Below are 54,972 nucleotides of genomic sequence, written 5' to 3'. Positions count from 1 at the left end.
ACCAGGCCGAGCGTGGTCGGCCGGGACGTCGTGTAGCGGTGCCCGTAGGACACGCCCGTGCCGGCCGGCACCCGCTTGGCGTTGACCAGCCGGGCGCGCAGCGTCAGCGCGGGCCGCAGCCCGTAGGTCCGCTCCGCGACCGGCTCCACGCCGTAGACCGCCACGCCCGCGCGGACCAGGTCGTAGTGGGTGCCGGGGTGGCCGAGCGCCGCCGCCGAGTTCGCCAGGTGCAGCAGTTCGGGGTCCAGGCCCGCGCGGCGGGCCCGCCGGACCAGGTCGTCGAACAGCCTGAGCTGCCCGCCGACGCCGGGGTGCGCCCACCGGTCGGCGTGCGCCAGGTGCGACCAGATCCCCCGCACGCGCACCACGCCCCGGCGTTCGGCCGCGCGCGCCGCCGCGACCAGGTCGCCCCAGTCCTCGGGCCGGGCACCGTTGCGGGACAGGCCGGTGTCGGCCTTGAGGTGGACCACCGCGCGCGTCGAGAGCCGGGCCGCGTCCTCGGCGACCGAGCGCAGGTGCGGCACCGAGGACACCGAGATGTCGACCTCGGCCCGGATCACCGCGCGGAAGTCCTGGCCGGGCGCGGTCAGCCAGCACAGCACGGGCGCGGTCAGGCCGGCGTCGCGCAGTTCCAGGGCCTCCGCGCCGGACGTCACGCCCAGCCAGGTCGCGCCGTTGGCCAGCGCGGTCCGGGCGGTGCGCACGCTGCCGTGGCCGAACCCGTCGGCCTTGACCACGGCCATGACCCGCGCGTCGGTGCGGCCGGCGACCAGTCGGACGTTGGCCGCGACGGCGTCGAGGTCGACGCACGCCTCCGCGGTGACGGCGGCGGGCATCGCGTCCGGCGGCGCGACCCCGTACTGCACTGCTCTCGACACTGCGCTCCTCCCCCGTGCGGCCGGTGCGACCGCTCAGCCCAGGTTGCCGCCGGGATGTCCGCGGCTCGTCCGCGGACTGTCACGGCTCGGTGACGGAACCGCGCCAACGTGAAAATCCTTCGGCCGCGATGAACCGGCGGGCCGACCCGGTGCGTTGTCGGGGTTGAACGCCAGCCGGGACGGAAGGGGGACCAGCAGCCATGTCCGGGAGACTCGCCGAACTGCTGCGCCAGCACCGGGCCAGGGCCGGGTTGACGCAGTCCGAGCTGGCCGCGGTGTCGGGGGTCAGCCTGCGGGCGATCAGCGACATCGAGCGCGCGCACGCGGTCCGGCCCCAGCAGCGCACGGTCGACGCGCTGGCCGCGGCGCTGGCGCTGCACGGCGAGCCCCTCGACCGGTTCCGGCGCAGCGCCCGGCCCCGGCGCACCGGCCGGGTGGCCGCGCGGGAGCGGCGCACCGACCCGGACGACGGGCTGGTCGGCCGCGAGCGCGACTCGGCCCGGCTGGGCGCGCTGCTGACCGGCGGCGCGGTCGTCGTGCTGCACGGTCCGCGCGGGGTCGGGAAGTCGGCGCTGGCGCGGCACGCGGCACGGTTGTGGCGGGATCGCTTCCCGGACGGGCAGGTGTTCGTGGACCTGTGCGGCTCCGAAGCCGACCCCGTGCCGCCGGCCGTGGTGTTCGGGGCCGTGCTGGACGCGCTCGGCGCGCCGCCGCGCAGCAGGCCGGGCGGCACCGACGAACTGGCCCGGCTCTGCCGGCTGCGGCTGCGCGACCTCAAGGTGCTGCTGGTGTTCGAGGACGCGGCCGACGAGGAGCAGGTCCGGCCGCTGCTGGTGCACGGCGCGGGCTCGGCCGTGCTGGTCACCGCCCGGCAGGAGCCGGCCGAGTCCGGGATCGCGGTCGAGCCGCTGGAGGAGCGCGCGGCGAGCACGCTGTTCTCCGCGATCGTCGGCGCCCGCCGGATCGAGGCCGAGCCGATGGCGGCGCAGCGGATCGTGCAGGCGTGCGGCGGGCTGCCGGCCGCCCTGCGGGTGATCGGCCTGTGCCTGGCCCGCAGCCCGCGCTGGACGCTCGGCGACGCCGCCCGCAAGCTCGACCGGGAACGCGGCCCGCAGGCCCCGTTCACCCTGGCCTACCACCGGCTCGGCGACGAGGCGGCGCTCGCGCTGCGCAGGCTCGCGCTGTCCCCCGTCGCCGAGGTGACCGCCGAGACCGCCGCCGAGGCCACCGGCCTGTCGCCGGACGCCGCCGAGGGCGCGCTGGACGACCTGGTCGAGGCGGGTTTCCTGGACCAGGACCGCCGCCTGCACGACCTGGTCCGGGTGTTCGCGCGGAGCAGGCTGCACGCCGAGGAGGAACCGGCGGCCACCCGGCCGGCCGAGGTCCGCGTGGTGCGGGCGCTGCTCGCCGGACCGGACGGGCAGCGGACCCGCGTGCTGCGCGCGGGCATCGACCTCGGGCTGTGCGACGACGTGTCCGACGCGGTCGGCCGACAGGTGCCCGCGCACCACACGTGGACCACGGTGTTCGCGCTGGGCGTGCACGCCGCGCGGATGTCCGGCGACCGGCACGCCGAAGCGGCCCACCTCAACCGGATGGGCCGGGCGTGCGCGCTGGACGGCCGGGTCGACACCGCGATCGAACTGCACGACCAGGCCCGCCAGGTCGCCGCCGAGGTCGGCGCGCGGGACGAGGAGGCGCTGGCGCTGCTGCACCGGGGCGTGGCCGAGCACCAGGCGGGCCGGCCCGGCCGCGCGCTGTCCTGCGTCGACACCGCGATCCCGCTGCTGGCGGCCGACGAGGACGACAGCCGGCTGCACCTGGCCCGCTCGCTGCGCGGGCGGCTGCTGGACGCGGTCGGCCGGCACACCGAGGCCGTGGACGCGCACCACCACGCGGTGGCCTGGCTGCGCGGCGACCTCGACTGCGACACGCCCGCGCTGGCGACCGCCGCCGCGCGCTGGGGCAACAGCCTGGCCGCGCTCGGCCGGTGGCGGGAGGCGTGCGGCGCGTTCCGCGAGTCCGAACGCCTCTTCCAGGCCGCCGGGATGCCGTTCGACGCGGCACGGGCCGGGCTGCGGATCGCGTCGGCGCTGCTGCGGCTCAACCGGCACGCCGACGCCCAGCGACGCCTGGAGGAGGTCGACGACGTGCTGCGCGACGGGCTGTGGCCGCGCACCGCGAGCCTGCTGCGCGCCCTGGACGAACTGGCCGACGCGGGCGGCAAGCTGTGGGCGCACCGGTTCCGCGAGCACGCCGCGGCGGCCTACGAGCGCGGCGGCGACACCGGGGCGGCGCTCGTGCTCCGGGACGTCCTCGGCGACGACGCCCCCGTGGGCCGGGCCGCCGGCGGGTGAACGGCGGCGGGGTCACCAGTCGGCGGCGGTGACCCCGTAGCCCGCCAGCACCTCGGCGAACGCGATGGTCGCGTTGTGCACGCGGGACTTGACCGTGCCCACCGGCACGCCCAGCGCGGCGGCGGCCCGCTGCCGGGTCCGGTCGAGGTGGTAGACCTGCCGCAGGGCTTGGTGGTGCGTCGGGGTGAGCCGGTCGAGCGCCTGGTCCACCACGCGCCGCCGCACCACCTGGTCGGCGAAGTCGACGCCGCCGGGCAGCAGGTCGAAATCGTCGTCGCCGAAGTCCAGCGGCCGGACCCGGTCGCGCCGGCTCCAGTCGACGACCAGGTTGCGGGCCACCCGGAACAGCCACGGGCGGACCGAGTTGCGCTGCGCGGCGAGCGTGGTCTCGTTGCGCCAGGCCCGCAGCACGCACTCCTGCACGACGTCCTCGGCGCGGTGCGGGTCGTTGGGCAGCAGGCTGCGCACGTAGCGCAGCAACGCCGTCGCGTGCTGGTCGTAGACCGCCGTCGCGAAGTCGCCACCCGCGCGCGTGCCGTCGGACGTGCTCTGGGACATCGCAGTGGCCTCCCGGCGTCGCGGACCGGACCAGTGCACCGACCCGGACCTCCGGAGGCCACGTGGAAGAACCGGCAGAAACGAGTTCTGCCGGTTCTCCTCGACCGCACGGCGGTGCGGCGTGGGTCAGTGGACGGCCACCGGGATGGTGCAGCCGGAGGTCGGGAACTTGCCCTTGGCCTCGATGTAGGTGTCCCAGCCGTCCAGCGTGAGCGACTTGGACCGGCAGGTCTTCCAGCTGCCGCCGACGTACTTGGAGCCGACGACCCGCACCTTCTGGTCGCCGGACCAGGTGCGGGTGGCCGACCAGCAGTGGCCGGGCTCCTGGATGGTGGTCGAGAAGTCGCCGAAGTCCACGTAGGCGCTGTAGTCGCTGCCGTAGTTGCAGAACTCCAGCTGGTAGGTGCGCGTCGCCGCGCCCGCCGTGCCGGTGGTGAACGCGGACATCACGCCGACCGCGACCACCGCGAGAGCGGCGGAGGCGAGCCTGTGCCGAACGGATCGCACGTGTGCATCCCCTTGTCTTCCCTGGGCTGTACTTCCGACGCACAGAGGACCACCCGCAGCGGTGCGGCAACCAGGAAGAGCGACCGGCAGGAGCCCGGCAGGACCGGTGACCGACCGGTCACCCGGTGGCGCGGAAAGCGGACCGGGACGGGAAAAGGGGGTGGCCGGCGGGCCCGTCTCCTCGGTCCGCCGACCACCCCTGGAGGTGCGGTGCCCTGCCCACCGCGACCTCGGCGGACCGGACCGGGGCTCGACGACGCCGGCGGTTGGGGAGCGCGACGGCCCGGTGCCCCGGTCCGATCCGCCGTCCAGTCCACCAGCCGGGCCCGGTCCGGACCAGGCAGGACCACCGGCAGAACCGGAGGCGGGCGGCTCCGTTCGGCGGCACCCGCCGCCGACCTCGCGCCGGACGCGCGGCAACCCGTTGCTAGCCTTGGCCGACCGCGCCCCGGGGAGGAAGAGTCGTGTCGGACAGCTTCATGGTCGCCGCCCGGATCCCGATGACCCGCGAGGGTTTCGACCGGTGGCTCGACGCGCCCACCCCGGACCTGGGCGTGATCGCGAACCCGGAGGCGCTGTTCGACGGCTGGTTCTGGGACGGCCGCCGGGTGACCGACGAGTGGGACGACGTCGAGGCCACCACGCCTCGGGAGTTCTTCGCCGAGCAGGTGGAGGCGGCGTGCGACGGGCAGCCCGCGATCACCGTGCTGCTGCACCGGGACGGCGCGCTGGAGGCGTACCTGTTCCACCTCGGCTACCGCGAGGCCGAGGTGCACACGGCGCTGCTGCTGCTCGCCGGCGCGGGCGCGCACAAGTCCGAGCCGGCGGAGGACACCGTGCTGTTCTGGGCCGAGACCAGCGGGAGCCTGTTCCCGGCCGACGGCAAGGGCTGGCTCGCGGTCCTGTCGGTCGGCCGCGACGGCGCGCGGTTCGTCGCCGAGCGCGACCTCACCGGCCCGGTCGCCGGCCTCCAAGCGGCGCAGGAGCGGTTCTTCGACCTGATCGACCGGCAGGCCGCCGACGAGGAGGAGTGGGACTGGGACTCCGGCGAGCCGTTCCGCACCACGACACCGCGCGGTCCGTCGTTCGTGGACCCCGAGGTCGTGCGCGACCTGGAATAGCCCTCACCCGGTGGCCTTCCACGACGTGCAGCGGCGTTCCAGCGCGACCGGGACCTGGTTGAAGACCGACCCGATGACCGGGATCGTCACGATCGCGATCTTCGACGTCGCGCCGATCCCCAGCAGCAGCACGAGGACCGGTAGCAGGGCGAGCGCGGCGGTGTTGCGGAACAGCTCCAGCACCGGGTTCAGCAGGTCTGCTGATCGGCCGGTACCAGCCGATCGCCAGGCCCAGCGGGACCCCGATCGCCACCGCCCGCCCGAACCCGGACAGCGACCGGGTCAGGCCGTCCCGCACGTCGCCCGCCAACCGGCCGTGCAGCAGCAGGACCCCGGGCCGGACCTCGGATCGGGCGCGTCGGCCCGGTCGCCGAGGTCGATCGGCACCACCCGCTTCACCCGTCTCCAGGCCGAACTCCACGTTGCCCTGGGCGGTCCGCCACGGCAGCAGCGCGTACTGCTGGAACACCGTGCCGCGGTCGAGCCCCGGCCCGGTGACCGGTACGCAGGAACTCCCCCGCCGCGACCTCGACGTCCACGTCCCGCACGGCGGTCGGCTCCGACCACCGGCGCGTCCGCCGGTCCCGCACCCGGACCCGCTTGGTCACGCCGTGCAGGCTCAGCCGCACGGTCACGTCACAACCCCACGGAGTTGAACTCGTTGGTGTAGCAGTCGGACAGCGTGACGCGACGCCGGTCCACGTCGCCCCGGTCGGCCAGTCCAGCCACAGCGACATCTCCCGGTCCCGGATCCACCCGCCGGGCGGGCCATGCCGGTGGACTTCCAGTAGCGCAACGACTCCGGGTCCTCGTTGCGCCCGCGCCGGGCCATGATCGCGGTGAACCGCGCGACGACCTCCTCGCGCGGGGTCGCCTCATCCCGGGAGAACCCGTTGCGCTGCAAGTAGATCGCCAGCATGGCCGTGGAGTGCGCGCCGAGGCTGTTCATCCCGACCTCGTGGCCGAGCAGGTCGCGCGGCGCGCGGAACGGCGAGTCGTCCGGCACGCAGAACCTGTTGAAGGTGGCCTGGTCGATGCCGTCGAAGCCGATCACCGACCGGATCGGCGCGCCCGCGCCGGCGAGCTTGACGACCGTGCCGTTGAACGCGCCGCCGAAGTCGATCTCGCCGGTCGCGGTGGGAGGTCGGCGGCGATTTCGGGCTGGAGCACCAGACCCGACCACCCCCGGTACCGCAACACCTTCGTCTCCCGGTCGCCGCCCGCCGTGCCGCACCCCGCCGCGCCGGCTCGGCGAGCCCGTAGTGCTCGCGCAGCGTCCGGCCGGTGTACTCGGCGTGGAACAAGCCCGCGCCGGATCAGCCGGAACCGGCAGCGCGCGCCGTCGACCTCGTCGGCCGGCGGGAACGGCGGCACCGGCTCGTCCAGCCGGGTGGCCGGTCAGGTCGAAGCCGAGCAGTTCGCTCAGCCGCCCCACCGCGCGGGACGGCACGATCAGGTCGTCCAGCTCGCCGGAGAGCCGCTGCGCATCCCACAGGGCGGTCGCCACGCCGACGAACTCGGCGGCCCGCCGGTACCGCTCGCGGTGCCCGGTGTTCACGTCGAGGTTGACGTTCCGCGCCGACCGGTCCCCGCCGTGGTGACGATGTTCCACCCGGCCCGACCGCCGCTGATGGACGCCGTCGGCCAGGAACACCGAGTCGAACCGCCCGCGCACCCGGCTCCCGGCAGATCGACCCGGGCCCGACCCGGTCGACCGCACGACAGGGAACCGGCTGCGTCCTCCAGACGACGGTTCGCGCGCGAACCCCCGGCTGTACCGGGAAAACTCCTGCGACGCCCGCGCCGGGCACCACGCCGGCCTCACGTTGCGGCGGTCACGCGCCCTCGTCGAGCGGTGCGCCGCGCCAGCGCCACCCGGTCTGCGCGGGCAACCCCGGCACGGTCACGCGGTCGGTGGCCCAAAGCAGCCCGGTCCACGGGTCGAGACCGGCCAGGTGGTGGGCCACGTGCGGGAACATCCGGGCGGTGACCCGGGCGCACAGGTCCGGCGGCGGGGTCAGCTCCAGGCCCAGGCCGCGCGCCACGTCGACGCCGTGGACCAGGGTTTCCACGCACCCCATCGCCGCGAACCCCGCCGGGTCGGCGAGGCCGGTCGGGTGGTGGGCACGGGTGGTCGGCGGGCTGGTGCGCACCACGCAGGACAGGATCCGGCCGCCGGTCACCGCGAACTCCAGGACCTCGGCGGCGGTGGCGTCCCGGTCGGCCACGGCCAGGAAGCGGACGTACCGGCCCGGCGGCCTCGCGACCAACTGCGCCGCGTATGACAGCAGGCAGTCGCCCAGGTGCTCGGCGGTGTCGCGTGCGTTCAGCTCGCCCGTGCCCGGCGCGGCGCGCCAGTCCCGGTCGGTGGCGGCCGAGAGGGCGCTCTCCACGGTGGAGAGCGCGACGTCCAGGTCGTCCGCTGTCACGGCCACTGCTCGCCCCCGGTGCGCGTCTGGATCAACGCCGTGAGCCTACGTCAGCCCACGGTCACCGGGCCGAGCCGGAGCACGCCGTCGTCCAGCGGGACGCAGCGCACCCCGCCGCGGCCGCGCAGTGCCCGGAACGCCCCCGGTGCGATCACGGCGTCCATCCACGCGCACGGGTTCGCCGGCCGGTGCGCCTCGAAGCGCACCGGGCCGTCGCCGGAGTCCAGGCTGAACACGTCGTGCCGCGCGAGCCGGTCCACGTCGAACCCGCGCAGCACGACGTTGCGCCGCACGAGCAGCGGGCTCGGCGCGGCGGCCAGGCCGAGCCCGGCGGCCACGCCCTCCAGCGACTCGACGGCGAAGACCGTCACGGCGGCCAGCCGGTGCGCGGCGTGGTTGAAGTACCGGTCGCCCACCAGGCCCAGCCCCGCGCGGACCACCACGTGATCGCACGCGACCGGCTCCGGGTCGGGGCGCGGCCCGTCGGCGGGCCGCCCCTCGTAGGCGTGCGCGGACGAGACGTGCAGCGCCACGACCTCGGCGGTCAGCGTTCGCCGAGCTGCCATTCCGGCCGCACGTAGTGGCAGGTGTACCCGTTCGGGTAACGCTCCAGGTAGTCCTGGTGCTCGGGCTCGGCCTCCCAGAAGTCGCCCGTCTGGGTCACCTCGGTGACCACCCGCGCGGGCCACTTGCCGGACGCGTCGACGTCGGCGATGGTCGCCTCGGCGGTCCGCTTCTGCTCGTCGCCGTCGTAGAAGATCGCCGACCGGTAGCTGGTGCCGATGTCGTTGCCCTGGCGGTCGCGGGTCGTCGGGTCGTGGATCTGGAAGAAGAACTCCAGGACCTGCCGGTAGCTCAGCAGGGCCGGGTCGAACAGGATCTCGATGGCCTCGGCGTGGCTGCCGTGGTTGCGGTAGGTGGCGTTGGGCACGTCACCGCCGGTGTAACCCACCCGGGTGGCGATCACTCCCGGGTGCCGGCGGAACAGGTCTTCCATCCCCCAGAAGCAGCCACCCGCGAGGACGGCCTTCTCGGTCACCGTGGCCATGTTGTCGCTCCACTCCTCAGCTGGTCGGTACGCACTACCTCGAACGCTCTCACGACGCCCGGTCATCCCGGTGGCGGGTGTGACCCACGACCGACCGCGCGGACCACCGCCGGTAGGCCCCGCCACACCCCGCGCGGCGATCATCACCCGATGGTGTCGAACACGGTAACGCGCAGGTAGTGGGCCTGTCCGGGGCCCTTCGCGGTGGAGTTGCGGCGGTCGGGGCGGCCGGTACGTTCAGCGGCAGGCGCACCCGGTGCGGCGGGGACCGCGCCGGGCGGCCCGGTACCGCCCGGGGCCCCGGACCGCGGACCGCCGCCGCGCCCCGGCGGGGTGCCGGGCGCGGTTCCCGGCTCCCCCGGCGCCCTGCCCGCGTGGGAAAGGTGGACGAAGTGAGCGACATCAAGAAGGTCACCGTGCTGGGGACCGGCGTGCTGGGGTCCCAGATCGCCTTCCAGACCGCCTACAGCGGCTTCGAGGTCGTCGCCTACGACATCGGCGAGGACGTGCTGGAGCAGGCGCGCGGCCGGTTCGCCGGACTCGTGGACACCTACAAGGACGAGGTGCCGGGCGCGGCCGACGGCAAGGCCGACGACGCCCTCGCCCGGATCACCACCACGGCCGACCTGGCCGAGGCCGCGCGGGACGCGGACCTGGTGATCGAGGCGGTGCCGGAGCAGCCGTCGATCAAGAAGGACGTCTACGAGCGGCTGGGCGCGGTCGCGCCGGAGCGGACCGTGTTCGCCACCAACTCCTCCACGCTGCTGCCCAGCGACCTCAAGGACTTCACCGGCCGGCCGGACCGGTTCCTCGCGCTGCACTTCGCGAACCGGGTGTGGAAGTTCAACACCGCCGAGGTGATGGGCACCCCGGACACCGATCCGGCCGTGTTCGAGCGGGTGCTCGCCTTCGCCGCCGACATCGGGATGGTGCCCGTGCCGGTGCGCAAGGAGAAGGCCGGGTACGTGCTGAACTCGCTGCTGGTGCCGTTCCTCAACGCCGCCGCCGAACTCGCCGCCGGCGGGTACGCCGACCCGCACGACGTGGACAACGTGTGGCGGATCGCGACCGGCGCGCCGATGGGGCCGTTCCAGATCTACGACATCGTCGGCCTGAACACCCCGTACAACATCCTCTCGCACGGCGACGAGAAGGCGCGCGAGCTGGCCGCGTGGATGAAGGCGAACTACATCGACAAGGGCAAGCTCGGCGTCGCGTCGGGCGAGGGCTTCTACAAGTACTGACGCGGGTACTGGGGCCGGACCGGCACACGGGAAGGGCACTGGATGTACTACAGCAACGGGAACTACGAAGCGTTCGCCAGGCCGCGCAAGCCCGAGGGCGTGGACGACAAGTCCGCGTGGTTCGTCGGCGCGGGGCTCGCCTCCCTGGCGGGCGCGGCGTTCCTGATCCGCGACGGGCAGATGGCCGGGTACCGGATCACCGTCCTGGAACGGCTGGACCTCCCCGGTGGCGCCCTCGACGGCATCAAGGAACCCCGCAAGGGCTTCGTGATCCGGGGCGGCCGGGAGATGGAGAACCACTTCGAGTGCCTGTGGGACCTCTTCCGCTCGATCCCCTCGCTGGAGGTCGACGGCGCGAGCGTGCTGGACGAGTTCTACTGGCTCAACAAGGACGACCCGAACAGCTCGCTCCAGCGCGCCACCGTGAAGCAGGGGCAGGACGCGCACACCGACGGCCTGTTCACCTTGAGCGACAAGGCGCAGAAGGAGATCATCCGGCTCTTCCTGGCCACCCGCGAGGAGGTGGAGGGCAAGCGCATCGACGAGGTGTTCGGCGAGGAGTTCCTCAAGAGCAACTTCTGGCTGTACTGGCGGACCATGTTCGCGTTCGAGGAGTGGCACAGCGCGCTGGAGATGAAGCTCTACCTGCACCGCTTCATCCACCACATCGGCGGGCTGCCGGACTTCTCCGCGCTGAAGTTCACCAAGTACAACCAGTACGAGTCGCTGGTGCTGCCGCTGTACAAGTGGCTGCTGGCCCAGGGCGTGGTGTTCCACTTCGGCACCGAGGTCACCGACGTGGACTTCGACATCACCCCGGAGCGCAAGCAGGCGACCCGGCTGCACTGGGTGCGCGACGGCGCCCAGGACGGCGTCGACCTCGGCCCGGACGACCTGCTGTTCATGACCATCGGGTCGCTCACCGAGAACTCCGACAACGGCGACCACCACACGCCCGCGCGGTTGGACGAGGGTCCCGCGCCGGCGTGGGACCTGTGGCGGCGGATCGCGGCCAAGGACCCGTCGTTCGGCCGGCCGGACGTGTTCGGCGCGCACATCCCGCAGACCAAGTGGGAGTCGGCGACGGTCACCACCGCGGACCGGCGGATCCCGGAGTACATCCGCAAGATCTGCAAGCGCGACCCGTTCAGCGGGCGGGTGGTGACCGGCGGCATCGTCACGGTCAAGGACTCCTCCTGGCTGCTGAGCTGGACAGTCAACCGGCAGCCGCACTTCAAGCAGCAGAAGCCCGACGAGATCGTGGTCTGGGTGTACTCGCTGTTCGTCGACACGCCGGGCGACTTCGTGCCCAAGACGATGCAGGAGTGCACCGGCGAGGAGATCACCCAGGAGTGGCTCTACCACCTGGGCGTGCCGGTCGAGGACATCCCCGAGCTGGCCGCGACCGGGGCCAGGACCGTGCCGGTGATGATGCCCTACGTCACGTCGTTCTTCATGCCCCGCCGGGCGGGCGACCGGCCGGCGGTGGTGCCGGAGGGGTCGGTGAACTTCGCGTTCATCGGCCAGTTCGCGGAGACCAGCCGGGACTGCATCTTCACCACCGAGTACTCCGTGCGCACGCCGATGGAGGCCGTCTACACGCTGCTCGACGTCGACCGGGGCGTGCCGGAGGTGTTCGGGTCGACCTACGACGTGCGGGCGCTGCTGGCGGCGACCAGCAGGCTGCGCGACGGCAAGGAGCTGCACCTGCCCGGTCCCGCCGTGCTGCGGCGGTGGCTGCTGGGCAAGCTGGACGACACCGAGGTCGGCGAGCTGCTGACCGAGTTCGGCCTGGTGCCGGAGAAGCCCTGAGGATCCCGCCGGACGGACCCGGGGCCGCGCGGTCCCGGACGATCGAGGAGGACGGGCCACGTGGCCGTCAAGACCCGCTTGGTGGTCGCCGTCGCGCTCGCGGGCGCGACGGCGGCCACCGCCGCCCTGCTGCTGCCGCGCGGGGACTCCGAGCCCCTGGCGTACCCGGGCAGCCGGCCCGACGTCCCGTTCGACGAGGCGCTGCGGCTGGCGCTGGTGGCGGTGCCCGCCCGCGCCCGCGGCAGCGCCCGGTACCACGTCGGGGCGGACGCCTCGGTGGCGATCGACTTCACCGCGTCGGACGAGGGCGTCGACGCGTTCCTGGCCGCGTCGGGGATCGACGCCTCGGTGCCGGCCCGGCCGTGGCGCCCGGAGTCCGGCGGCGCGCCGGTCGAACCACCGGCCGGCTCCGGCGCCCAGTGGGAGTTCACGGCCGGTCAACGGGTCGAGACGCGGCGGGCGGTGGTCGGTTCGGGGGCGCGCCGCCGGCGCGTGCTGGTGGCCGTCAACCGGTCGGTGCGTCCGCTGCGGGTCTACGTCCGGTCGTTCCCGTCGGACTAGCCGGCCGCGATCCGGGCCAGCACCCGGGTGAACGCGCGGCCCAGCACGTCCACCTCCTCTTCCGACAGCACGTCGAACAGGTACCGCCGGACGGTCTCGACGTGCGCCGGCGCGGCGGCCTCGATCGCCGTGCGGCCGGCTTCGGTCAGCCGGACCATCGAGCCGCGACCGTCCTCAAGGCACTCCTCGCGCGCGACCAGGCCGCGCTTCTCCATCCGGCCGACCTGGTGGGACAGCCGGCTGCGCTCCCAGCCGACCATCGCGCCCAGCTCGCGCGCCCGCACCAGCCCGTCCGGCGCCTCGGACAGCGGGACCAGCAGCGAGTAGTCCGCGTTGGACAGCCCCGAGTCGCGGACCAGTTGGCGTTCCAGGGCTCCGTGCAGCTCGCGGTTGAGGTCGAGGTAGGCGTGCCACACCCGCGCTTCGCGTTCGTCCAGCCATCGGGGTTCGTCCACCGGGCCACGGTAGCAAGTTGTTGACGTGTCATCAATCTTTCGGTAGATTGATGACGTGTCCACAAAAGGTATGCAACTCGGGCTCCTCAGCTTCGCCGACCGCCACCCGGACCCGACGACCGGCGAGCAGGTCACGGTCGCCGACGCGCTGGCCCAGCAGCTGGAGCGGATCAAGCTCGCCGACGAACTCGGCCTGGGCTTCTACGGCCTCGGCGAGCACCACCTGGACAACTTCGCGATCTCCAACCCCGCCACCGTGCTGGCCGCCGCCGCGAGCATCACCGAGCACATCACGCTCAGCAGCGCGGTCACCGTGCTCAGCACCGAGGACCCGGTGCGCGTCTACCAGCAGTTCACCACCCTCGACCAGCTCAGCCGGGGCCGGGCCGAACTGCTCGCCGGGCGCGGCTCCTTCACCGAGTCGTTCCCGCTGTTCGGCGCGCGACTGGAGGACTACGACGAGCTGTTCGAGGAGAAGCTCGCGCTGCTGCTCCGGCTCGACCGGGAGGACCCGATCACCTGGTCGGGCAAGTTCCGCGCCCCGCTGGAGAATGCCCACGTCCTGCCGCGCCCCTACCGCGACCGGCTGCGGATCTCGGTCGGCACGGGCGGCAACCCGGAGTCGTCGGTGCGCGCGGGCCTGCTCGGCCTGCCGATCGTGTACGCGGTCATCGGCGGGCAGCCGGAGCGCTTCGGCCCGCTGGTCGACCTGTACCGCCGGGCGGGCGAGGCGGGTGGCCACGCGCCGGAGGACCTGCACGTGACGATGAGCGCCATCGGCCTGATCGCGCGCAACTCGCAGGACGCCAAGGACGCCTACTACCCGTACTGGCTGGAGACCATGAAGCACGGGGCCCGCGCCAGGGGCTGGTCGATCCCGTCGCGCGCGGACTACGACGAGTGGACCCGGGGCGCCCAGTCGATCTTCGCGGGCAGCCCGGCCGAGATCACCGAGCGGCTGATCACGGTCGGCCGGTTGACCGGCGCGAACCGGTACGCCATGCACATGGACTGGTCCGGCGTGCCGCACAAGCTCGTGATGGAGGCGATCGAACTCCTCGGCACCGAGGTCATGCCGGCGGTGCGCGCGGAGCTGGGCTGAGCGGTCAGCCGCCGGCCAGGCGCGCCTCCGAGGCGAGGACGACCTTCCAGGCGTGATCGCGCAACTCCGCCCGGATCGCCTCGTCGGCGCACAGGGTGTCGTGCCACTCGTCGAGCGAGAGGATCAGCAGGCCGATCTCGTCCGGGTGGCCGCACTCCGCCCACATCGCGAACAGGTGGCCCGCGCCCACCTCGGGCGGCAGGGTGCCGCCGATCACCCGCCGGCCGATGTCGCGGGCGACCGCCCACGGTGGCTGGTCCAGGTCGACCGGTGCGAAGCCGAGTTCGGCGAGCATCCGCCGGACGGCCGGCACGGCGTCACCGGCGGTCAGCCGGGTCGGCGACGCCCCGGCCAGGTCGACCACGGCCGGGGTCGCGACGCCGGCGACCAGCAGGTCGCACGCGAGCCGGACCGCCTCGTCCGCCCGGGGCCCGCCGCGCAGCAGGCCGACGTCGAGCCGCGACAGGCGTTCGCGCAACGGCGCGGGGAGGTCGGCCACGCGCGCCAGTCAAGCAGCGGGCCGCTGCGCCGTCACCCGCTTTTCCCCTTGCCCCGGAACAGGAACGCGGCGACCCTGCGGCCCACGACCTGCGGGTCCTCGCCCAGGTCGGGCGACAGCGCGCCGGCGTTCCAGAGGGTCGCGAAGCCGTGCACGATCGACCACGCGGCGACCGCAGCCAGCCTCGGGTCGTCCTCGTCGGTCACGCCGCCCTGGAGCAGCGCGCCCGCCCGCGCCTGCGCGGCGACCAGCGCGGGGTCGTCCGGGTGGTAGAGGTCGGGGCGGAACATCACCTCGAAGTGCGCGCGGTGCTCCACCGCGAACCGCACGTAGGCCGCGCCGACGTCCACGAAGTCCCCTCCCCCGTCCCGGGTCGTCACCAGCACGTCGGCCAGCAGGTCGAACCCCTCGGCGGCCAGCGCGGTGAGCAGCCCCGCCTTGTCCCGGAAGTGGTGCACGGGGCCGGCGTGCGAGACGCCCACCCGGCGGGCCAGGTCGCGCAGGCCGACGCCGGAGGTGCCGTGCTCGGTGATCACGTCCACGGCGGCGGCGAGCACGGCGCGGCGCAGGTCGCCGTGGTGGTACGGGCGGTCAGTGGTCACCGGCTCAGCGTAGCCCGAATCTAGACATTGACAAGTTCGCTGTTCGAGGCGCATCTTGTCACTGTCTAGTTCGCATCGCACCGGGAGTGCCCACCATGGAACCGCTGATCATCCTCGTCACCGTCACGCTCGCCCTGGTCGCCGCGCGCGCCCTCGGCCTGACCCGGATCCCGCCGTGGCCGTTCGCCGTGCGCATGGGCCTGGCCGCGATGTTCACCGCGACCGGCCTCGCGCACTTCGTCGGCCTGCGCGAACAACTCGTCGCGATGGTGCCGCCCGCGCTGCCCGCCCCCGGCCTGCTGGTCACGGTGACCGGCGTGCTGGAACTCGCGGGCGTGGTCGGGCTGCTGTGGAGCCGCACGGCCCGCTGGGCGGCGATCGGGCTGACCGCGATGCTCGTCGGGATGTTCCCGGCGAACGTCCACGCGGCGTCGCAGGGCCTCTCCCGCGCGTTCGGCGACCAGCTCCTGCCGCGCACGATCATGCAGCTGGTGTTCCTCGCGGCGACCGTCGCGGTGATCGTCGGACACCGGCGGCCGGCCGCGAAGCTTGACCGCACCGGAGTGTGAGTGTTTAATCACTCTCATTAGTGGACAGTGTCTCGCTAAGCTCACTGACCAGAAGAGTGATTGATCGACCACACACTTGGAGGAACGTCATGCGGGCACTCGAAGTCGTCCTGCCGGGGGCCGTGGAGCCCGAGGGCCTGCTCCTGCGGCACCGCGACCTGCCCTCCCCCGCCGCCGGCCAGGTGGTGGTCCGGGTCGAGGCGGGCGGCGTGTCCTTCGCCGAGCAGCAGATGCGCCGCGCGAAGTACTACGACCAGCCGCCGTTCCCGTTCGTGCCCGGCTACGACCTGGTCGGCACGGTCGCCGAGGTCGGGCCGGGCGTGCCCGCCGACCTGGTCGGCCGCCGGTTCGCCGCGCTGACCAAGACCGGCGGCTGGGCCGACCACGTGCTGCTGCCCGCCGCCGACCTGGTCCCGGTGCCCGCGGGCGTGGACCCGGCCGAGGCCGAGTCGTTCGTGGTCAACGGGATCACCGCGTGGCAGATGCTGCACCGCGTCGCGCGCGTCCGGTCCGGGCAGACCGTGCTGGTGCACGGGGCCAACGGCGGCGTCGGCTCCACGCTCGTGCAACTGGCCCGGCTCGCCGGCGCGACCGTGATCGGCACCGCCTCGCCGCGCCACCACGACGCCGTGCGCGCGCTCGGCGCGACCCCGGTCGACTACCGGGACCCAGAACTCGCCCGCCGGGTCCGCGAACTCGCGCCGTCCGGCGTGGACGCGGTGTTCGACCACGTCGGCGGGCCGGGGATCGTGGACTCCTACCGGCTGCTCGCGCCGCGCGGCACGCTCGTCTCCTACGGCACCGCGTCCACCAAGAACGACCAGGGCTCGTCACGGCTGCCGGTGCTGCGGCTGTTCGCCCGGCTGCTGTGGTGGAACGCCCTGCCCAACGGGCACCGCGCCGCGTTCTACAACATCTGGGCGGGCAAGCGCCGCCGCGCCGCGTTCCAGGCCCGGCTCGCCGACGACCTGGGCGCGGTGTTCGCCCTGCTGGCGAAGGGGGAGCTGACCGCCCAGGTCGCCGCGCGCATCCCGCTCGACGAGGTCGCCCGCGCCGTCCGGCTCGCCGAGTCCGGCACGGTCACCGGCAAGGTCGTGCTGGTGCCGTGAACGCCCGGCGGTCGCGCACCGGTCAGGGTTCGCGGATCAGCGCGGTGATGGTGTCGGCGAAGTCCGGGAACTCGCGGCGGGCGTCGGCGACGATGTCGAAGGCCGGCCGCTCCCGCCCCGGCGCGAAGCGCTCGGCGATCTCGCGCAGCGCGGCGTGCGGCTTGCCGGGCAGGTCCGGGAACCAGGTGGCCTCGGCCGGCCCGACGCCGCCCGCCAGCACCCACAGGAACCCGGCCAGGTCGCTCGCCACCACGCCGAGTTCGCCCTCGGACCCGAAGAACACCACCGGCTGGTCGGCGGGCGGCGCGCCGGGCCGCACCAGCCAGAGGACCGCGAGCCCGCCGCTGCCGTCCTGGCCGAACACCAGGTAGTCCGCGCCCGGCGTGACCGGGCTGTCGGTCCACGCCCGGATCCAGTCCACAGTGGCCTGTGCGGACAGGAACTCGCGGTACGGCTCGAAGTCCATGCCGTCGTCGTAGTCGAACTCGACCTCGGCGACGGCGGCCAGCGCGGGCGGGAACGGGCGGTCTTCGGTCTGCGTCACGCGCGAAGGGTAGAACGCCCGTTCCCGCCCGCGCGTGCTCAGGTCCCGAACGCCCGCACCACGGCCGCCATGTCCTCGGTCGTCCCGCCGTGGTCGGCGGCGACCCGGTACTGCTCGTGCAGCGCGCGCATGACCCGGTCGTCGGTGCCCGCCTCGCGCATCGCGTCGAGGATCAGCTCCGCGTCCTTGACCGCGCCGTCGATGCCGAACGACGGCGCGAAGTCGCCCGCGATCATCGCCCGCCCCTTCGCCTGCGCGTACGCGCTGTCCGCCGCGCCGCCGGAGATCGCGTCCAGGAACGCCGCGGGCTCCAGCCCCAGCCCCCGGCTGAGCGCGACCGCCTGCGCGGTGGCGGCGGTGATCGACAGCACCCACGAGTTGGCCGCCAGCTTGAGCCGCTGGCCGTCGCCGGGCTTCTCCCCCGCCCACACCGTGCGCGCGCCGACCGCGTCGAACACCGGGGCCACCCGGTCGCGCAGCGCGGCGGGACCGGCCGCCAGCACGGTCAGCTTGCCCTCCTCGGCGGGCTTGCGGGTGCCGAGCACGGGCGCGTCGACATATCCGGCCCCGCCCGCGAGCCCGGCGAGGCGTTGCGCGCCCAGCAGCCCGACCGTGCCGCTCTGCACCCAGACCACGTCCTCGCCCAGGTCCAGCCCGCCCATCACCTCGGCCGTCGAGTCCGCGTCGAACAGGACGGTCAGCACCACGTCCGCGCCCTCGACCGCCGACGCCGGGTCGGGCGCCACCACCGCGCCGTCCTCCGCGAGCGGCCGCGCCTTGTCCGCGCTGCGGTTCCACACCGCCACGGACAGGCCCGCGCGCAGCAGGCTGCGCGCCATCCCCGCACCCATCATCCCGGTGCCCAGCACCGCGACCGACTTCGTCACCTGGAATCCCTTCCCTCTGCTGACCGCAAATCTGCCACCACGGAGGTCGACCCGCATCTTTCGTCTTCACTGGGTCGGAGCAATTCCGCTTGCACCCGAGCGGATAGCGCCCGTTGCTCCGCCCGCCGGCCCTACCGTGAGCCCGAACGCACGCGGGCACAGGGGGCGGTATGGACGGCACGGCGCGTCCACGGCGCTCGGCGCCGATCGCCGCCGAGTGCACGATCTCCTTGCCTGGAGCGGCTTTGCCCCCGGGGCACCGACCGGTGCCGCAGGGGCCGGCCCGCGCACGACTGGTCGCGGTCGGCCTCGACCACGACAATGTGCCCGGGTTCACCCGGGCGCGGCGCACCGCCGCGCCGCAACGCCTGCCGGCCGTCGTTCCGCCACAACGGGAACACGACGGGTTCCACCCGCTGTGCCGCACCGCACCGGACGCGCGCCCGGCCCGGTGCGCCGGCGGCCGACCTCGTACGAGGAGACCCTGGTGTCCGATCCCGTGCTGACCCGACGCAGACGGCTCGGCGAGATCATCCAGGCGCTGGGCGCGGTGCTGGTGGCGTTCGCGCTGTGGCGGCTGGGTTTCGCGCTGTGGCGGCTGCTGCGGCACGACTGGGAGGTCGGCTGCCACCAGCTGTACGTGGCCGTGCCCGCCGCGTTCGCCGGGCTGTGCGGGGTGGTCGCGGCCCGGCTGGGCGGCCGGATCAGGCGGCGGGCCGCGCCGCCTCCGCACGCGTCCGGGTCAGCAGGTAGCCCGCCAGCGCGGCGATCGGGAACATGATCACGCCGTAGACGGCGGCCGGCACGGCGAGCCGCTCGCTGCCCAGCACGGTGACCGCGACGGCGATCGCGAGCGTGCTGTTGTGGATGCCGACCTCGAACGCCGACGCCACGGCCTGCCGCCGCCCGACCCGCAGCAGCCGGGGCAGCAGGTACCCGACGGCCAGGCTGCACGCGCAGAACAGCGCCGCGACGGGCCCGACGGCGGCCAGGTAGGCGCCCAGGTTCGCGCGCTCGGCCAGCAGCGCGCCGGCGATCACGGCCACCAGGACCACCGCCGACACGATCCGCACCGGCCGGTCCGCGCGGTCGGCGAACCCCGCCGACCACCGCCGGACCAGCATGCCCAGCACCACCGGCACCAGCACGACCGCGAAGACCTGGGCGACCTTGCCGAACTCCAGGCCCACCGCCCCGTCGCCGACGGCCGGCCGGAAGTGGCCCAGCGCCAGGTTCACCACCAGCGGCAGGGTGAGCACCGCCAGCACCGAGTTGACCGCGGTGAGCGTGATGTTGAGCGCCACGTCGCCCCGGAACAGGTGGCTGAACAGGTTCGCCGTGGTGCCGCCCGGTGAGGCCGCCAGCAGCACCATGCCCACCGCGAGCACCGGGTCCAGCCCGAACGCGGTGACCAGCCCGAAGCAGACCAGCGGCAGCAGCACCAGCTGGGTGGCCAGGGCGACCGCGACGGCCCTGGGCTCCCGCAGCACCCGGGCGAAGTCCGCGACGGTCAGCGACAGGCCCAGCCCGAACATCACGATCGCCAGCGCGACCGGCAGACCGACACTCGTCAACGCGGTGCCCATGGGTCACCCCTCCCGTCGGCCGCGACGCTGCGGCACGACGGGCGCATCCTCCCCGATGTCCGGTTCGCCCGGGAGTGGTCGTTATCGAACAGCGGCCTGGCCGGCGCTCAGCGGGCGACGGTGAAGCGGCGGCCCTCGAACGCCGGGCGCTCGATCTCGTCGACCAGGGCGACCGCGTAGTCCTCGGCGCTGATCCAGCTCACGCCCTCGGCATCGCTGACCAGGTCGTCCTCGCCGGTCCGGTAGGTGCCGGTGCGCTCGCCGGGCTCGATGGTGGCGGCCGGGCTCAGCGCGGTCCAGTTCACGTCCGCGACGCCGCGCAGGTAGTCCAGCGCGTCGCCGTGCGCGTGCATGATCTGGAGCAGCCAGTCGGGCAGGCCGGGCTTGTCCCAGACCTGCGTGCCGTCGGCGGCGCGCAGGCTGCCCGCGCCGTTGACGACGATCAGCCGGGGCGCGCCGTCGACCGCGCGCAGCGCCTCGACCAGCGACTTCGCCGCGGGCGCGATGGTCGCCTGGTGGCCGGGGCCGTCGCCGCCGCCGACCGCGCTGACCACCACGTCGTGCCCGGCCAGCAGGCCGGGCAGGGCGGCGGTGTCGAGGACGTCGCCGGTCTCGGCGGTGAGCCCGGCGTCGGTGCGGTCGAGCTTCGCCGGGTCCCGGACGATCGCGGTGACGGTGTGGCCTCGGCGCAGCGCCTCGTCCAGGACCCGCGTGCCGATGGTGCCGGTGGCGCCGATGAGTGCGATGTGTGCCATGGCCGTTCTGCATCTCCAAAGTGGACGGTGGGCGCCGTTCGACGCCCGTAGTGCATATTCAAGCCACACACGGGCGGACCGGCGAGGTGGGAGAACGACACGTCATGGTGAAAAAGCGACACATCCCGGACGTGTCCTACCGGAACCCGGCCGGCACCGAGCTGGGCATCGAGGTGCTCACGCTGGGCGTGCTGCGGTCCCGCGCGAGCGACGGGCACGACCTGACCCGCCCGCAGCGGCCGGAGTTCCACCTGCTGATGCTCGTCACGGCCGGCACCGGCACGCACACCGTGGACTTCACGCCCTACCGGCTGCGCCCCGGCAGCGTGGTGTGGGTGCGGCCGGGCCAGGTGCAGCAGTTCCAGGCCCGCGCCCGGATGGAGGGGCCGCTGATGCTGTTCCGGCCGGACTTCCCGCTGCCGGACTCGGCCAGCCCGTTCGGGCCGTCGCACTGGCAGCTCACCACGCAGGACCGGCTGCTCGCCGCGACCGCCGCCGAGCACCTGGCCACCGAGTACGCCGCGCTCGCGCACACCCCGGCCGCCGCCGCCGGGCGGCTGTTGGCGCACCTGCTGGGCGCGCTGCTGCACCGGCTCTCGCTCGCGTCGAACACCCGGGGCCCGGTCTACAACGACGCGTTCCTGCGGTTCCGGGAGGCCGTGGAACGGGATTTCGCCACCCGGCACCAGGTCGCGGACTACGCGCACGACCTGGGCTACTCGCCGCGCACGCTGACCCGCGCCACGCAGGACGCCGTGGGGATGGGCGCGAAGGAGTTCCTGGACCGCCGGATCGTGCTGGAGGCCCGCCGGCTGCTCGCGCACACCGACCTGCCGGCCGCCGCGATCGGCGCGCGGCTGGGCTTCCCCGACCCGGCGAACTTCTTCAAGTACTTCCGGCACCGCACGGGCGGCGCGCCCGGCGAGTTCCGCGCGGGCTTCGCCCCGGGGTGAGGTGGAACCCGGCCCGGCCGCCGGGGCGCGACGGCCGGACCGGAGTCAGATGTCGCCGACCAGGACCTCGGCGGCCTTGATGGCGGCGTCCTGGTGCGGCTGGAGTTCCTGCTGGCCCATGTTGTCGAAGGAGAACGGTTCCCGCAGCGGCTCGGTGACGCCCGCGAGCACCTCGATCACGGCGTTCGCGCAGAACGGGACGTAGGCGGCGGCGTACCCGCCCTCGTGCACGCACAGCACCCGCCCGTCGCACAGGTCGGCGGCGGCGTCGAGCACCATCCGGGCGATCTCGCGGTAGCCGCGCGGGGTGAGCATCATCCGGCCCAGCGGGTCCAGCGCGTTGGCGTCGAAACCCGCCGCCACCACGATCAGGTCGGGCTTGAACCGGCGCAGCGCGGGCAGCACCACCCGGCGGGTCGCCTCCAGGTAGCCGCCGGTGCCGGTCCCCGGCGGCAGCGGGAGGTTGAGCGTGTAGCCGAAGCCGGCGCCCGCCCCGCGCTCGGTGACGAACCCGGAGTTCGGCGGGAAGAACCGGTCCTGGTGCAGGGAGAGCGCGAGCACGTTCGGGTCTTCCCAGAACACCGTCTGGGTGCCGTTGCCGTGGTGCACGTCGATGTCCACCACGGCGACCCGCGCGACGTTGTGCGTCCGCCGCACCGCGCGCAGGGCGATGGCGATGTTGGCCAGCATGCAGAAACCCATGCCGGAATCGGGTACCGCGTGGTGGCCGGGCGGGCGGACGAGGGCGTACGCGTTGTGCACCTTGCCCTCCAGGACGGCCTCCGCGGCGCGGATCGCGCCGCCGGCGGCCAGCCGGGCGACGTCCAGGCCACCCCGGCCGAACGGGGTGCCGCCGTCGCCGCCGTCACCGCCGGTGTCGTTGGCCTCGGTCAGCCGGGCCAGGTGGCCCGGGGTGTGCACGAGCAGGATCTCCTGGTCGGTGGCGGGGCGCGGGGTCAGCCGGGTCAACCGGTCGATCAGGCCGGTGACCACCAGCAACTCGTGCACCCGCCGCTTGGCTTCGGGGTTTTCCAGGTGTTGGAACGGCTGGATCCCGCGACGTGGGTCCGCGGGCGCCAGGCTCGCGTGCGTTCCGGTGTCGTGCCACCCGTATAATTCGTGGTAGACGTAGCCGGTCGTCATGCGCCGATGGTCCTCGGCCGGCGGTCGGGCGTCTTGTCCGGCAGTGCCCGGAGGTTGACTCCGGGCGAACGTGCGCCGGCGACCAAGACCGGTACGCCGCACGCCAAGAAGTTTGCGCGCGCGAGCCGAATACTCGGGGCATGACCCACAGCCCCCATCCGCTCGACCCGTTCACCGCCGACGAGATCTCCCAGGTCAGGGACGTTCTCGTGCGCGCGGGGAAGGTCGGTGAGACCACCCGGTTCCCCAGCGTCCTGCCGGTGGAACCGGCCAAGGAGACGGTGCGGGCCCACCGTTCGGGTGATGCGGTCACCCGCCGGGCGCGGGCCGTGCTGCTGGACACCGCGACCGGTGTCGCGGCCGAGGCCGTGGTGAACGCGACCGAGGGCGTGGTGGAGTCCTACCGCGAACTGGAGCCGGCCGAAGACGGCCAGCCCGCGATCCTGTTCGAGGAGTACGACCGCAGCGCCGAGCTGGTCAAGGCCGACCCGCGCTGGCAGGCGGCGATGCGCCGGCGCGGCATCGAGGACTGGTCGCTGACCTTCATCGGCCCGCTGTCCCCCGGTTTCTTCGACGAGCCGCTGCTGCGCGAGCGCCGCGTGCTGCGGGCGCTGACGTTCCTGCGCGACCACGTGGACGACAGCCCGTGGGCGCACCCGGTCGAGGGCCTGCTGTGCGAGGTGGACCTGATCGCCAACGAGGTGCTGGCGGTGACCGACGAGGGTGACGTGCCGACGCCCGTCGAGCACGGCAACTACACCGGTGTGCCCGCCCGCACCACGCTCAAGCCGATCTCCATCACCCAGCCCGAGGGCGTCAGCTTCGCCGTCGAGGGCAGCGAGGTGACCTGGGAGGGCTGGCGGCTGCGGATCGGCTTCAACGCCCGCGAGGGCCTGACCCTGCACCGGATCTCGTTCGGCGGCGACCCGGTGCTGCACCGGGCGTCGATGGCCGAGATGGTGGTGCCCTACGGCGACCCCGCGCCGTGGCGCAACTGGATCAGCTACTTCGACGCGGGCGAGTACCTGCTGGGCAAGAACGCGAACTCGCTGCGGCTGGGCTGCGACTGCCTGGGCGTCATCCACTACTTCGACGCCGTCCTCGCCGACGACCACGGGCACCCGGTCGCCATCCCCCAGGCGATCTGCATGCACGAAGAGGACTACGGCGTGCAGTGGAAGCACACCAACATCCTCACCGGCGCGTCGGACGTGCGGCGCTCGCGCCGGCTGGTGATCTCGTCGTTCAGCACCATCGGCAACTACGACTACGGCTTCTTCTGGTACTTCTACCTCGACGGCACGATCGAGCTGGAGGCCAAGGCGACCGGCGTGGTGTTCTGCGGCGCGGGCACCGACAACCCGTACGGCGCGGAGATCGCGCCCGGCCTGATGGCCCCGGTGCACCAGCACCTGTTCTGCGCGCGGCTGGACACCGAGGTCGCGGGCCCGGCGAACACCGTGGAGGAGGTCGACTTCGTCGGCGTCCCGACGGGGCCGGACAACCCGCGCGGCAACGCGTTCACCACCACGACGACGGTGCTGGACCGCGAGTCGACGGCGGCCCGCCTGGCCGACCCGCTGCGCGGGCGCACCTGGGTGGTGAGCAGTTCCGACGAGGTGAACCGGCTGGGCAAGCCGCGCGCTTACCAGCTCGTCCCCAAGCCCGGCCCGACGCTGCTGGCCCAGCCGGACGCGACGGTCGCGGCCCGCGCCGGGTTCGCCTCGAAGCACCTGTGGGTGACCCGCTTCCACGAGGACGAGCGCTACCCGGCCGGCGAGTACCCGGACCAGCACCCCGGCGGCGCGGGGCTGCCCCGGTGGACCGCGCAGGACCGGCCGCTGGTGGACGAGGACGTGGTGCTCTGGCACGTTTTCGGTCCCACCCACCTGCCCCGCCCGGAGGACTGGCCGGTCATGCCGGTCGATTACAGCGGATTCATGTTCAAGCCGCTCGGATTCCTGGACCGCAATCCCACGCTCGACCTGCCGGATTTCGCGGCGTGCGCGCACTGCCCGCCGGGCGAATGCCACTGCGCCCACTGAAATCCGCCCCCGGACCGGTCGGCGAACCGGCCCTGAAGCCCCCGATGCGCCGCGCAGGCATCGGGGGCTTCGGGTTTTACCGACGCCGTTCGCGGGGGTCGCGGCGGGGCGGACCGGCCCCGTCCGGACTCCGCCCGCAGGTCCAGACCATTTCCGCCGACCGGGCCCGGCGCGGGTTCCGCCGGATGCCCGAGCGCGCCGCGCCACGGGGTCTGTGAACGGCACGCGACGGTGCATATGCACGGGCATGGCCGGAGAGTGACTCCGGCGTTACCAAATCGTGCACAGCGGGCCGGCCGGGCGATTGTCCGGGACCATTCCGGAGAATACCCGCCGCTCCGGCCCCTGACCGGCGGAAAAGCACTCGGCGACCACCGGGTGGTACCACCCGGAGCCATCCGCGCGGAACGCCCCTCGCCTTTCCGGGCGACCGCTTCCGTATTTCTACGGACCGGTGGGCGCGCACTCCGGGACCACTCTTGCCCGATCACCCCCGGAGAGACCGCACTCGGCATGGCCGCACTCCGGAGGATCGACAGGACGGTGGATTCGGTGAGTGTGCTGTCCCTTGAGGACGTGACGGTCGACAGGTCCGGGCTGACCATCGTGCGGGGCGTGTCGCTGCGCGTGCAGCGGGGATCGGTGACCGCGCTGCTCGGCGCCAACGGCGCGGGCAAGACCACCCTGCTGGAGGGCGTCTCCGGGGCCATCCCCGTCGCCTCGGGCCGGATCGTGCTGGCCGGCGACCGGGTCGAGAAGCTGCGCGCGTGGCGGCGCGCCCGCGCCGGGCTCGCGCACGTCGAGCAGAACCGCGCGGTGTTCCGCGAGATGTCCGTGCTGGACAACCTCCGCGCAGCCTGTCGGCACGGCGACACCCCGGACCGGGTGTTCACCCTGTTCCCCGAGCTGCGCAAGCAGCCGCACGCCCGCGCCGGCCTGCTCTCCGGCGGCGAGCAGCAGATGCTCGTCGTCGGCCGGGCCCTGCTGGGCCGGCCCAAGGTGCTGCTGATCGACGAGATGTCGCTGGGCCTCGCGCCGATCGTGGTGTCCCGGCTGGCCTCCGCGGTGCGCCGGCTCGCCGACAACGGCGTGGGCGTGCTGCTGGTCGAGCAGTTCGCCACCCTGGCCCTCGGCATCGCCGACCGGGCCTACGTCATGGCCCGAGGCGGGATCGTGTACTCCGGCGACGGCCGGCGGCTGCGCGCCGACGAGGGCTACCTGCGGGCGCTGTACCTGGGCGACGCCCACACCCAGAGCGGAGTCTGAGCGTGGACCTCCTTCGGCGCAAGCCGCACCCCGTGGTGCTCGGCGTGCTGTTCGCCGCGGTCGTGGCCGCGGCCGGTGCCGGGTTCGCCAACAACAACTTCACCTTCGTGCTGACCGGCGCGGCCGTGTCCACGGTGTTCATGCAGAGCTACGGCCTGATCACCGGCCGGGCGGGCGTGATCTCGCTGTGCCAGCTCAGCTTCGCCGCCATCGGGGCGTGGGTGGTCGGCTGGGCGAACGTGTCCGACCTGCCCGGCGGGTTCTACGCCTGGCTGCTGCTGGGCGGCCTGGCCGCGACGGCGGCGGGCGTGCTGATCGGGCTGCCCGCGCTGCGGCTGCGCGGGGTGAACCTGGCGGTCGCCACGTTCGCCTTCGCCATGGCGCTGGACGTGGTGTTCACCGGCATCCCCTACCCCGGCCAGGGCAACTACGACTTCGTCCAACGCCCGGCGGGCTTCACCACCGACAGCGAGTACTTCGTGTTCACCGTCGTCGTCGTGACGGTGATCTTCATCGGCCTGCGGTACCTGGACCGCACCCGGACCGGCGGCGCGCTGGTCGAGATCCGGCACTCGGAGCGGGCCGCCGCCGCGCACGGCATCAGCGTCGCCAAGGGCAAGCTGACCGCGTTCGCGCTCAGCGCGTTCGTGGCCGGTGTCGGCGGCGGGCTGATGGCGGGCCAGCTCGGCATCGTCACGGCGGGCAACTTCGCGGCCTTCGCGTCCGTGTCGCTGTTCGCGATCGCCCTGTTCGTGGGCACCAACAACATCGAGGGCGCGATCGCGGGCGGCCTGATGGGCGCGCTGTTCCCGATGCTGCTCGACGCGATCGGCGTGCCGCAGGACCTCGCTGTGCTGTTCTTCGCCGTCGGCGCGGTGCAGGTGCTGCGCCTGGGCGGCAGCCAGACCGACCTGCTGCGGGCGCAGCGGCGGCGCAAGAAGGCGGCCCGGATGGGTTCGCTGCCGATCCCCCACGCCAACCCCAGGCCCATGGTGCCGCTGCGGTTGCGCGCCCCGCGCGACACCGCCGACGCCACGCCCGCCCTCGAAGTGCGCGACCTGCGGGTGCGCTTCGGCGCGCTGACCGCGGTCGACGGCGTCAGCCTGGTCGTGCCCAAGGGTCACGTGGTCGGCCTGGTCGGCCCCAACGGCGCGGGCAAGTCGACGCTGATCAACGCCGTCACCGGGTTCACCGCCGACTACAGCGGCCAGGTGCTGCTGGGCGGCCGGTCCGTGGACGGGATCGCCGCGCACCGCCGCGCCCGGCTCGGGCTGCGCCGCAGCTTCCAGCAGCTGCGGGTCCCCGAGCAGCTCACCGTGGGCATGTTCGTCCAGGTCGCAGCCGGCCGGACGCTGTCGGGCGAGGAACTCGACGAGCAGCTCGCGCTGTTCGAGTGCCCCGCCGCCGACGTGCCGATCGAGACCGTGGACGTCGCCACCCGCCGGCTGCTGGAGGTCGCCGGGCTCGCCGCCGGCCGGCCGCCGGTGCTGCTGCTGGACGAGCCCGCCGCGGGGCACTCCAGCACCGAGACCGAACTGCTGCAGCGGCGGCTGGCCGAGATCCCCGAGCGCTTCGACACCGCCGTCCTGCTGGTCGAGCACGACATCGAACTCGTCCGGTCCACCTGCGACTCCGTCGTGGTGCTGGACTTCGGCCGGGTCATCGCCTTCGGTCCGCCGGACGACGTCCTGGCCGACCCGGCGGTCATCGCCGCCTACCTGGGTTCCGCAGCCCGCTGAAACAACCGTTCCCCGAAAGGAAACAACCTCGATGAGCATGCACCTCAAGGCGGGAGCCGTGTTCGCCGCGGCCGCCCTGACGGCGTCTGCGCTGGCCGGCTGTGGTGCCGGCGGCGGTGGCGACACCATCAAGCTCGGTGCCGTCGCCGGACTCACCGGCCAGTTCATCACCGCCGAGGTGCCCAAGACCGCCCAGCGCGTCTTCGACGACGCCAACGAGGCGGGCGGCATCAACGGCAAGAAGATCGAGTACATCGTCAAGGACGACGCGGGCAACCCCCAGCGCAGCGGCCAGGTCGCCCGCGAACTCGCGGACGCGGGCGTGGTGGCGATGGTCGGCTCCTCCAGCTTCACCGACTGCGACGTCAACGACGGGTTCTACCGGCAGTCCAAGATCACCTCGGTGATGGCGGTCGCGGCCACCCCGAAGTGCTTCCAGAGCCCCAACATCGCACCGGTGAACGTCGGCCCGTTCACGCTCATGACCGCCGTGCTGCTGCACGCCACGCAGAAGCTCGGCGACAAGCGGGTCTGCAACTTCACCGTCGTGCTGCCCGGTTCCGAGGACGCGGTCAAGGAAGCGCTGGCCCGCTGGGAGAAGCTCAGCGGCCAGAAGCTGGTGATCGACGACCAGACCGTGCAGCAGAGCGGCGACCTCACGCCCTACCTGCTGCGGGCCAAGCAGGAGCGCTGCGACGCGATCCTGTTCAACCCGGCGGAGCAGCTGGTCGTGCCGTGGCTCCAGGCGGCCAAGACCCAGGGCATGGACGACGTCGACTTCCTGCTGCTGGCCCCCGCCTACACCGACAGCGTGGCCAAGGCGGTCGGCGGGCTCGGCCTGAACGTGTACGCGGGCAGCGAGTTCGAGCCGTTCACCTCCGACAGCCTGGCCAACAAGGGCTGGCGCAGCGCGGTGAGCCGCGGCGACGCCCAGGCGACCGCGTTCTCCCAGGGCGGATACCTGGCCGCGAAGTTCATGGTCGAGGTGCTCAAGTCGGTCAAGGGCGAGATCACCCGCGAGTCGGTCGGCGCGGCGCTGCGCGACATGACCCCCATCGAGGACCCGATGCTGGGCACCCCGTGGGAGTTCGGCCCCGGCGAGGCGCACGCGCCCAACCAGGCGTCCAAGATCGTCCGCCTGACCGGCCTGCGGTGGGTCGTGGTGGACGACACGTTCATCACCGTGCCCAACGCCTGAGCCGGAGGCTGCTGTGCTGCAACTGTCCGCGGCCATCGCGGGACTGGTCACCGGCGGGGCGTACGCCCTGATGGGCCTGTCCACGCTGCTCACCTACCGCCTCGTCGCCGTGGTCAACTTCGCGCAGGCCGCCGTGGGCGCCTTCGGGGCGTTCGCCATGGTGGTGCTGTACGAGGAGGGCCTGCCCCTGTTCCTCGCCATCGCGTGCGGGCTGATCGCCTCCGCCGCGCTGCACATGGGGCTGGGCGTGGTGATGGTGCGCTGGTTCTCCGAGGCGAGCGAAGGGGTGAAGGCCGCGGTGACCATCGCGACCTTCACCGGGCTCGTCGCGGTGGGGTTGCGGTTGTTCGGCGCGCAGCACCCGCACCGGTTCCCCAGCCCGTTCGACAGCCCGGCGCTCACGGTGGGCGGCGTGGTGGTGACCTGGACGGCGGTGGTCACGATGGCCCTCGCGGTCCTGTTCGCCGTGCTGCCCACCGTGCTGCTCAAGCGCACCCGGATCGGCCTGCTGCTGCGCGCGCTGTCCGAGCGGCCGACCACCGCCGAGCTGATCGGCATCCGGGTGCCCCGGCTGTCGATGGTGGTCTGGGGCACCGCGGGCGCGGCCAGCGCCCTGGCGATCATGATCGTGGCACCGCAGCTGGCCAGCGACTTCGGTTCGCAGGCCCTGCTGATCACGCCGGCGCTGGCGGCCGCCCTGGTGGGCGGGTTCCGCAGCTTCGCGTGGACGTTCGTCGGCGGCGTGGCGCTGGGCGTGCTCCAGGGCATCGCCAGCACCGTCACCGCCCTCCAGCAGTACCGCGGCGTCCTGCCGTTCCTGGTGATCCTCGTCGTCCTGCTGTGGACGCGCCGCCGGGACCGGTGGGACTCCATGGCCTGACCGGACCGAAGGGGGTTCCATGACCCGTACTGACGACTCGCGCCCGCCGACGCCCTCCGGGGCGGCCGGCGGGCCTTCCGGCGCGCGCGACGGGTGGTTCGACACCGAAGTCCCCTTCGTGCCGCAGGACTCCCCCTCCGGGGACCGGCTGCGCTCGGTCGCCGGGGCGGCGTGCGCGTTGTCCACCCGCGCCGCCGCCGGACCGCCGCCCGGGTCGGCGGCCGGTCCCGGTGACGGGTGGTTCGACCCCGGGTTGCCCGCCGCGCCGGACGAGTTCACCGCCGGGGGCCCGCACCCGTTCCTGGCCCGCGCGCTGGCCGAGCGGACGGCTCGCGCCCTCGCACCCACCGACCAGAACAGCCGGGAGCCGTAGATGCGTCCCACCTCGACCCGCGCGGCGGTCCTGCGCGACTTCAACGAACCGCTCGAACTGACCGAGGTGCCGCTGCCCGCCGAACTCCCGCCGGGCTCGGCGATCGTGCGGATCACCAGCACCACGCTGTGCGGCACCGACGCCCACCTGTGGGCGGGCGCCATGCCGTTCGTCCCGCTGCCGATCATCCTCGGCCACGAGATGACCGGCGAGGTCGTGGCGCTGGCCGCCAACTCCGGCCGGGACGCCTACGGCAAGGCGGTCGAGATCGGCAGCCGGGTGGTCTGGTCGGAGTCGGTGTGCGGGCACTGCCAGGGCTGCACGGTGCTGCGCGCGCCGGTGCTGTGCGACAACCGGGGCTACGGGTTCGGCCAGCGCTCCGACCGCTGGCCGTACGCCATCGGCGGGCTGTCCGAGTACGCCTACCTGCCGCCCGGCGCGCACCGGATCGTGGTGCCCGGCGACATCCCGGACACCTGGGCGGCCGCCGCCGGGTGCGCGGTGAAGACGGTGGTGCGCGCGTTCGCGAACGCGGGCGGCGTGCAGCCGGGCTCCACGGTGGTCGTGCAGGGCTCGGGTCCGCTCGGCCTGGTCGCCACCGCGTTCGCCCGCGCGGCGGGCGCGGGCCAGGTGATCACGCTGGGCGGCCCGGCCCACCGGCTGGCGCTGGCCGCCGGGTTCGGCGCGGACACCACCATCGACGTCACCGACGTGACGGACCCGGACGAGCGGGTCGCCCAGGTCGAAGAGCTGACCGGCGCGCTGGGCGCCGACCTGGTGCTGGACTTCGCCGGCGCGCCCACGGCCAACCGCGAGGGCGTGCTCATGTGCGGCCGGCGCGGCACGCACGTCGTGGTCGGCATCGCGGGTCCGCGGGCCGCGCCGGTGCCGATGGACGTGGTGATGGGCCGCGAGATCACCGTCGTGGGCTCGCTCAACGGCGACGTGGGCGACCTCGCCCGCGCGCTGCGCTTCCTGTCGGCGTTCGCCGGCCGCTTCGAGTGGGACGCCATGTTCTCCCCGGCCGTCGGGCTGTCGGGTGCCGGGCAGGCGATCCGTGACATGGAGTCGATGGTCGCGATCAAGGCCGTCGTCGACCCCGGACTGGACTAGGAGACAACCGCGATGACCGATCCCACCGCGCCGGTGACCGTCGCGACCGGGTACACGGCCGCCGAGCAGCTGTTCGCGGCGAGCGAGCCGGCCGTGTTCAGCGCCCTGGCCCTGGGTCCGGCGAACAGCCTGGAACTGGCCGAGCGCGCCGAGCTGCCCGAGCGCTCCGCGCGCGTCCTCGGCGACGCCATGGTGGGCCTGGGCCTGCTGGAGCACCGGGACGGCAAGTACGCCAACACCCCGGTCACCGAGGCGTACCTGGCCGGGCAGGGCGGGCTCGACCTGCGCCCGCACCCGGCCTTCCGGGACGCCCTGGGCTACCCGCACCACAGCTCGTCCACGCGGTCCGCGCGGCCGGGACCGGTCGAGCTGGACGAGGCCCGGACGGGCGTGTCCACGAACGGCGTGCAGACCTGCGACCCGCTGCACGCGGTCGTGCTCGCCCAGAGTTACGACTTCTCCCGGCACCGGCACGTGCTCGACCTGGGCGGGCTGTCGCCCGCGTTCCTCGGCGAGGCCGCCAAGCGCAACCCCGGGCTCACCGGGGTGTTCGTGGGCACCGCGGACTCCGTGGACCGGGCCAGAGGCGCGCTCGACCCCGAGGTCGCCGACCGGATCTCGCTGCACGAGGCCGACCCGTTGACCGACGAGGTGCCCGGCCGGTACGACGCGGTGCTGCTGGAGCACGTGGTGCACCGGTTCGACGCCGAGCAGAACAAGGCCGTCCTGCGGGCCGCGCGCCGCGTGGTCGACCCCGGCGCAACGCTGCTGGTGCTGGACTCCCTGCCGGACGCGGTCGACGGCCGCCGGCTCGACCCGGTGATGGCGGGCGAGCACCCGGTGGTCGACGGGGCCGTGGTGCACCCGCAGGACGAGGTGCACGGCCGGCCGGCGGAGACCGGTTGGCGGGTGCTGGAGACCCGTCCGCTGCCGGGCGGCCCGCGCGTCGTGATCGCCGAGGCCGTCTGATGGTCGCGCTGGTCACGGGTGGGGCGGGCGGTATCGGCGGTGCGATCGCGACGGCGCTGGCCGGGCGCGGGCACCGGGTCGCGGTGGCCGACGTGGACCCGGTGGGTCTGGCCCGCACCGCAGAGGAGTTCGGCGGGCTCGCCGTGCACATGGACGTGCGCGACGAGCACTCGGTGCGGACCGGGGTGGCCAAGGCGGTGGCCGAGCTGGGCCCGATCGACGTGCTGGTGCACGCGGCGGGCGTGGTCGGCGGCGCGGCCCCGCTGATGTCGCTGCCGGTGGAGGCGATGGACGCGGTGCTGGCGGTCAACGTGCGCGGCACGTTCCTGATCACCCAGGTGGTCGGCGAGGCGATGATCGCGGCCCGGCGCGGCGGGTCGATCGTGCACATCAGCTCGGCGGGCTCGATGCGGCCGACCGTGGGCCTGGGGCACTACGAGGCCACCAAGGCGGCGATGAACGCGCTGACCCGCTCGGCGGCGCTGGAACTCGCGCCGCACGGGATCCGGGTCAACGCGGTCGCGCCGGGCCCGGTCGAGACGCCGCTGACCTCGGCCTCGATGGCGGATCCGGCGGCGCGCGCGCCGTGGCTGGAGCGGATCCCGCTGGGGCGCATCGCGAACACCGACGACCTGGTGCCGACGGTGCTGCTGCTGGCCTCGCTGGAGGCCCGGCACATCACCGGCACCGTGCTGCCGATCGACGGCGGCCAGCTGTTGAGGGGCTGACGTGGCACCTGTCGACCACACCCGCGCACCCGTCGTCGGCTACACCGACCGGTTGGACTACCGGCCGGGTGACCGCGTGTCCGTGCACGCCAGCGCGTCCACGCCGGACGCGCGGGTGCGCCTGCTGCGCGTGGACCACGACGGGACCGCGCCCGTGCGCACGCCCGTGGACGTCGACCTGCCGGCCCGGATCGCGGTGCCGCACCAGGACTTCGACCACGGCTCGTACGGGCTGGTGCCGCGCCCGCCGACGCTCGGCGCTGCGGTGTCGTTCGCGGTGTGGGTCTGGCCGACGGCGTTCCCGGCGGACCGGGCGGGGCTGATGAGCCACGGCGACGAGGCGGGCGGCCCGTTCGCGGAACTCGCGCTGCGCGCCGACGGCACGCCGGAGTTCGCGGTGCGCACCGGGGACGGCGTCGTGCGGGTGCGCGGCCCGGTGCTGCGGCCGCGCCGCTGGTACCTCGTCGTCGGCGGCTACGGCGAGGCCGGCGCGCGGATCGAGGTCCGGCCGCGCGACCGCCTGGCCGACGAGGCCGACGTGGTGGTCACCGTGCCGCCGGCCGGCCCCCTGGTGGAGGGCGCGGCGTCGCTGCTGTTCGCCGCGCGCCGGGTCGGCGGCCGGGTGGGCGGCCACTTCGACGGCAAGCTGGACGGGCCGACGGTGTTCGCCGAGCTGCGCACCGAGCTGGACTGGCTGGTCGCCGACACCCGCTCGGCGTGGCACCTGGGCGCGCGGGCGCACTGGGAGCTGTCGCACGGCATCGGCGGCGACACCCTGCTGGAACTGGTCGACGGCCGGCACGGCGCGCTGCACAACCAGCCGCTGCGCGGGGTCACCGGGCACGACTGGACCGGCGAGGTGCTGGACTGGCGGTTCGCCGACCGGGGCTACTCGGCGGTGCACTTCCACTCCGACGACCTGGCCGACTGCGGCTGGGACCCGGTGCTGGAGTTCACCCTGCCCGAGGACCTGCCCGGCGGCTGCTACGCCGTGGAGCTGGCCACGGCGCAGGGCGTGGACCGGCTGCCGCTGTTCGTGCGGCCGACCCGGCCCACCGCGCGGCTGGCGTTCCTGGTGCCGACGCTGAGCTACCTGGCCTACGCGCTGGAGCACGTGCACATGCCGTTCCTGCCGGAGGACCCGGCGGAGGTGGCGGCCCCGTTCGCGCGGGACAACCACCTGCACAGCCTGTACGACCGGCACCGGGACGGCAGCGGCGCGGCCACCGCGTCGCTGCGCCGGCCGCTGCTGGGCGTGCGCGACGACCACGTGTTCCGGCACGCGGGCGGCCCGCACCAGTACAGCGAGGACCTGCACCTGGTGGGCTGGCTGCGCCGGCGGGGCTTCGCGTTCGACGTGCTGACCGACCACGACCTGCACGCCGACGGCGCGGCCGCGCTGGAGGGCTACCGGGCGGTGGTCACCGGCAGCCACCCCGAGTACTGGACCGGCGCGATGCTCGACGCCGCCGACCGCTACCTGGACGGCGGCGGGAACCTCGGCTACCTCGGCGGCAACGGCGCGTACTGGGTCACCTCGATCCACCCGCGCAAGCCGCACCTGGCGGAGCTGCGGCGCGGCTACGCGGGCGTGCGGATGTGGGAGGCCGAACCGGGCGAGCTGCACCTGTCGTCCACCGGCGAGCCGGGCGGGCTGTGGCAGGAGCGCGGGCGCCCGCCGCACCGGCTGTTCGGCATCGGCACCACCGCCGCCGGTCTCGACGGCGGCGGCGCGTACGAGCTGGCGGGTCCGCACCCGCTGCTGGACGGGCTGTCCTCGCCGCTGGGCGGGTTCGGCGCGGTGCAGGGCAACGCGGCCTCGTTCGAGACCGACGGCATCGACCCGCTGCTGGGCAGTCCGCCGAACATCGTGCTGCTGGGCCGGGCGGCTCTCGGCGAGGCGTACGTGCAGGCCGACACCGGACCGACCACGCCGCACCCGCTGGGCGACCCGCTGGACCGCCGCCGCGCCGACCTGACGCTGCTCGACACCCCCGGCGGCGGCGCGGTGTTCGCCACGGGGTCGATCGGGTGGTGCGGCGCGCTGTCCCACGACCAGGACGACAACGACGTCTCCCGGCTGACCGCCGCCGTGCTGCGGCGGTTCGGCGCGGGACCGGACACGGAGGACGACCCCGATGCCGCTGCACCCTGAAGCGCGCGCGGTGATCGACGCGACCGACGCCCAAGGCGGCCTGCTGCCGCTCGACGGGACGTCGCCCGCCGAGATGCGCGCCGCGTTCGCCAAGTCCTGGCAGCCCTCGCCGCACCCGGAACCGGTCGACTCGGTGGTGGACCGGTCCATCCCCGGCCCGGCGGGCGACATCCCGGTGCGGGTCTACACCCCGCACGGCGACGGCCCGTTCCCGGCGCTGGTGTGGTTCCACGGCGGCGGCTGGGTGATCGGGTCCCTGGAGGAGAACGACAGCACGTGCCGGGCGCTGTGCAACGCGGTGGGCATGGTGGTGGTCTCCGTGGACTACCGGCTCGCCCCCGAGCACCGCTACCCGGCCGCCGCCGAGGACGCCTACGCGGCCCTGCTGTGGGTCGCCGACCGCGGCGCGGAGATCGGCGCGGACGGCCGGATCGCGGTCGGCGGGGAGAGCGCGGGCGGCAACCTGGCCGCCGTGGTGTCGCTGATGGCCCGCGACCACGACGGCCCGGCCATCTCGCTGCAGCTGCTCGCCGCCCCGGTCACCGCGCCGCCCAGCGACCGGCCGTCCTACCTGGACTACGGCGAGGGCCACTTCCTCGACCGGGAGAGCATGGAGTGGTTCTTCACCCAGTACCCGCGCGACCCGTCCGACCTGGACGACCCGTACCTGGCGCCGCTGGCCGCCTCGCACCTGGGCGGGCTGCCGGCCGCGCTGGTGATGACCGCCGAGTTCGACCCGCTGCGCGACGAGGGCGAGGAGTACGCGCACCGGCTGCTGGACGCGGGCGTCCCGGTCACCCTGATCCGCTACGAGGGCCAGATCCACGGGTTCTTCGCGCTGCTCGTGGACCAGCTCAGCATCTCGGTCACCGCGCACGCCCGGGCCGCCGCCGCGCTGCGCGCCGCGTTCTCCCAGGAAGCGCTGCGGTGACGACCCCCGGCGTCGGCGTGCTCGCGCCGGGTTCGGGGCGGACCCGCGACCGGACTGGCCCCGCTCACCGCGCCGCCCGGCGGTCCAACCCGGACGGCGGCCCGTGGCGGGCGCCGACGGCCCGGACCGTGCCCGAGGGCGGTGCCCTCGCGGCGGCCGAGCCGGTTCGGATCACGCGGCCGTTCGACGTGCGGCTGCGCGCGGCGGTCGCCGAGCTGTGGCTCGTTCGGGGGGTGGTGGATCCCGGGGAGTGACGGACGGTCAGCCCGGTTGACGCCCCGGGAACCTCAGTTGACCCGCAGTGCACCCCGTCGTGCACTGCGGGTGACCCGGTATTGTCATGATCACGTCACGCACCGTAGGTTGTGCACCTACCGAGGAGAGCCGATGGACACCACGAAAGTGGCCTCGGCGGTGCGCATCGGTGCCGCCCTGGGCAGCGGTGCCGCCGTGGAGTGGGACGAGGTGTTCGCCGCCCTCCGCGTGGCGGTGCCCGACATCTGCGCCGTCCAGGTGACCGCCTGGGACCCGGTGTCGCGCGGTTTCGTGGTGATGGCCGAGGACGGCTACCAGCGGGCGATCAGCCGGGAACTCGCGCACGAGCTGCCCCGGACGAGGTGGGGCGGCCAGCTGTTCGACTCCCCCGTGCCGCTGCTGATGGACGACATGCCGCACAACTTCCGCGACTCGCCGCACTACCAGGAGCGGCTGCGCCCGGCGGGCTTCGAGGACGGCCTCTCGGCGACCCTCCGGATGGCGGGCTCGCGCCAGGTGGTCGGCGTGCTGCACGCCAACGCGCCGGTCCGCGACGCGTTCGGCGAGCCGGCGCGCGGTTTCGTCGCGCAGGTCGGCTCCGCGCTGGCCCGCCGGGTGGACCCGTTGTACTGCCCCACGTTCGACGCCTGGTTCGATCCGGAGTGGACGGCGAGCTGGGTGTTCCCGGCGCACGGCCCGGTGGCCGGCCGCGCGGCCGCGCCGGTCGCCGACGACCCGGCGCTGCGCGCGCTGGCCGAGGCGTTCTCCGCGCTGGGCGTGCGCACCGTGCCGTTCCTGTGGCCCGCGAGGGACGGCTGGTACCGGGTGCGGCTGCTGAGGGTGGTCGACGGGCCCCGCACCGGCGTGGTGGCGGCGTGCGCGCCGTTCGAGAACCCGTCGGGCCTGACCGCGCGCGAACTCGACATCGCGACCGGCCTGGTCGCCGGCCTGTCGAACCAGGCGATCGCGGAGAGCCTGGTGGTCAGCCGGCGCACCGTGGAGACCTACGTCGAGCGCCTGCTGACCAAGCTCGACTGCTCCTCGCGCGGCGAGGCGGCGGGCATCGCGGCCCGCGCCGGGTTCGTCCGGCCGTCGTCGGAGTCGACCGGGGTCGGCTCCCTGGCCAGGCTGACCCGGGGAGCCGACCCGTACTGGGTCTGAGGGCTCAGCCGAGCAGGCGGTCGGTGAGCGCCTGGGCGAACATCTCCACCGACGGGCTCTCCATGCCGCGCCGGTCGCCCTTGCCGTCCACGGTGAGGCGGACGACCTTGTCGCCCTTGGCCATGATCCCGGTGCACACGCTGTGCTCCTTGGCGGCGTTGGAGACGCAGTAGGCGTACCGGTCGTCCACCATCCGGTTCGTGGTGGGGAAGCCGGTGTTGAGGTGGAAGTACTCGTCGGCGGTCAGCGCCTCCTCGGGCTGGAGGCTCTCCCTGGCCCGGTGGCAGTTCGAGGCGGCGCGGGCCTGCTTGACCACGTCCTTGCCCGACACGCCCTGGTAGACGGCGTTGTACTGGGTCATGGTCACCTCCCGGCCGTCCTTGGCCCACGTCCACTTCGCGGTGATCCCGGCCGTCGCCTGCCCGGCGGAGGCCAGGTCGGGGCACTCGATCAGCTTGCCCACCCCCGTGACCGGCTCGCCCGCCTTCGTGAGCCCCTGGGCGGCGGTGACGTCCTCGGGCAGCAGCAACGCCTTGACGGCCGCCTCCCGGTCGGGCGCGGCGCCGGTGGGCGACGCGGGTTCGGCACCCGCTGAACAACCGGTCGCGGCCAGGACAGCGCAGACCGCGACGACAAGACTCCGCACGACTTACCCCTCAAGATCGGATGTGCGCCGAATCGTACGGCCCGGCCGGAAACCTCGTTGCCCGGCAACACGTCCTGTCGAGAACGTCCCCGATGACCGACTCGGCGGTCACCGGCGTCTTGCGCTGAACTTCTTGCGGGACAACAGGATCTCGCCGATCACGACGGCGTCGTCCATCGGCACGACCCAGTCGCCGTCGCCGGTCCGCAACAGCAGCGCCGGACCGGGTCGGGTGTGCAGGACGCTCCCGTCCTCGAACACCACCCACCGGCGTTCGACGGGCTCCGGCGGCAGGGTGATGGCGCGGACCTCGCGCAAGTGGGCCGACCACACCGAGAAGTGGACGCGGGGCCCGAGTTTGCGTCCCCGGTGCGACTGCGCCCACCACTGCACCAGGTCGCCGCCGATCTCCATCCGCGCCGTGACGCGCTGGTTGCGGCGGGGCGCGATCCGCAGGGCGTAGTCGAGGCGGAACCCGGTCGCCCCCAACTCGGGCACCGGCGGGTCCAGCAGGGTGCGGCGGGCCCTGCGCGCCGACACGCACGACCCGACCGCGCCCGCCAGGCAACCCGCGAACAGCGCCCCGGCGACGGCGGGCGACGCGGCGCGTTCCGCGAGGCCGTAACCGGGAATCGCGCCGAACAGCACCTGCCCGACCGCCGCGGACGCCGCCACCGGCGGCCACGACGTCGGCCTGGACAGCCCCCGCCGGCACAGCCACCCGACCTGGAGCACCGCGATCGCGGTCGAGACGGCGCAGGGCAGCGCACGCCACCGGCCGCCGTCCTCGGCGAGGACCCCCAGCACCAGGCAGCCGACCGCCACCGCGCCCGGCAGGACCACCGCCGACCACAACAGCAGCGACCTCAGCCGACGCCACCGCGTCCCCAGCGCCGGCGCGCCCTCGACGCACCGCACCGCCCGCAGGATCAACCGTCTCCCCCCGACACCCCGCCACACCCGAACCGACTCACGACGGGCATTGTCCCCTGCGCGAAACCCGGGACGAGCGCGGTTCGGCGGCGGCGGCGACGGTCCGCGCCACCGCGCGGACCGTGCGGCCCGGCCGAAACCTCGTTGCCCCGCAGCACGTCCGGCCGGGAACATCCCCCGATGACCGACTTGATCCGGCACTACACCGGCGTCTTCGACGAGAACGACCGCCTGCACCGGACACCGCACGGACGTCTGGAGTACCTGCGCACACAGGAACTGGTCCGCCGACACGTGACCGCGCCGGCGCGCATCCTCGACGTGGGCGGCGGGACGGGCGTGCACGCGAGGTGGCTCGCCGACGACGGCCACGCCGTGCACCTCATCGACATCGTGCCCGCGCACGTCGACCACGCGTCGACCCTGCCCGGCGTCACCGCGTCGCTGGGCGACGCCCGTGACCTGCCCGTCGCGGACGACAGCGCGGACGTGGTCATGCTCATGGGCCCGCTCTACCACCTGGTGTCCGCGACCGACCGGACCCGGGCCCTGGCCGAGGCACGTCGCGCGCTGCGCCCGGGAGGGCTGCTCGTCGCGGCGGCCATCAGCCGCTACCTGTCGGCGCTGGAGACCGGCACCACGGGCGCGCTCACCGCGGACCTGGTCGCCCCGGTGGGCGCGGTGATCGCGAGCGGGCGTTACGACGGCCACGTGGGCTTCACCGAAACCCGCTGGCACACGGCCGACGAACTGCACGGCGAACTGACCGCCGCGGGCCTCCGGGACGCGGTCGTCTACGGCGTGGAGGGCCCGGCGTGGCCCGCGCTGGACGTCGCCGGGACCGCCGGCTTCGACGACCACGTCGACGCGGCCCTGCGTTGCGCCCGCCTCCTGGAGACCGACCCGCTGCTGATCAACGCGAGCGCGCACTTCCTCGCGTTCGCCCGCGCCTGACCCGCCGAGGACGAGTCCCGGCCCGGTCGAGGGCAAGCGCCGAAAGTGGGATTTCCGCTGTGCGCACTCCGGCGGTCGAGTCGCCTGTCCGGCCCGACGGAGTCACTTTGGGTGGGTGCGCCCATCGGCCGATCGAGCGGTTCTCCATTCCACCCGACATCAGCGGTCCTTTCTGTCCTAGGGTCGATCCCGGAAGAGGGTTTCCACCGAGCGCGCACGCATTCCGAGAACTTCGGAAACGCACCCAAACCCGGACGACGGGGTGGCGCACCAAACTCCGCACCCACCCCTTCCACCATTGGAGGGTTCTTCGTGAGACGCTTCCTCTCCGGTCTCGTCATCGTTTTCGTCGGCACGCTGCCGGTCGCCGGGCAGGCCGCCGCGACCCCGAGCCCGGCACCGGGCCCGCAGGCCGCCGCGGTCCACTGCGCGGCCCTGTACCAGCCGGTGGGCGCCAAAGTGCCCGGTGAGCCCACCCTGCTGGGCCTGCGCGGCTACCAGTGCGGGAAGCTCGCCGCGTCCATCGCCGGCCCGGTCGTGCTCAAGGTGTACGAGCACATCGACTACGGCGGCGACTCGCTCGAACTGAGAGTGGCCGTCGACTGCGATTCCGATGGCTACCGCTGGGATTCCATGCCCGACGGATGGAATGACCGGGTCTCGTCGTTCCGGTCGTACTACAACTGTCGCGGAGTGCGCCTATACGAGCACAACGGGACCTCGGGAAGATGTGGCACCTACGTGTACGACGCCTCTTGGATCGGCGACGAGATGAACGACAAGACCTCGTCCGTCCGCAATTCCCGGGATTACAAGAACTTCTGCTGACCCACCGTGGGATTCGTTCCCGATGGGGGAAGGCGTGGCCGGGCTACTCGCCGGACGCGACCAGGACGACCTGCCCGGTCTTCTCGTCCAGGTACACCGACGGCCGCCAGTCGTCGTGGCCGATGGCCCGGTCGAGCGCGTCGCCGGTCAGGAACGGGCCCGGCGGGAGGTGGTCGCGCAGGCCCTCCACCACGTCCGGGGTCGCGCCCTGCGCGGTCGGGGCGTGGCGGGTGGTCAGGCGTCGCGCCTCGGCGGGCGGCAGGGTGACCACGGCGTCGATCCAGTACAGCGACGGGCCCGGGGTGTCCGCACGCCCGAAGGTGCCCGACATCCACCGGGCCGCCGTCGCCCCGGCCAGCGCCGGGAACCTGGTGCGCAGGGGGTCGAGGTCGGTGCGCAGGTCGCCGGTCCCGGACTTCCCGGCCGGGGCGGACGGGCCGGTTCCGGCGGTGAGCAGGTGATGACCCGCCAGACCGGCCGCGACCGCGAGCACCACGGCCAGGAGGCCGGCCGCGCCGACCGTCCACGGTCGGACGCCGCGCGTCTCACCGGCCACCGGTTCCCCCTCTGCTCGTCCGGCACACCGGGGATGCCCGGCGCCTGAGAGGAGTTCTACCTGGTCCGGGAGTCCGTGTCCGGGTTGTCGGCACTTTGCGGCCGGCGAACGACACGACGGCCCGGCGTGCGATCGCACGCCGGGCCGTCGTGGTCGAGCAAGACACGCTCAGCCGTGGTGCATCCAGATGCCCTTGATCTCGGTGTACGCGTCGATCGCGTAAGGCCCCATCTCGCGACCCCAGCCGCTGGAGCGGAAGCCGCCCCACGGGGCCGCCGCGTCCGGGATGCACGGCATGTTCACGAACACCGCGCCGGCGCGGATGCCGTCCGCGAGGCGGTGGGCGGTGCGCAGGTCGTTGCTCCACACCGACGCCGCCAGGCCGTAAGGCGAGTCGTTGACGCGGTGCAGCAGCTCGTCCTCGTCGTCGTAGTCCAGCACCGCGAGGACCGGCCCGAAGACCTCTTCGCGGGCGATGGTCATGGCGTCCTGGACGCCGCCGAACACGGTCGGGCGGAAGAAGTGGCCCGGACCGTCGCCGCGCTCGCCGCCGGTGACCAGGTCGGCACCCTCGGTGACCGCGCCGCGCACGAACGACTCGACCCGGTCCCGGTGCTCGGCGCTGACCAGCGGGCCGAGGTCGGTGTCCGGGTGCAGGCCCGCGCCCAGGCGCAGGCCGGACGCCGCGGTGGCGAGCTTGGAGGTGAACTCGTCCTGGCGCGCCTTGTCGACGTACAGCCGGGCGTAGGCGGCGCAGACCTGGCCGCTGTTGAGCAGCCCGCCCGCGATGGTGCCGGCCACGGCGGCGTCGATGTCGGCGTCGCGGGCGATGACGGTGGGCGTCTTGCCGCCCAGCTCCAGCGTGATCCGCTTGAGGTCGGCGGCGGACGCGGTGACGATGTCGCGGCCCACCGACGTGGAGCCGGTGAACGACACCTTGTCCACGCCGGGGTGGCGGACCAGCGCCTTGCCGGTCTCCGGGCCACCGGTCACCAGGTTCACCACGCCGGGCGGGAACCCGGCCTCGACGCACAGCTCGACCAGCCGGACAGTCGTCAGCGGGGTCTGCTCGGCGGGCTTGATCACGGCGGTGTTGCCGCAGGCCAACGCGGGTGCGAGCTTCCACGCCATGATCATCAGCGGGAAGTTCCACGGCGCGATCAGGGCGCACACGCCGACCGGCACGCGGCGGTCGAACTGCAGGGTGTCGGGGAACGAGACGTTGCGCACCGCCCCGTCCAGCTTGGTCGCCCAGCCGGCGAAGTACCGGAAGTGCTCGGCCGCACCGGTCACGCTGACCGCCCGCGCCACGCCCAGCGGCTGGCCCTGGTCGCGGGTCTCCAGCTCGGCGAGCTTCTCTGCGTCCGCCTCGATCAGGTCCGCGAGCCGCCACAGCAGCGCCGCGCGCTCGGTCGCCGGGGTGGCGGTCCAACCGGGCAGGGCTTCGCGCGCGGCGGCGACGGCGTCGTCCACGTCCGTCGCGCTCGCGTCGGCGACCACCGCCAGCTGCTCACCGGTAGCGGGGTCGGTGGTGGTGAACTCCCCCGCCCCGGCGGTCCACTGGCCGCCGATGTACAGACCTGTCGCGCGCATGTCGACTCCCCTCCACTGGCTCATCGCGGCCCAGTGTGGGCTGCCGCGTTCCCGGAGCGCTTGCTCACGGGCGCATGGCGTTTGACCGTCAGCGCGCCCGGTGCTCGACGCTGCGACGGCGGTATTCCGAGGGGGACAGGCCGTACTCGGTCTTGAACGCGCGGCTGAGGTAGGAGGCGTCCACCAGGCCCCAGCGGGCCCCGATCACGCCGATGGCGAGCTGGTGCTTGCCGGGGTCGGCGAGATCCTGGCCGCAGCGCTCCAGCCGACGGTGCCGGATCCAGCCGGACACCGTCGTGCCCGCCTCGCTGAACAGCTTGTGCAGGTACCGGGTGGAGATGTGGTGCGCGGCGGCGATGTCGCCGGGCGAGAGCTCCGGGTCCTCCAGGTGCGTCTCCACATAGGACTTGATCTTGACGAGCATGGCCGCGCGGGAGGTCTCGGCGGGCACGTCGGCGTAGTCGACCTGGTCGGCCAGCGCGGTGCCCAGCAGGTCGACCACGTTGCGCGCGAGCCGGACGCTGCCGTGCACCTGCGGGTCGTCGATGTTGCGCGCCAACTGGACCAGGGTCGTGCTGACGATCCCGCTGACCCCCTGGCCGCCCGCGAACCGGATCGCGGTGAGCTGCTCGACCTGGCCGGTCGGCAGGCACAGCATCGAGCGGGGGAACATCAGGACCATCGTGGACGACACGTCGTCGAAGGCCAGCGAGTAGGGCCGCGTGGTGTCGTAGATCGCGAAGTCCCCGGGGCGCAGCGCGGCCTGACGGCCGTCCTGGGTGAGCTTCGCGGTGCCGTGCAGTTGCAGCGAGAGCTTGTAGTAGTCCGGTGCCGCGCGGGAGATGGCCCGCGCGGTCCGTCGCACGGTGTGCGCGTCCGCCGACGCTTCGTACACGGCGACGCTGCCCAGGTTCTGACCGCGCAACCGGCCCCGGAACGTCGAGTGCTCGCCCGCCGTGGCCTCCAAGGGCACGAACGTCTGCGAGACCGCCGACTGCCAGAGATCGAACTGCTGCGTCGCCGGCACGCCGGCGGTGGTCAGCACGTAGGACATCGTTGCCCTCCCGGACCTGGTGTTGCACAGTGTTCTGCGTAACACTGCGTGACAGGCACAGTCGTCGCGATTCGCCCGTTCGTCAAGGGGTCGTTGCCGAAGCGTATTGCTCCGACCGGCCGGTGCGCACGGAGTCAAATGGCGTGCGCCCGTGGTCAACCCTACCGGGCCCGAGTGCTGTTAGACCTGGATAGCCGGCACGACAGCACGTGCCGGGAACGGATCGTATTCGATCCGCTACACGATCCCCGATGCGGAGGTGACCATGGGTGAGGTCGTGCTGGCCGCGAAGATCACGCATGTGCCGTCGATCTGGCTGTCCATCCACCCCGGCAAGCACCACGGCATCCGCAGGCCCGCAGAGGTCGGTCTGGCCGAGGTCGGCCGCCGAGCGCGCGAGCGCGGTGCGGACACCTTCGTGGTGGCCGACTCGCACTGGATGAACAGCATGAGCTTCCACATCAACGGGAAGGCTCGGCACCAGGGCAGCTACGCGTCACACGAGCTGCCGCACTTCATCCAGGACCTGGAGTACGACTACCCCGGCAACCAGGAACTCGCCCGCCTGATCGGCGAGGAGATCAACGCCGGCGGCCAGAAGTCCCTGGTCCACGACGTGAAGGACCTCGGCCTGGAGTACGCCACGCTGGTGCCGATGCACTTCATGAACCGCGACGGCGACCCGCTGGAGGTCGTCCCGGTCGGGTGCAACATCTACTCCTCCATCGACGAGAACCGCCGGGTCGGCGAGGCGATCGCGCGCGCCGTGCTGCGCAGCGACCGCAAGGTGGCGTTCCTGGCCAGCGGCTCCCTGTCGCACCAGTTCCCGCCGAACGAGATCTCGTCGCAGTACCTGGACAAGATCAGCAACCCGATCAACGAGCAGGCCGACCGGCTGGTGCTCGACCAGTGGACCACCGGCAAGATCCCGGAGTTCCTGGCCGCGCTGCCCGCCTACAACGAGCGGTTCACCGGCGAGGCCGCGATGGCCGACACCGGCATGCTGTTCGGCATCCTCGGCTGGGACGAGTACACCGGTCACGGCGAGCAGCTGTGCGACTACTTCCCCAGCAGCGGCACCGGCCAGGTGATCGTCGACTTCCCGATCCCGGACGGACTGAAGGCATGACGCACCCGCTCGGCCTCGCGCCGACCAAGATCATCGCCGTGCACCTGAACTTCCGCAGCCGGGCGGCGGAGCGCGGGCGGTTCCCGGAGGAGCCCTCGTACTTCCTCAAGCCGCCGTCGTCGCTGTCCTGGTCGGGCCGCGACCTGGTCCGGCCCGAGGGCACGGAGCTGTCCGCGTTCGAGGGCGAGATCGCGATCGTGATCGGCAAGCGCGCGGCGCAGGTGAGCCGGGACGACGCCGCCGAGTACATCGGCGGCATCGCCGCGGCCAACGACTTCGGCGTGCACGACCTGCGGTACGCGGACCGGGGCTCGAACCTGCGGTCCAAGGGCGCGGACGGCTACACGCCGGTCGGCCCGGTGCTGCTGGACCCGCGCGAGGTCGACCTGCGCGACCTGCGCCTGCGCACGTGGGTCAACGGCGAGCTGGTGCAGGACGACAACACCGGCGACCTGCTGTTCGACTTCGCCTACCTGATCGCCGACCTGAGCCGCAACATCACGCTGGAGCCGGGCGACATCATCCTCACCGGCACGCCGACCGGCGCGACCGTCGTCGCCCCCGGTGACGTCGTCGAGGTCGCGGTCAACGACACCGAGCGGCTGCGCAACGCGGTCCGCGAGGCCGAGCCGCTGGCCAAGCCCGGCGCGCGGCCCAAGGTCACCCGCGAGGACAAGGCGGCGGCCGTGGGCGGCAGCGTCCCGGCGATCAAGCCGGAGACCGAGGCGGCGCTGCGGTCGGTGTCCACCGCGACGCTGTCCAGCCAGCTGCGCAAGCGCGGCCTGCACCACACGTTCCTCACCGGGCTCAAGCCCTCGCGGCCCGACCTGCGGATGGTCGGCACGGCCCACACGCTGCGGTTCCTGCCGCTGCGCGAGGACCAGTTCGCCGAGCGCGGCAACGGCATGAACGCCCAGAAGCGGGCCGTGGAGTCCATCGGGGAGGGCCAGATCCTGGTGATCGACGCCCGCGACGACCACGGCGCGGGCACGCTCGGCGACATCCTGGCGCTGCGCGCGCTCAAGCGGGGTGCGGCGGGCGTCGTCACCGACGGGTGCCTGCGGGACAGCCCGTCGTTCGCGGACGTCGACCTGCCCGCCTACAGCGCGGGCCCGCACGCGGCCGTGCTGGGCCGCAAGCACGTGCCGTGGGAGGTCGGCGTGGACGTGGCGTGCGCCGGTGTCCTGGTGCGGCCGGGCGACGTGCTGGTGGGCGACGCCGAGGGCGTCATCCTGATCCCGCCGGCGCTGGTGGACGAGGTCGCCGCGGACGCGGTGAAGATGGAGCGCGAGGAGCGCTTCATCCTGGAGCGGGTGGCCGCCGGCGAGGGCATCGACGGCCTCTACCCGCTCGGCCCGGCCAAGCGCGCCGAGTACGAGGAGTGGTCGGGATGACCGCCGCCCCAGTCCGCTCCAAGACCCAGTACGCGTACGAGACGCTGCGCGACCGGATCGCGGAGGGCCGGTACGGGCCCGGCGCGCGGCTGGTGTTCGACCGCATCGCCCGGGAACTGGGCATCAGCCCGGTCCCGGTGCGGGAGGCCGTGCGCCGGTTGCAGGCCGAGGGCTGGGTGGTGTTCGAGCAGAACGTCGGCGCGCAGGTCGCCGAGTTCGACCCGGACGGCTACCGCCACACCATGGAGGCCCTGGCGCTGCTGGAGGGCCACGCGGTCGCCACCGCGCGGGTCACCGAGGCGCTGCTGGACCGCGCCGCCCACCTCAACGACCTGATGGCCGCGTCCCTGGTCGAGTTCGACCCGCTCGGCTTCACCCGGCTCAACCGCGAGTTCCACCTCCTGCTGTGCGGCGCGACGCCCAACCCCCGGTTGCGCGAGCTGGTCGACAAGGAGTGGTCGCGGCTGGACATGACCCGGCGCACGACCTTCAGCCTGGTGCCCGGCCGGGCCCGGGAGTCGGTCGCCGAGCACGCCGAACTGCTGCGCCTCCTGCGCGCCGAGGCACCCGCCGAGGTCGTGGAGCGCTTCGCCCGCGAGCACAAGCTCAACACCCTCCGGGCCGTGGACACGAGGTCCCCGGCCCCGTTTCCAGGGGAGTTCACGTCATGAGGTTCCGTTCCGACCCGGCGCAGATCCGCGGTTCCATCGCGCCCGTCGTCACGCCGTTCACCGCCGACGGCGCGCTGGACACCGACAGCCTGCGCGCGTTGGTGCGCTGGCAGCTGGAGTCCGGTTCGCACGGTGTGTCCATCGGCGGGTCGACCGGTGAGCCCAGCGCGCAGACGATCGAGGAGCGGATCACCGCGATGCGCGTGGTGGCCGAGGAGCTGGGCGACCGGGTGCCGTTCCTGCCCGGCACCGGCGCGGTCACGCTGGAGCACACCCTGGAGCTGACCGACCAGGCGCAGAAGCTCGGCGCGGACCTCGCCCTGGTCATCACGCCGTACTACAGCCGGCCCACCCAGGAGGGCCTCATCGCGTGGTACGGCGCGGTGGCCAACGAGTTCCCGGACATGCCGATCGTGATCTACAACGTGCCGTCCCGCACGGCCGTGGACATCGCGCCGGACACCGTGGCCAAGCTCCGCCACGCGCACGACAACATCGTGGGCATCAAGGAGACCACCAAGGACTTCGAGCACTTCTCGCACGTGCTGCACAAGTGCGGGCGCGACTTCCTGATGTGGTCGGGCATCGAGCTGCTGTGCCTGCCGCTGCTGGCGATCGGTGGCATCGGGTTCGTCAGCGCGCTGGCCAACATCGCGCCCGCCGCCGTGGCCCGGATGTACGAGCTGTACGTCTCCGGCGACCACCAGGGCGCCATCGACCTCCACTACCGGCTCGCCCCGCTGGTGGAACTGCTGTTCGTGGAGACCAACCCGGCGCCGGCCAAGCACGTCCTGGCCGACCTGGGCCGCATCTCCAGCGGCTACGTCCGCCCGCCCCTGATCGAGCCCACGCCGGCCGGCCTGGAGAAGATCGCCAAGCTGCGCGCCGAGGCCGCCGACCTGCTCATCCCGTCTGGAGTGAACGCATGACCACCGTGAAGAAGCCGGCGGACCTGCCGACCGAACTGCTGCACCACATCGACGGCAAGGACGTCCCGTCCGTCGACGGCGCGACCTTCCCGGTCTCCGACCCGGTCACCGACACCGAGTACGGCACCGTCGCGGCCGGTGGCCCGGCCGACATCGACAACGCCGTCGCCGCCGCGCGCCGGGCGTTCACCGAGGGCCCGTGGCCGAAGATGTCCGACCGCGAGCGCGCCAAGGTGCTCAACCGGATCGCCGACGCCATCGAGTCGCGCGCCGACCGGCTGGCCGAGCTGGAGACCTTCGACACCGGCCTGCCGGTGACCCAGGCCAAGGGCCAGGCGCACCGCGCGGCGGAGAACTTCCGCTACTTCGCCGACGTGATCGTGGCGCAGCACGAGGACGCCTACCTGGTCGGCGACAAGCAGGTCAACTACGCGATCCGGCAGCCGGCCGGCGTCGCGGGCCTGATCACGCCGTGGAACACGCCGTTCATGCTGGAGACCTGGAAGCTCGCGCCGTCGCTGGCCTCGGGCTGCACGGTGGTGCTCAAGCCCGCCGAGTGGTCGCCGCTGTCGGCCAGCCTGCTGCCCGGGATCATGGCCGAGGCGGGCGTGCCGGACGGCGTGTTCAACCTGGTGCACGGCATCGGCGAGTCGGCGGGCGCGGCCCTGGTGGCGCACCCGGACGTGCCGCGCCTGTCGTTCACCGGCGAGAGCGGCACCGGCCAGATCATCATGCGCACCGCGGCGGAGAACCTGAAGGAGGTGTCGATGGAGCTGGGCGGCAAGTCGCCGTGCGTGGTCTTCGCCGACGCCGACTTCGACAAGGCCGTCGACGCCGCCGTGTTCGGCGTCTTCTCGCTCAACGGCGAGCGCTGCACGGCCTCCTCGCGGGTGCTGGTGCAGCGGGAGATCTACGACGCGTTCGTGGAGGCCCTGGCGGCCCGCGCGTCGGCGGTGCGGGTGGGCCTGCCGTCCGACCCGGCCACCGAGGTCGGCGCGCTGATCCACCCCGAGCACTACGCGCGGGTGCTGGAGTACGTGGAGATCGGCAAGTCCGAGGCCCGGCTGGTCGCGGGCGGCAGCCGTCCCGCGCACCTGGACTCGGGCAACTTCCTGTCCCCCACGGTGTTCGCCGACGTCGCGCCGGACGCCCGGGTGTTCCAGGAGGAGATCTTCGGGCCGGTGGTCTGCGTGACCCCGTTCGACACCGAGGAGGAGGCCGTCGCGCTGGCCAACGCCACCAAGTACGGCCTGGCGGGCTACGTGTGGACCTCGGACCTCAAGCGCGGCCACCGGGTGGCCCGCGCGGTGCAGTCCGGCATGGTCTGGATCAACTCGCACAACGTCCGCGACCTGCGCACGCCGTTCGGCGGCATCAAGGCCAGCGGCGTCGGCCGGGAGGGCGGTGCGCACAGCATCGACTTCTACAGCGACCTGCGCGCGGTGCACGTGGCCGTCGGCGACCTGACCCCGCCGCGGTTCGGAGTTGCCCGACCGTGAACGGTCGTTGATTTCGGGCGCACCCGCCCGCTCCGGCTATGGGGCGGGCGGGTGTCGCGCGGATAACGTCCGATCATGGGCATGGAGGGGTTGGTCGCGCTGGTGACCGGAGCGGGCTCCGGGATCGGCGCGGCGGTGGCGCGCAGGCTCGACGCCGCCGGAGCGCGGGTGGCGGCGCTGGACGCCGACTCCACGGCGGTGGAACTGGTGGGCGGCGCGCTGTGGTGCGGCATGGCGGTGCGTGCCGAGGCGGCCGACCCGGCGCAGGCCGAATCGTCGGTCACCGCGGTGGTCGACCACTTCGGACGGCTGGACCTGCTGGTCGTCACCACGCCCGCGATGCCCTGCCCCGGCCCCCGCGGCACCGGCGCGCTCACCACGCTGGCCGTGGACGACGAGGCGTGGCACGCGGTGCTGGCCACCCAGCTCGACGCCGCGTTCTACACCACCCGGGCCGCGCTGCGGGCCATGCGGTCCGGGGTGATCGTGGCGGTCGCGGTCTCCTGCCCGCACCTGCCCCACCAGTCGGCCGCGGCGGCGGGCGTGCGCGGGCTGGTCCGCGCCGTGGCCGAGGACGCCGCGCCCGCCGGCGTGCTGGTCCGCTCCGTCACCGCCCGCTGCACCCCCGATCCCGCCGAGGTCGCCGACACGGTCGCCGACCTCGCCGTCACCACTGGAGGACCGACATGGGCTCTCGATTCACCGGCCGGGTCGCCCTGATCACCGGCGCGGGCACCGGCATCGGCGCGGCCACCGCGCGGCTGATCGTCGCCGAGGGCGGCAAGGTCGTGCTGACCGGCCGCCGGCCCGCGCCGCTGGCCGAGGTCGCGGGCCCGCTGGGCGAGGCCGCCCTCGCGCTGCCCGCCGACGCCGCGGACGGCGCGGCGATGGCCGCCGTCGTCGCGGAGGCCACCGAACGCCTGGGCCGGATCGACGTGGTCGTCGCCAACGCGGGCGGCCACGGGCTGGGCACCGCCGGCGAGACCACCGACGAGGGCTGGCAGCTCGCCCTGGACGCCAACCTGACCAGCGCGTTCGCCACCATCCGGGCCGCGCTGCCCGGTCTGGTGGACGGCGGCGGCTCGGTCGTGCTGGTGTCCTCGCTCGCGGGCCTGTTCGCCGGGCCGGCGGTGGCCGGCTACACCGCCACCAAGCACGCCCTGGTCGGGCTGAGCCGCTCGGTCGCCCGCGACTACGGCAAGCACGGCGTCCGCGCGAACGTGGTGTGCCCCGGCTGGGTGCGCACCGCGATGGCCGACGAGCAGATGGACCGGTTCGGCGGGAGCCGCGGCCTCAGCCGCGACGACGCCTACGCGCTGCTGACCGAGAACACCCCGCTGGGCCGTCCCGCCGAAGCGGAGGAGGTGGCGTCCGTGATCGCGTTCCTGGCCTCCTCGGACGCCTCGATCGTGAGCGGCGCCGTCGTCACCGCGGACGCGGGCGCGAGCGCCGTCGACCTGCCCACCATCGAACTGGCCTGAGAGGACATCCGATGTCGGATTGGAAGACCGTCGACGACTTCGCCAAGGGCATCGACGGCAACCGGTTGCCGCGCACCGACGCCCTGGTCGGCCTCACCTGGACCGTCCGGCACGACGAGGGCGGTGAGGTCACGCTGACCTTCACCGACTCCTCGCACGCCGCGTGGACCGCCGGCGAGGCGTCGGGCACCGACCGGTACGAGGCGGTGGAGGGCGCGCCGGGGATCTACTTCCTGTCGCTCATCGACACCAACACGCCGCGCGAGTGCGCGGTGCTGATCGCCGACGTGGACAACCGGCGGACGCTGAGCGTCGAGTCGACCATCGCCGAGGAGAAGGTCGACGGCGTCCCGCAGGTGTCGCAGGTCTTCAAGCCCGGCGTGCTCGACACCGGCGACGGCGTCGGCCCGAAGGGCGAGCCGGCCGCCGAGACGCGCGAGCTGATCGGGTTCCGCGCGCTCTACCGGTACAGCCCCAACCACCTCTACGAGCACGTGTACCTCAGCTCGGAGCGCTACGCCTGGCAGTGCCTGGTGGGCGAGCAGCGCGGGCACGGCGACGTGGACCTGGCGACCGCGTACAAGATCGCGGAGAACCGGTACGTGTTCACCTTCCGCGAGTTCCGCATCCCGGTCGCGACCACGTGGCTCTACGACATGGACGCCATGCGCACCACGGGCACGTTCTTCGGCCTCAACGGCGAAGGCGAGATCCGCAGCGCTCCCGGCGGCGCGCACATCCTCCCGCTCGGCCGGGTGTCCTACCCCGACGAACAGCCCGTCTGAGAAGGAAGAACATGACCGCACTGGAAGTCGTCCAGGCCCACTACGCCGCCTCCGACCGGGGCGACCTGGCCGGGATGCTGGCACCGCTCGCGCCCGACGCCTCCTGGACCGAGGCCGCCGGTTCCACCTACGGCGGCACCTACATCGGCCGGGACGCCATCGTCGCCAACGTCTTCGAGCGGATCGGCGCGGAGTGGGCGTCCTTCGGCGTGGCCGTGGACGAGCTGCTGGACGCGGGCGACACGGTCGTCGCGCTGGGCAGCTACACCGGCGTGCACCGCGCCACCGGCAAGGGCATGACCGCCCGCTTCACCCACATCTGGCGGGTCGCGGACGGTCGGGTCACCAGTTTCGAGCAGGTCGCCGACACCGCGCTGATCGTGGGCGCGGAGTCCTGAGACGGGAGCGGGCCGCCCTCGGCGGGGTGGCCCGCTCCTCCCGAGGAGTTCCCCCCTCGGACGGGAGCGGGCCGCCCTGGGCCGGGCGGCCCGCTCTCTTTTTCCCGGTCAGGGGCCGAGCAGCGTGGCCGACCGGCCGATGCCGCCGATGGCGTCGAAGGTCGCCTGACCCGCGTTCCACGCGCGGGCGCGCCGACGCCCGAACACCCGCGAGACCAGCGGGGCCAACCTCGGCGTGGCGTCGCTGATCTGCGCCAGGTCCTGGACGAACCGCAGGCTGCGCGGTGACCTGGCCCGCCGCTCGACCGCCCGTTTGGTGTTCACCTGCGCCGACAGGACGCCGATGTTGATCCCGGCGGTCACCTGCACCTCGCCGGCACCGCCCGCCGGCCCGTCGCGCCACCACCGGTCGACGGCCCGGTTCAGCTCGGCCACCCGGCGGCGGATCCCGGCGACGCCGATGTCCCCTCCGTCCACGCCGGCGCGCAGCTCGGCGAACCAGCCGCGCAGGCGTCGGGCCGCCGGGGCGTCCCGCAGGTGCAGCGCGGCCTCCACGACGGTGGTCGACGAGTCGACCTCGGCGAGCACCGCGGCCAGGAAGAACGGCAGCCGCACGTCGACGTGCAGGCTCGACGTCGGGTTCCCGTGCGCGAGCACCTCGTTGACCTCGCGGGCCCGGCACGCCCGGAGGTGGTCCAGCGCCGCCAGCAGGCCGGCCTCGTCGGGTGCGACCGGGTCGTCGGGCCCGATCTCCCGGAGCACCGCGAACGGCGCGCGGAGCGGGTGCGGGGCGTAGGGCGCGGCCAGCTGGTCGGCGATCTCCTGGTAGTAGAAGGTCGCGGCGACGTTGCGGACGACGTCCGCCATCGCGTGGGCCTTCTGGGCCAGGTTGTCGCCGTCGACGGGAATCCCGAAGAAGTCCGCCCGGCTGCCGACCTGCCGACGGGCCCACTCCTGCGCGTTGCCGAAGGCCGTGGCCGCGAACACCGTCCGCTCCAGGCGTTCGAGGGTCGCCGACTGCTCCCGGTAGCGGCTTTCCAGCAGGCCGGCGCGCAGTTCGGGCGGGGTGGCCCGGAGCCTGCTCTCGAAGCTCTCCGGGCTCTCGTCGTCGGCCTCGGCCTCGGCGTCGCGGCGCAGCACGTGGTGCATCAGCCGGAAGAACTCGACCGCGTGCTCCAGGTCGGAGAACAGCCCGGGATCGGAGTAGCCGGTCTGGAAGTAGCTGCTGCTGATGTCCAGGAACGTCGCCAGCGCACCGGTTTCGGCCAGCGTCGCCACGTACCGGTCGAACAGCTCGGTGTCCACCCGCTTCAGCGCCAGGTCGGTCCCCACCGCCAGGTCGGTGATCCACTCGTTCTCGTCGGTGCTGTCGGCCACGACGAACAGGTCGGCCAGCCCGTCGAACTCGACCGGCAGGCCCAGCGGCTCGACCGGGCCGCGGATGCGCGCGTCCGACCACGACCGGCCGCGCCGCCGGTGGGCGCCCGGGTACCAGGAGTCCATCAGGTTGCCGCTGAAGCCGATCCGGTCGAACAGGACGATGTTCTGCACCAGCTGTCCCAGGCAGGCCAGGTCGACGCAGGAGCGGAGGTCCTGGTTGAGCCGGTAGTCCCACTTGCCGTGCGCGGTCCGGTCCGGCTGGAACGGCTCGTGGCCCACCTCCGGGACGAGCGCCCGAAGTGCCCCTTGCAGCGTCAGGTTGTCCATCACGATCACGTCGCCGTCGCCTCTTCCGCTCGCCGGTCCCGGACGAGGGAGGCTAGCGGTACCGCGCGCCGCCGGTCACCGCCGGCGGCGCGCGGTGCCCGGTCACAGCACCGAGAGGTCGACCGCCCGCGCCATCGCGCGGTAGCCCGCGTCGCTGGGGTGCAGCCGGTCGCCGCTGTCGTAGGCGGGCAGCAGCGCGTCCGGGTCGGCCGGGTCGGCGGTGGCCTTCTCGAAGTCCACCACCGCGTCGAACTCGCCGGAGGCGCGGATCCAGGCGTTGACCTCGTCCCGCACCGCCTCGCCCGCCTCTGTGTAGTACGCCGCGCCCTTGTACGGCAGCAGGGTCGCGCCGACGACCCGGACGCCCTTCGCGTGCGCCTGCCGGATCAGGTTCCGGTAGCCGCCGATCAGGTCGGCCGCGGTCACCACCGGGTTGGGCTTGGCGCAGTCGATCGGGAAGTTGCTGAACCCGATGTCGTTGATGCCCTCCAGCAGGATCACCGTGCGCACGTCGGGCTGCCCGAGGGCGTCCCGGGCGAACCGCGCGGTGGCCTTCTCGCCGAAGCACGCCGAGTCGTTGAGCACCCGGTTGCCGCCGATCCCGGCGTTGACCACGTTCTTGTGGCCGCGCAACCGCTCCGCCAGCTCGTCCGGGTACCGGTTGTCGGCGTCCACGGTGGACGCCGTGCCGTCGGTGATCGAGTCGCCGAAGGCCACCACCACGTCGCGGCGCGGCGTGCGGTCGACGGTCTCCACCCCGCTGAGGTAGTACCAGGACTCGGACTTCTCGCCGAACGCGGCGGCCGAGGTGTCCGCCCGGTGGTCGCCGGAGGCCCGGTAGCTGGTCGCGGTGGCGAACGAGTGCCCGGTCGCCTTCCCGGTC

57 protein-coding genes (2 of these 57 only partly in view) are annotated in these 54,972 nt (G+C 73.5%); 34 read left to right on the top strand and 23 right to left on the bottom strand.

The window, feature by feature from the left end; translation table 11 throughout:
* On the bottom strand, positions 1-878 hold the 5' portion of the coding sequence (gene alr, locus AC0HI0_RS05795) for an alanine racemase (RefSeq protein ID WP_480931205.1). It extends 292 nt beyond the left edge of the window; only the first 878 of its 1,170 coding nucleotides appear in the window; the start codon lies at positions 876-878; the stop codon falls past the left edge of the window.
* 200 nt (positions 879-1,078) lie between these two features.
* On the opposite strand from alr, the gene AC0HI0_RS05790 reads away from it, so the two are divergent.
* Positions 1,079-3,235, top strand: coding sequence for a helix-turn-helix domain-containing protein (locus tag AC0HI0_RS05790; RefSeq protein WP_480931204.1), 2,157 nt, complete (start codon positions 1,079-1,081; stop codon positions 3,233-3,235).
* 12 nt (positions 3,236-3,247) lie between these two features.
* On the opposite strand, the gene AC0HI0_RS05785 is transcribed toward AC0HI0_RS05790, so the two are convergent.
* On the bottom strand, positions 3,248-3,793 hold the full coding sequence (locus AC0HI0_RS05785; RefSeq protein ID WP_480931203.1) for a sigma-70 family RNA polymerase sigma factor: 546 nt from the start codon (positions 3,791-3,793) through the stop codon (positions 3,248-3,250).
* A gap of 126 nt (positions 3,794-3,919) precedes the next feature.
* Entirely contained in the window at positions 3,920-4,300 is a 381-nt protein-coding gene (locus AC0HI0_RS05780; RefSeq protein ID WP_480931202.1) for a hypothetical protein, read from the bottom strand.
* Between the two features lie 464 nt (positions 4,301-4,764).
* Between AC0HI0_RS05780 and AC0HI0_RS05775 the strand changes: the two genes are divergently transcribed.
* Entirely contained in the window at positions 4,765-5,421 is a 657-nt protein-coding gene (locus tag AC0HI0_RS05775; RefSeq protein ID WP_480931201.1) for a hypothetical protein, read from the top strand.
* Positions 5,422-5,424: 3 nt separating this feature from the next.
* Here the strand turns inward: AC0HI0_RS05775 and AC0HI0_RS05770 are convergent, their stop codons facing one another.
* From AC0HI0_RS05770 to msrA, 5 genes are all read right to left on the bottom strand, one after another.
* Positions 5,425-5,604, bottom strand: coding sequence for a hypothetical protein (locus AC0HI0_RS05770; protein ID WP_480931200.1), 180 nt, complete (start codon positions 5,602-5,604; stop codon positions 5,425-5,427).
* A gap of 448 nt (positions 5,605-6,052) precedes the next feature.
* Positions 6,053-7,096 carry an ABC transporter substrate-binding protein gene (locus tag AC0HI0_RS05765; protein ID WP_480931199.1) on the bottom strand — a complete coding sequence of 348 codons (1,044 nt, stop codon included), beginning with the start codon at positions 7,094-7,096 and terminating at the stop codon, positions 6,053-6,055.
* 160 nt (positions 7,097-7,256) lie between these two features.
* Positions 7,257-7,850 (bottom strand): maleylpyruvate isomerase mycothiol-dependent enzyme family protein, encoded by a 594-nt coding sequence (locus AC0HI0_RS05760; RefSeq protein WP_480931198.1) that lies wholly within the window; start codon positions 7,848-7,850, stop codon positions 7,257-7,259.
* 50 nt (positions 7,851-7,900) lie between these two features.
* Positions 7,901-8,416 carry an MOSC domain-containing protein gene (locus AC0HI0_RS05755; RefSeq protein WP_480931197.1) on the bottom strand — a complete coding sequence of 172 codons (516 nt, stop codon included), beginning with the start codon at positions 8,414-8,416 and terminating at the stop codon, positions 7,901-7,903.
* Entirely contained in the window at positions 8,395-8,898 is a 504-nt protein-coding gene (msrA, locus tag AC0HI0_RS05750; protein WP_480931196.1) for a peptide-methionine (S)-S-oxide reductase MsrA, read from the bottom strand. Before msrA ends, AC0HI0_RS05755 begins: the two co-directional genes overlap by 22 nt.
* Before the next feature lie 179 nt (positions 8,899-9,077).
* Here msrA and AC0HI0_RS05745 point away from each other — a divergent pair, with 179 nt between their 5' ends.
* The 3 genes from AC0HI0_RS05745 to AC0HI0_RS05735 are packed head-to-tail and all read left to right on the top strand — an operon-like array spanning position 9,078 to position 12,515.
* Complete coding sequence (locus AC0HI0_RS05745; RefSeq protein WP_480931195.1) at positions 9,078-10,142, top strand: 3-hydroxyacyl-CoA dehydrogenase; 1,065 nt, start codon at positions 9,078-9,080, stop codon at positions 10,140-10,142.
* 42 nt (positions 10,143-10,184) lie between these two features.
* Positions 10,185-11,954 (top strand): oleate hydratase, encoded by a 1,770-nt coding sequence (locus AC0HI0_RS05740; protein WP_480931194.1) that lies wholly within the window; start codon positions 10,185-10,187, stop codon positions 11,952-11,954.
* A gap of 60 nt (positions 11,955-12,014) precedes the next feature.
* The gene (locus AC0HI0_RS05735; protein ID WP_480931193.1) at positions 12,015-12,515 is read left to right on the top strand and encodes a hypothetical protein; all 501 of its coding nucleotides are present in this window, start codon (positions 12,015-12,017) and stop codon (positions 12,513-12,515) included.
* Here the strand turns inward: AC0HI0_RS05735 and AC0HI0_RS05730 are convergent.
* Positions 12,512-12,970: a MarR family winged helix-turn-helix transcriptional regulator gene (locus AC0HI0_RS05730; RefSeq protein ID WP_480931192.1), complete on the bottom strand. Its 459-nt coding sequence runs from the start codon at positions 12,968-12,970 to the stop codon at positions 12,512-12,514. The genes AC0HI0_RS05735 and AC0HI0_RS05730 overlap by 4 nt on opposite strands.
* A 70-nt stretch (positions 12,971-13,040) precedes the next feature.
* On the opposite strand from AC0HI0_RS05730, the gene AC0HI0_RS05725 reads away from it, so the two are divergent.
* Positions 13,041-14,072 (top strand): LLM class flavin-dependent oxidoreductase, encoded by a 1,032-nt coding sequence (locus tag AC0HI0_RS05725; RefSeq protein WP_480934260.1) that lies wholly within the window; start codon positions 13,041-13,043, stop codon positions 14,070-14,072.
* A 4-nt stretch (positions 14,073-14,076) separates the two neighbouring features.
* On the opposite strand, the gene AC0HI0_RS05720 is transcribed toward AC0HI0_RS05725, so the two are convergent.
* Complete coding sequence (locus tag AC0HI0_RS05720) at positions 14,077-14,571, bottom strand: hypothetical protein (protein WP_480931191.1); 495 nt, start codon at positions 14,569-14,571, stop codon at positions 14,077-14,079.
* A 32-nt stretch (positions 14,572-14,603) separates the two neighbouring features.
* Positions 14,604-15,173 carry a TetR/AcrR family transcriptional regulator gene (locus tag AC0HI0_RS05715; RefSeq protein ID WP_480931190.1) on the bottom strand — a complete coding sequence of 190 codons (570 nt, stop codon included), beginning with the start codon at positions 15,171-15,173 and terminating at the stop codon, positions 14,604-14,606.
* 95 nt (positions 15,174-15,268) lie between these two features.
* Between AC0HI0_RS05715 and AC0HI0_RS05710 the strand changes: the two genes are divergently transcribed.
* Positions 15,269-15,742 (top strand): DoxX family protein, encoded by a 474-nt coding sequence (locus tag AC0HI0_RS05710; protein WP_480931189.1) that lies wholly within the window; start codon positions 15,269-15,271, stop codon positions 15,740-15,742.
* Between the two features lie 89 nt (positions 15,743-15,831).
* Positions 15,832-16,851, top strand: a complete 1,020-nt coding sequence (locus tag AC0HI0_RS05705) for a medium chain dehydrogenase/reductase family protein (RefSeq protein WP_480931188.1) — start codon at positions 15,832-15,834, stop codon at positions 16,849-16,851.
* 22 nt (positions 16,852-16,873) lie between these two features.
* Here the strand turns inward: AC0HI0_RS05705 and AC0HI0_RS05700 are convergent, their stop codons facing one another.
* A complete protein-coding gene (locus AC0HI0_RS05700; RefSeq protein WP_480931187.1) occupies positions 16,874-17,395 on the bottom strand; it encodes an SMI1/KNR4 family protein in 522 nt (173 codons plus the stop codon).
* A 38-nt stretch (positions 17,396-17,433) separates the two neighbouring features.
* The gene (locus AC0HI0_RS05695; protein ID WP_480931186.1) at positions 17,434-18,282 is read right to left on the bottom strand and encodes an NAD(P)-dependent oxidoreductase; all 849 of its coding nucleotides are present in this window, start codon (positions 18,280-18,282) and stop codon (positions 17,434-17,436) included.
* A 487-nt stretch (positions 18,283-18,769) separates the two neighbouring features.
* Between AC0HI0_RS05695 and AC0HI0_RS05690 the strand changes: the two genes are divergently transcribed.
* Entirely contained in the window at positions 18,770-19,063 is a 294-nt protein-coding gene (locus AC0HI0_RS05690) for a hypothetical protein (protein ID WP_480931185.1), read from the top strand.
* On the opposite strand, the gene AC0HI0_RS05685 is transcribed toward AC0HI0_RS05690, so the two are convergent.
* A complete protein-coding gene (locus AC0HI0_RS05685) occupies positions 18,987-19,868 on the bottom strand; it encodes a bile acid:sodium symporter family protein (RefSeq protein WP_480931184.1) in 882 nt (293 codons plus the stop codon). The two genes, AC0HI0_RS05690 and AC0HI0_RS05685, sit on opposite strands and share 77 nt — an antisense overlap.
* A gap of 107 nt (positions 19,869-19,975) precedes the next feature.
* Positions 19,976-20,623 carry an NAD(P)-dependent oxidoreductase gene (locus AC0HI0_RS05680; protein WP_480931183.1) on the bottom strand — a complete coding sequence of 216 codons (648 nt, stop codon included), beginning with the start codon at positions 20,621-20,623 and terminating at the stop codon, positions 19,976-19,978.
* A gap of 104 nt (positions 20,624-20,727) precedes the next feature.
* Between AC0HI0_RS05680 and AC0HI0_RS05675 the strand changes: the two genes are divergently transcribed.
* Positions 20,728-21,576, top strand: coding sequence for a helix-turn-helix domain-containing protein (locus tag AC0HI0_RS05675; RefSeq protein WP_480931182.1), 849 nt, complete (start codon positions 20,728-20,730; stop codon positions 21,574-21,576).
* A gap of 45 nt (positions 21,577-21,621) precedes the next feature.
* Here the strand turns inward: AC0HI0_RS05675 and AC0HI0_RS05670 are convergent, their stop codons facing one another.
* Entirely contained in the window at positions 21,622-22,719 is a 1,098-nt protein-coding gene (locus AC0HI0_RS05670; RefSeq protein WP_480931181.1) for a class II histone deacetylase, read from the bottom strand.
* A 140-nt stretch (positions 22,720-22,859) separates the two neighbouring features.
* Between AC0HI0_RS05670 and AC0HI0_RS05665 the strand changes: the two genes are divergently transcribed.
* From AC0HI0_RS05665 to AC0HI0_RS05605, 13 genes are all read left to right on the top strand, one after another.
* The gene (locus AC0HI0_RS05665; protein WP_480931180.1) at positions 22,860-24,764 is read left to right on the top strand and encodes a primary-amine oxidase; all 1,905 of its coding nucleotides are present in this window, start codon (positions 22,860-22,862) and stop codon (positions 24,762-24,764) included.
* 552 nt (positions 24,765-25,316) lie between these two features.
* Entirely contained in the window at positions 25,317-26,030 is a 714-nt protein-coding gene (locus AC0HI0_RS05660; RefSeq protein WP_480931179.1) for an ABC transporter ATP-binding protein, read from the top strand.
* Between the two features lie 2 nt (positions 26,031-26,032).
* Entirely contained in the window at positions 26,033-27,769 is a 1,737-nt protein-coding gene (locus tag AC0HI0_RS05655) for a branched-chain amino acid ABC transporter ATP-binding protein/permease (RefSeq protein WP_480931178.1), read from the top strand.
* Positions 27,770-27,800: 31 nt separating this feature from the next.
* Positions 27,801-28,967, top strand: coding sequence for an ABC transporter substrate-binding protein (locus tag AC0HI0_RS05650; protein ID WP_480931177.1), 1,167 nt, complete (start codon positions 27,801-27,803; stop codon positions 28,965-28,967).
* Between the two features lie 13 nt (positions 28,968-28,980).
* Complete coding sequence (locus AC0HI0_RS05645) at positions 28,981-29,847, top strand: branched-chain amino acid ABC transporter permease (RefSeq protein WP_480931176.1); 867 nt, start codon at positions 28,981-28,983, stop codon at positions 29,845-29,847.
* A 19-nt stretch (positions 29,848-29,866) separates the two neighbouring features.
* A complete protein-coding gene (locus AC0HI0_RS05640) occupies positions 29,867-30,220 on the top strand; it encodes a hypothetical protein (protein WP_480931175.1) in 354 nt (117 codons plus the stop codon).
* Complete coding sequence (locus tag AC0HI0_RS05635) at positions 30,221-31,333, top strand: zinc-binding dehydrogenase (RefSeq protein ID WP_480931174.1); 1,113 nt, start codon at positions 30,221-30,223, stop codon at positions 31,331-31,333.
* Positions 31,334-31,345: 12 nt separating this feature from the next.
* Positions 31,346-32,302: a methyltransferase gene (locus AC0HI0_RS05630; protein WP_480931173.1), complete on the top strand. Its 957-nt coding sequence runs from the start codon at positions 31,346-31,348 to the stop codon at positions 32,300-32,302.
* Positions 32,302-33,030, top strand: coding sequence for an SDR family NAD(P)-dependent oxidoreductase (locus AC0HI0_RS05625; protein WP_480931172.1), 729 nt, complete (start codon positions 32,302-32,304; stop codon positions 33,028-33,030). The genes AC0HI0_RS05630 and AC0HI0_RS05625 overlap by 1 nt, the downstream gene beginning before the upstream one ends.
* A 1-nt stretch (position 33,031) precedes the next feature.
* On the top strand, positions 33,032-35,185 hold the full coding sequence (locus AC0HI0_RS05620) for a N,N-dimethylformamidase beta subunit family domain-containing protein (RefSeq protein ID WP_480931171.1): 2,154 nt from the start codon (positions 33,032-33,034) through the stop codon (positions 35,183-35,185).
* On the top strand, positions 35,169-36,116 hold the full coding sequence (locus AC0HI0_RS05615) for an alpha/beta hydrolase (protein ID WP_480931170.1): 948 nt from the start codon (positions 35,169-35,171) through the stop codon (positions 36,114-36,116). The genes AC0HI0_RS05620 and AC0HI0_RS05615 overlap by 17 nt, the downstream gene beginning before the upstream one ends.
* Positions 36,113-36,370 carry a hypothetical protein gene (locus AC0HI0_RS05610; protein WP_480931169.1) on the top strand — a complete coding sequence of 86 codons (258 nt, stop codon included), beginning with the start codon at positions 36,113-36,115 and terminating at the stop codon, positions 36,368-36,370. Before AC0HI0_RS05615 ends, AC0HI0_RS05610 begins: the two co-directional genes overlap by 4 nt.
* A 133-nt stretch (positions 36,371-36,503) precedes the next feature.
* Positions 36,504-37,532: a helix-turn-helix transcriptional regulator gene (locus AC0HI0_RS05605; RefSeq protein WP_480931168.1), complete on the top strand. Its 1,029-nt coding sequence runs from the start codon at positions 36,504-36,506 to the stop codon at positions 37,530-37,532.
* Positions 37,533-37,536: 4 nt separating this feature from the next.
* On the opposite strand, the gene AC0HI0_RS05600 is transcribed toward AC0HI0_RS05605, so the two are convergent.
* Both AC0HI0_RS05600 and AC0HI0_RS05595 read right to left on the bottom strand, forming a co-directional pair.
* Positions 37,537-38,178: a hypothetical protein gene (locus tag AC0HI0_RS05600; RefSeq protein WP_480931167.1), complete on the bottom strand. Its 642-nt coding sequence runs from the start codon at positions 38,176-38,178 to the stop codon at positions 37,537-37,539.
* Positions 38,179-38,286: 108 nt separating this feature from the next.
* Positions 38,287-39,111, bottom strand: coding sequence for a hypothetical protein (locus tag AC0HI0_RS05595; protein ID WP_480931166.1), 825 nt, complete (start codon positions 39,109-39,111; stop codon positions 38,287-38,289).
* A gap of 180 nt (positions 39,112-39,291) precedes the next feature.
* On the opposite strand from AC0HI0_RS05595, the gene AC0HI0_RS05590 reads away from it, so the two are divergent.
* Positions 39,292-40,065, top strand: coding sequence for a class I SAM-dependent methyltransferase (locus AC0HI0_RS05590; RefSeq protein WP_480931165.1), 774 nt, complete (start codon positions 39,292-39,294; stop codon positions 40,063-40,065).
* Positions 40,066-40,377: 312 nt separating this feature from the next.
* Complete coding sequence (locus AC0HI0_RS05585) at positions 40,378-40,893, top strand: hypothetical protein (protein WP_480931164.1); 516 nt, start codon at positions 40,378-40,380, stop codon at positions 40,891-40,893.
* A 43-nt stretch (positions 40,894-40,936) separates the two neighbouring features.
* On the opposite strand, the gene AC0HI0_RS05580 is transcribed toward AC0HI0_RS05585, so the two are convergent.
* The 3 genes from AC0HI0_RS05580 to AC0HI0_RS05570 all read right to left on the bottom strand — a co-directional run bounded on the left by AC0HI0_RS05580 (position 40,937) and on the right by AC0HI0_RS05570 (position 44,096).
* Positions 40,937-41,449, bottom strand: a complete 513-nt coding sequence (locus tag AC0HI0_RS05580) for a hypothetical protein (RefSeq protein WP_480931163.1) — start codon at positions 41,447-41,449, stop codon at positions 40,937-40,939.
* A gap of 168 nt (positions 41,450-41,617) precedes the next feature.
* Positions 41,618-43,042 carry an aldehyde dehydrogenase family protein gene (locus tag AC0HI0_RS05575; RefSeq protein WP_480931162.1) on the bottom strand — a complete coding sequence of 475 codons (1,425 nt, stop codon included), beginning with the start codon at positions 43,040-43,042 and terminating at the stop codon, positions 41,618-41,620.
* An 88-nt stretch (positions 43,043-43,130) separates the two neighbouring features.
* A complete protein-coding gene (locus AC0HI0_RS05570; protein WP_480931161.1) occupies positions 43,131-44,096 on the bottom strand; it encodes an AraC-like ligand-binding domain-containing protein in 966 nt (321 codons plus the stop codon).
* Between the two features lie 265 nt (positions 44,097-44,361).
* On the opposite strand from AC0HI0_RS05570, the gene hpaD reads away from it, so the two are divergent.
* The 9 genes from hpaD (at position 44,362) to AC0HI0_RS05525 (ending at position 52,382) form a co-directional block, all read left to right on the top strand.
* Entirely contained in the window at positions 44,362-45,225 is an 864-nt protein-coding gene (gene hpaD, locus AC0HI0_RS05565) for a 3,4-dihydroxyphenylacetate 2,3-dioxygenase (protein ID WP_480931160.1), read from the top strand.
* Positions 45,222-46,619: a fumarylacetoacetate hydrolase family protein gene (locus tag AC0HI0_RS05560; protein ID WP_480931159.1), complete on the top strand. Its 1,398-nt coding sequence runs from the start codon at positions 45,222-45,224 to the stop codon at positions 46,617-46,619. The genes hpaD and AC0HI0_RS05560 overlap by 4 nt, the downstream gene beginning before the upstream one ends.
* Entirely contained in the window at positions 46,616-47,290 is a 675-nt protein-coding gene (locus AC0HI0_RS05555; protein ID WP_480931158.1) for a GntR family transcriptional regulator, read from the top strand. Before AC0HI0_RS05560 ends, AC0HI0_RS05555 begins: the two co-directional genes overlap by 4 nt.
* A complete protein-coding gene (gene dapA / locus AC0HI0_RS05550; protein WP_480931157.1) occupies positions 47,287-48,219 on the top strand; it encodes a 4-hydroxy-tetrahydrodipicolinate synthase in 933 nt (310 codons plus the stop codon). The genes AC0HI0_RS05555 and dapA overlap by 4 nt, the downstream gene beginning before the upstream one ends.
* Positions 48,216-49,718 (top strand): 5-carboxymethyl-2-hydroxymuconate semialdehyde dehydrogenase, encoded by a 1,503-nt coding sequence (hpaE, locus tag AC0HI0_RS05545; protein ID WP_480931156.1) that lies wholly within the window; start codon positions 48,216-48,218, stop codon positions 49,716-49,718. The genes dapA and hpaE overlap by 4 nt, the downstream gene beginning before the upstream one ends.
* Positions 49,719-49,793: 75 nt before the next feature.
* On the top strand, positions 49,794-50,438 hold the full coding sequence (locus AC0HI0_RS05540) for an SDR family NAD(P)-dependent oxidoreductase (protein ID WP_480931155.1): 645 nt from the start codon (positions 49,794-49,796) through the stop codon (positions 50,436-50,438).
* The gene (locus tag AC0HI0_RS05535; protein WP_480931154.1) at positions 50,405-51,199 is read left to right on the top strand and encodes an SDR family NAD(P)-dependent oxidoreductase; all 795 of its coding nucleotides are present in this window, start codon (positions 50,405-50,407) and stop codon (positions 51,197-51,199) included. The genes AC0HI0_RS05540 and AC0HI0_RS05535 overlap by 34 nt, the downstream gene beginning before the upstream one ends.
* An 11-nt stretch (positions 51,200-51,210) precedes the next feature.
* Positions 51,211-51,984, top strand: a complete 774-nt coding sequence (locus AC0HI0_RS05530) for a molybdenum cofactor biosynthesis F family protein (protein WP_480931153.1) — start codon at positions 51,211-51,213, stop codon at positions 51,982-51,984.
* 11 nt (positions 51,985-51,995) lie between these two features.
* Complete coding sequence (locus tag AC0HI0_RS05525) at positions 51,996-52,382, top strand: nuclear transport factor 2 family protein (protein ID WP_480931152.1); 387 nt, start codon at positions 51,996-51,998, stop codon at positions 52,380-52,382.
* A 108-nt stretch (positions 52,383-52,490) separates the two neighbouring features.
* On the opposite strand, the gene AC0HI0_RS05520 is transcribed toward AC0HI0_RS05525, so the two are convergent.
* Positions 52,491-54,089: a hypothetical protein gene (locus tag AC0HI0_RS05520; RefSeq protein ID WP_480931151.1), complete on the bottom strand. Its 1,599-nt coding sequence runs from the start codon at positions 54,087-54,089 to the stop codon at positions 52,491-52,493.
* Between the two features lie 102 nt (positions 54,090-54,191).
* Positions 54,192-54,972, bottom strand: partial view of an SGNH/GDSL hydrolase family protein gene (locus tag AC0HI0_RS05515; RefSeq protein ID WP_480931150.1) — the 3' portion only. Its footprint extends 437 nt past the window's final position; only the last 781 of its 1,218 coding nucleotides appear in the window; its start codon lies off the right edge, out of view — the gene reads right to left on this strand; the stop codon is at positions 54,192-54,194.

Source organism: Saccharothrix sp. NBAS 001 (genome assembly GCF_056640475.1).
This window is presented reverse-complemented; position numbering and strand designations above follow the sequence as displayed.

What these genes read in the sequence shown, in the direction of transcription:
- dapA (WP_480931157.1), top strand. Translation starts at nt 47,287, where the DNA reads ATGAGGTTCCGTTCCGACCCGGCGCAGATCCGCGGTTCCATCGCGCCC.
- hpaD (WP_480931160.1), top strand. Translation starts at nt 44,362, where the DNA reads ATGGGTGAGGTCGTGCTGGCCGCGAAGATCACGCATGTGCCGTCGATC.
- AC0HI0_RS05525 (WP_480931152.1), top strand. Translation starts at nt 51,996, where the DNA reads ATGACCGCACTGGAAGTCGTCCAGGCCCACTACGCCGCCTCCGACCGG.
- AC0HI0_RS05615 (WP_480931170.1), top strand. Translation starts at nt 35,169, where the DNA reads ATGCCGCTGCACCCTGAAGCGCGCGCGGTGATCGACGCGACCGACGCC.
- AC0HI0_RS05705 (WP_480931188.1), top strand. Translation starts at nt 15,832, where the DNA reads ATGCGGGCACTCGAAGTCGTCCTGCCGGGGGCCGTGGAGCCCGAGGGC.
- AC0HI0_RS05630 (WP_480931173.1), top strand. Translation starts at nt 31,346, where the DNA reads ATGACCGATCCCACCGCGCCGGTGACCGTCGCGACCGGGTACACGGCC.
- AC0HI0_RS05785 (WP_480931203.1), bottom strand. Translation starts at nt 3,793, where the DNA reads ATGTCCCAGAGCACGTCCGACGGCACGCGCGCGGGTGGCGACTTCGCG.
- AC0HI0_RS05755 (WP_480931197.1), bottom strand. Translation starts at nt 8,416, where the DNA reads ATGGCAGCTCGGCGAACGCTGACCGCCGAGGTCGTGGCGCTGCACGTC.
- AC0HI0_RS05650 (WP_480931177.1), top strand. Translation starts at nt 27,801, where the DNA reads ATGAGCATGCACCTCAAGGCGGGAGCCGTGTTCGCCGCGGCCGCCCTG.
- AC0HI0_RS05680 (WP_480931183.1), bottom strand. Translation starts at nt 20,623, where the DNA reads ATGGCACACATCGCACTCATCGGCGCCACCGGCACCATCGGCACGCGG.
- AC0HI0_RS05685 (WP_480931184.1), bottom strand. Translation starts at nt 19,868, where the DNA reads ATGGGCACCGCGTTGACGAGTGTCGGTCTGCCGGTCGCGCTGGCGATC.
- AC0HI0_RS05540 (WP_480931155.1), top strand. Translation starts at nt 49,794, where the DNA reads ATGGGCATGGAGGGGTTGGTCGCGCTGGTGACCGGAGCGGGCTCCGGG.
- AC0HI0_RS05710 (WP_480931189.1), top strand. Translation starts at nt 15,269, where the DNA reads ATGGAACCGCTGATCATCCTCGTCACCGTCACGCTCGCCCTGGTCGCC.
- AC0HI0_RS05790 (WP_480931204.1), top strand. Translation starts at nt 1,079, where the DNA reads ATGTCCGGGAGACTCGCCGAACTGCTGCGCCAGCACCGGGCCAGGGCC.
- AC0HI0_RS05590 (WP_480931165.1), top strand. Translation starts at nt 39,292, where the DNA reads ATGACCGACTTGATCCGGCACTACACCGGCGTCTTCGACGAGAACGAC.
- AC0HI0_RS05625 (WP_480931172.1), top strand. Translation starts at nt 32,302, where the DNA reads ATGGTCGCGCTGGTCACGGGTGGGGCGGGCGGTATCGGCGGTGCGATC.
- msrA (WP_480931196.1), bottom strand. Translation starts at nt 8,898, where the DNA reads ATGGCCACGGTGACCGAGAAGGCCGTCCTCGCGGGTGGCTGCTTCTGG.
- AC0HI0_RS05520 (WP_480931151.1), bottom strand. Translation starts at nt 54,089, where the DNA reads ATGGACAACCTGACGCTGCAAGGGGCACTTCGGGCGCTCGTCCCGGAG.
- AC0HI0_RS05605 (WP_480931168.1), top strand. Translation starts at nt 36,504, where the DNA reads ATGGACACCACGAAAGTGGCCTCGGCGGTGCGCATCGGTGCCGCCCTG.
- hpaE (WP_480931156.1), top strand. Translation starts at nt 48,216, where the DNA reads ATGACCACCGTGAAGAAGCCGGCGGACCTGCCGACCGAACTGCTGCAC.
- AC0HI0_RS05530 (WP_480931153.1), top strand. Translation starts at nt 51,211, where the DNA reads ATGTCGGATTGGAAGACCGTCGACGACTTCGCCAAGGGCATCGACGGC.
- AC0HI0_RS05640 (WP_480931175.1), top strand. Translation starts at nt 29,867, where the DNA reads ATGACCCGTACTGACGACTCGCGCCCGCCGACGCCCTCCGGGGCGGCC.
- AC0HI0_RS05575 (WP_480931162.1), bottom strand. Translation starts at nt 43,042, where the DNA reads ATGCGCGCGACAGGTCTGTACATCGGCGGCCAGTGGACCGCCGGGGCG.
- AC0HI0_RS05670 (WP_480931181.1), bottom strand. Translation starts at nt 22,719, where the DNA reads ATGACGACCGGCTACGTCTACCACGAATTATACGGGTGGCACGACACC.
- AC0HI0_RS05560 (WP_480931159.1), top strand. Translation starts at nt 45,222, where the DNA reads ATGACGCACCCGCTCGGCCTCGCGCCGACCAAGATCATCGCCGTGCAC.
- AC0HI0_RS05675 (WP_480931182.1), top strand. Translation starts at nt 20,728, where the DNA reads ATGGTGAAAAAGCGACACATCCCGGACGTGTCCTACCGGAACCCGGCC.
- AC0HI0_RS05535 (WP_480931154.1), top strand. Translation starts at nt 50,405, where the DNA reads ATGGGCTCTCGATTCACCGGCCGGGTCGCCCTGATCACCGGCGCGGGC.
- AC0HI0_RS05555 (WP_480931158.1), top strand. Translation starts at nt 46,616, where the DNA reads ATGACCGCCGCCCCAGTCCGCTCCAAGACCCAGTACGCGTACGAGACG.
- AC0HI0_RS05665 (WP_480931180.1), top strand. Translation starts at nt 22,860, where the DNA reads ATGACCCACAGCCCCCATCCGCTCGACCCGTTCACCGCCGACGAGATC.
- AC0HI0_RS05725 (WP_480934260.1), top strand. Translation starts at nt 13,041, where the DNA reads ATGCAACTCGGGCTCCTCAGCTTCGCCGACCGCCACCCGGACCCGACG.
- AC0HI0_RS05570 (WP_480931161.1), bottom strand. Translation starts at nt 44,096, where the DNA reads ATGTCCTACGTGCTGACCACCGCCGGCGTGCCGGCGACGCAGCAGTTC.
- AC0HI0_RS05635 (WP_480931174.1), top strand. Translation starts at nt 30,221, where the DNA reads ATGCGTCCCACCTCGACCCGCGCGGCGGTCCTGCGCGACTTCAACGAA.
- AC0HI0_RS05740 (WP_480931194.1), top strand. Translation starts at nt 10,185, where the DNA reads ATGTACTACAGCAACGGGAACTACGAAGCGTTCGCCAGGCCGCGCAAG.